The 57,671-nt window shown below is 43.4% G+C and carries 41 protein-coding genes and 1 pseudogene (1 of these 42 running past the window's edge); 22 read left to right on the top strand and 20 right to left on the bottom strand.

The genetic code is table 11. The features are described from left to right. A protein-coding gene (gene hppD, locus SJY28_RS09380) for a 4-hydroxyphenylpyruvate dioxygenase (RefSeq protein ID WP_057759888.1) crosses the window boundary here: on the bottom strand, window positions 1-802 show its 5' portion. Its footprint begins 299 nt before the window's first position; 802 of the gene's 1,101 nt are visible here — the first part of the coding sequence; it begins with the start codon at window positions 800-802; its stop codon lies beyond the left edge, outside the window. Window positions 803-980: 178 nt separating this feature from the next. Between hppD and SJY28_RS09375 the strand changes: the two genes are divergently transcribed. From SJY28_RS09375 to dctP, 5 genes are all read left to right on the top strand, one after another. Further along, a complete protein-coding gene (locus tag SJY28_RS09375) occupies window positions 981-1,928 on the top strand; it encodes a LysR family transcriptional regulator (protein WP_238052658.1) in 948 nt (315 codons plus the stop codon). Window positions 1,929-2,085: 157 nt separating this feature from the next. Beyond that, window positions 2,086-3,282 (top strand): aromatic amino acid transaminase, encoded by a 1,197-nt coding sequence (locus tag SJY28_RS09370; protein WP_379544233.1) that lies wholly within the window; start codon window positions 2,086-2,088, stop codon window positions 3,280-3,282. A 325-nt stretch (window positions 3,283-3,607) separates the two neighbouring features. Continuing rightward, window positions 3,608-4,909: a fumarylacetoacetase gene (gene fahA, locus SJY28_RS09365; protein ID WP_379544232.1), complete on the top strand. Its 1,302-nt coding sequence runs from the start codon at window positions 3,608-3,610 to the stop codon at window positions 4,907-4,909. A gap of 174 nt (window positions 4,910-5,083) precedes the next feature. After that, on the top strand, window positions 5,084-5,659 hold the full coding sequence (locus SJY28_RS09360) for a VOC family protein (RefSeq protein ID WP_379544231.1): 576 nt from the start codon (window positions 5,084-5,086) through the stop codon (window positions 5,657-5,659). A gap of 147 nt (window positions 5,660-5,806) precedes the next feature. Next, complete coding sequence (gene dctP / locus SJY28_RS09355) at window positions 5,807-6,859, top strand: TRAP transporter substrate-binding protein DctP (protein WP_379544230.1); 1,053 nt, start codon at window positions 5,807-5,809, stop codon at window positions 6,857-6,859. Between the two features lie 45 nt (window positions 6,860-6,904). Here the strand turns inward: dctP and SJY28_RS09350 are convergent, their stop codons facing one another. Next, window positions 6,905-7,762 (bottom strand): IclR family transcriptional regulator, encoded by an 858-nt coding sequence (locus tag SJY28_RS09350; protein ID WP_379544229.1) that lies wholly within the window; start codon window positions 7,760-7,762, stop codon window positions 6,905-6,907. A gap of 161 nt (window positions 7,763-7,923) precedes the next feature. On the opposite strand from SJY28_RS09350, the gene maiA reads away from it, so the two are divergent. Both maiA and SJY28_RS09340 read left to right on the top strand, forming a co-directional pair. After that, on the top strand, window positions 7,924-8,574 hold the full coding sequence (gene maiA / locus SJY28_RS09345; protein WP_379544968.1) for a maleylacetoacetate isomerase: 651 nt from the start codon (window positions 7,924-7,926) through the stop codon (window positions 8,572-8,574). 340 nt (window positions 8,575-8,914) lie between these two features. Further along, complete coding sequence (locus SJY28_RS09340; RefSeq protein WP_379544228.1) at window positions 8,915-10,093, top strand: acyl-CoA dehydrogenase family protein; 1,179 nt, start codon at window positions 8,915-8,917, stop codon at window positions 10,091-10,093. 171 nt (window positions 10,094-10,264) lie between these two features. On the opposite strand, the gene SJY28_RS09335 is transcribed toward SJY28_RS09340, so the two are convergent. The 3 genes from SJY28_RS09335 to SJY28_RS09325 form a co-directional block, all read right to left on the bottom strand. Further along, the gene (locus SJY28_RS09335; protein WP_379544227.1) at window positions 10,265-16,411 is read right to left on the bottom strand and encodes a YadA-like family protein; all 6,147 of its coding nucleotides are present in this window, start codon (window positions 16,409-16,411) and stop codon (window positions 10,265-10,267) included. A gap of 417 nt (window positions 16,412-16,828) precedes the next feature. Then, a complete protein-coding gene (locus SJY28_RS09330; RefSeq protein WP_379544226.1) occupies window positions 16,829-18,478 on the bottom strand; it encodes a sensor histidine kinase in 1,650 nt (549 codons plus the stop codon). A gap of 14 nt (window positions 18,479-18,492) precedes the next feature. Then, window positions 18,493-19,179: a response regulator transcription factor gene (locus SJY28_RS09325; protein WP_379544225.1), complete on the bottom strand. Its 687-nt coding sequence runs from the start codon at window positions 19,177-19,179 to the stop codon at window positions 18,493-18,495. Between the two features lie 300 nt (window positions 19,180-19,479). On the opposite strand from SJY28_RS09325, the gene SJY28_RS09320 reads away from it, so the two are divergent. Continuing rightward, window positions 19,480-20,004 (top strand): Spy/CpxP family protein refolding chaperone, encoded by a 525-nt coding sequence (locus SJY28_RS09320; RefSeq protein ID WP_379544224.1) that lies wholly within the window; start codon window positions 19,480-19,482, stop codon window positions 20,002-20,004. Between the two features lie 149 nt (window positions 20,005-20,153). Here the strand turns inward: SJY28_RS09320 and SJY28_RS09315 are convergent, their stop codons facing one another. Both SJY28_RS09315 and SJY28_RS09310 read right to left on the bottom strand, forming a co-directional pair. Then, window positions 20,154-21,782: a hypothetical protein gene (locus tag SJY28_RS09315; protein WP_379544223.1), complete on the bottom strand. Its 1,629-nt coding sequence runs from the start codon at window positions 21,780-21,782 to the stop codon at window positions 20,154-20,156. A 56-nt stretch (window positions 21,783-21,838) separates the two neighbouring features. Next, a complete protein-coding gene (locus SJY28_RS09310) occupies window positions 21,839-24,013 on the bottom strand; it encodes a hypothetical protein (protein ID WP_379544222.1) in 2,175 nt (724 codons plus the stop codon). 339 nt (window positions 24,014-24,352) lie between these two features. On the opposite strand from SJY28_RS09310, the gene ggt reads away from it, so the two are divergent. The 5 genes and pseudogenes from ggt (at window position 24,353) to cysE (ending at window position 32,771) form a co-directional block, all read left to right on the top strand. Then, the gene (ggt, locus tag SJY28_RS09305; protein ID WP_379544221.1) at window positions 24,353-26,320 is read left to right on the top strand and encodes a gamma-glutamyltransferase; all 1,968 of its coding nucleotides are present in this window, start codon (window positions 24,353-24,355) and stop codon (window positions 26,318-26,320) included. A gap of 295 nt (window positions 26,321-26,615) precedes the next feature. After that, window positions 26,616-30,336, top strand: a pseudogene (dnaE, locus tag SJY28_RS09300) (DNA polymerase III subunit alpha). A gap of 72 nt (window positions 30,337-30,408) precedes the next feature. Next, window positions 30,409-30,789: an Hpt domain-containing protein gene (locus tag SJY28_RS09295; protein WP_379544220.1), complete on the top strand. Its 381-nt coding sequence runs from the start codon at window positions 30,409-30,411 to the stop codon at window positions 30,787-30,789. Further along, entirely contained in the window at window positions 30,789-31,670 is an 882-nt protein-coding gene (locus SJY28_RS09290; RefSeq protein ID WP_379544219.1) for an RNA methyltransferase, read from the top strand. The genes SJY28_RS09295 and SJY28_RS09290 overlap by 1 nt, the downstream gene beginning before the upstream one ends. 189 nt (window positions 31,671-31,859) lie before the next feature. Beyond that, window positions 31,860-32,771: a serine O-acetyltransferase gene (cysE, locus tag SJY28_RS09285; RefSeq protein ID WP_379544218.1), complete on the top strand. Its 912-nt coding sequence runs from the start codon at window positions 31,860-31,862 to the stop codon at window positions 32,769-32,771. A 506-nt stretch (window positions 32,772-33,277) separates the two neighbouring features. On the opposite strand, the gene SJY28_RS09280 is transcribed toward cysE, so the two are convergent. From SJY28_RS09280 to pheA, 7 genes are all read right to left on the bottom strand, one after another. Then, the gene (locus tag SJY28_RS09280; protein ID WP_101211930.1) at window positions 33,278-33,721 is read right to left on the bottom strand and encodes a hypothetical protein; all 444 of its coding nucleotides are present in this window, start codon (window positions 33,719-33,721) and stop codon (window positions 33,278-33,280) included. 408 nt (window positions 33,722-34,129) lie between these two features. Then, window positions 34,130-34,678 (bottom strand): 2-amino-4-hydroxy-6-hydroxymethyldihydropteridine diphosphokinase, encoded by a 549-nt coding sequence (locus SJY28_RS09275; protein WP_379544217.1) that lies wholly within the window; start codon window positions 34,676-34,678, stop codon window positions 34,130-34,132. Continuing rightward, window positions 34,653-35,090, bottom strand: a complete 438-nt coding sequence (gene folB, locus SJY28_RS09270) for a dihydroneopterin aldolase (RefSeq protein WP_379544216.1) — start codon at window positions 35,088-35,090, stop codon at window positions 34,653-34,655. The genes SJY28_RS09275 and folB overlap by 26 nt, the downstream gene beginning before the upstream one ends. Before the next feature lie 42 nt (window positions 35,091-35,132). After that, the gene (gene rarD / locus SJY28_RS09265; protein WP_379544215.1) at window positions 35,133-36,095 is read right to left on the bottom strand and encodes an EamA family transporter RarD; all 963 of its coding nucleotides are present in this window, start codon (window positions 36,093-36,095) and stop codon (window positions 35,133-35,135) included. Window positions 36,096-36,290: 195 nt separating this feature from the next. Continuing rightward, window positions 36,291-38,624, bottom strand: coding sequence for a bifunctional prephenate dehydrogenase/3-phosphoshikimate 1-carboxyvinyltransferase (locus SJY28_RS09260; RefSeq protein ID WP_379544214.1), 2,334 nt, complete (start codon window positions 38,622-38,624; stop codon window positions 36,291-36,293). A gap of 110 nt (window positions 38,625-38,734) precedes the next feature. Further along, complete coding sequence (gene hisC / locus SJY28_RS09255; protein ID WP_379544213.1) at window positions 38,735-39,877, bottom strand: histidinol-phosphate transaminase; 1,143 nt, start codon at window positions 39,875-39,877, stop codon at window positions 38,735-38,737. A gap of 117 nt (window positions 39,878-39,994) precedes the next feature. Then, entirely contained in the window at window positions 39,995-41,167 is a 1,173-nt protein-coding gene (gene pheA, locus SJY28_RS09250; protein WP_102092477.1) for a prephenate dehydratase, read from the bottom strand. Between the two features lie 475 nt (window positions 41,168-41,642). Between pheA and SJY28_RS09245 the strand changes: the two genes are divergently transcribed. Then, window positions 41,643-42,587 carry a transaldolase gene (locus tag SJY28_RS09245; protein WP_379544212.1) on the top strand — a complete coding sequence of 315 codons (945 nt, stop codon included), beginning with the start codon at window positions 41,643-41,645 and terminating at the stop codon, window positions 42,585-42,587. 100 nt (window positions 42,588-42,687) lie between these two features. Then, window positions 42,688-43,155: a hypothetical protein gene (locus SJY28_RS09240; protein ID WP_201566557.1), complete on the top strand. Its 468-nt coding sequence runs from the start codon at window positions 42,688-42,690 to the stop codon at window positions 43,153-43,155. 151 nt (window positions 43,156-43,306) lie between these two features. Here SJY28_RS09240 and SJY28_RS09235 read toward each other — a convergent pair whose 3' ends face one another. Continuing rightward, entirely contained in the window at window positions 43,307-43,873 is a 567-nt protein-coding gene (locus SJY28_RS09235; RefSeq protein WP_057759806.1) for an adenine phosphoribosyltransferase, read from the bottom strand. A gap of 365 nt (window positions 43,874-44,238) precedes the next feature. On the opposite strand from SJY28_RS09235, the gene SJY28_RS09230 reads away from it, so the two are divergent. Then, complete coding sequence (locus SJY28_RS09230) at window positions 44,239-44,403, top strand: rubredoxin (protein WP_057759803.1); 165 nt, start codon at window positions 44,239-44,241, stop codon at window positions 44,401-44,403. A 27-nt stretch (window positions 44,404-44,430) separates the two neighbouring features. Next, complete coding sequence (locus SJY28_RS09225; protein WP_057759800.1) at window positions 44,431-45,480, top strand: alpha/beta fold hydrolase; 1,050 nt, start codon at window positions 44,431-44,433, stop codon at window positions 45,478-45,480. Between the two features lie 271 nt (window positions 45,481-45,751). Here SJY28_RS09225 and SJY28_RS09220 read toward each other — a convergent pair whose 3' ends face one another. Continuing rightward, the gene (locus SJY28_RS09220) at window positions 45,752-46,774 is read right to left on the bottom strand and encodes a WG repeat-containing protein (RefSeq protein WP_379544211.1); all 1,023 of its coding nucleotides are present in this window, start codon (window positions 46,772-46,774) and stop codon (window positions 45,752-45,754) included. Window positions 46,775-47,255: 481 nt separating this feature from the next. On the opposite strand from SJY28_RS09220, the gene SJY28_RS09215 reads away from it, so the two are divergent. Continuing rightward, window positions 47,256-48,188: a DMT family transporter gene (locus SJY28_RS09215; protein ID WP_379544210.1), complete on the top strand. Its 933-nt coding sequence runs from the start codon at window positions 47,256-47,258 to the stop codon at window positions 48,186-48,188. Between the two features lie 152 nt (window positions 48,189-48,340). Here the strand turns inward: SJY28_RS09215 and SJY28_RS09210 are convergent, their stop codons facing one another. Further along, on the bottom strand, window positions 48,341-49,765 hold the full coding sequence (locus SJY28_RS09210) for a solute carrier family 23 protein (protein ID WP_379544209.1): 1,425 nt from the start codon (window positions 49,763-49,765) through the stop codon (window positions 48,341-48,343). A gap of 522 nt (window positions 49,766-50,287) precedes the next feature. On the opposite strand from SJY28_RS09210, the gene SJY28_RS09205 reads away from it, so the two are divergent. Beyond that, on the top strand, window positions 50,288-51,721 hold the full coding sequence (locus SJY28_RS09205; protein ID WP_160021859.1) for an L-serine ammonia-lyase: 1,434 nt from the start codon (window positions 50,288-50,290) through the stop codon (window positions 51,719-51,721). 126 nt (window positions 51,722-51,847) lie between these two features. Here SJY28_RS09205 and SJY28_RS09200 read toward each other — a convergent pair whose 3' ends face one another. The 3 genes from SJY28_RS09200 to xthA form a co-directional block, all read right to left on the bottom strand. Next, complete coding sequence (locus SJY28_RS09200; RefSeq protein ID WP_379544208.1) at window positions 51,848-52,246, bottom strand: DUF4377 domain-containing protein; 399 nt, start codon at window positions 52,244-52,246, stop codon at window positions 51,848-51,850. 360 nt (window positions 52,247-52,606) lie between these two features. After that, window positions 52,607-53,830, bottom strand: a complete 1,224-nt coding sequence (gene argJ, locus SJY28_RS09195) for a bifunctional glutamate N-acetyltransferase/amino-acid acetyltransferase ArgJ (protein WP_379544207.1) — start codon at window positions 53,828-53,830, stop codon at window positions 52,607-52,609. A gap of 172 nt (window positions 53,831-54,002) precedes the next feature. Beyond that, window positions 54,003-54,827, bottom strand: a complete 825-nt coding sequence (gene xthA / locus SJY28_RS09190; protein ID WP_341609109.1) for an exodeoxyribonuclease III — start codon at window positions 54,825-54,827, stop codon at window positions 54,003-54,005. Window positions 54,828-55,032: 205 nt separating this feature from the next. Between xthA and SJY28_RS09185 the strand changes: the two genes are divergently transcribed. The 3 genes from SJY28_RS09185 (at window position 55,033) to SJY28_RS09175 (ending at window position 57,390) form a co-directional block, all read left to right on the top strand. Next, window positions 55,033-55,620, top strand: a complete 588-nt coding sequence (locus tag SJY28_RS09185) for a thioesterase family protein (protein ID WP_379544206.1) — start codon at window positions 55,033-55,035, stop codon at window positions 55,618-55,620. Between the two features lie 6 nt (window positions 55,621-55,626). Then, window positions 55,627-56,463: an ATP-binding cassette domain-containing protein gene (locus SJY28_RS09180; RefSeq protein WP_379544205.1), complete on the top strand. Its 837-nt coding sequence runs from the start codon at window positions 55,627-55,629 to the stop codon at window positions 56,461-56,463. A 150-nt stretch (window positions 56,464-56,613) separates the two neighbouring features. Beyond that, on the top strand, window positions 56,614-57,390 hold the full coding sequence (locus SJY28_RS09175) for an ABC transporter permease (protein WP_379544204.1): 777 nt from the start codon (window positions 56,614-56,616) through the stop codon (window positions 57,388-57,390). The last annotated feature ends 281 nt before the right edge of the window (window positions 57,391-57,671 follow it).

Raw genomic sequence — 57,671 nt, 5'->3', positions numbered from 1 at the left:
TTGGTGCGGTCATAAGCGGAATACCAGCCGCTTTTAGCTTATCAATACTGGCAAACAAGTCATCACTGGCTAGCGCAATGTGCTGAATACCTTCGCCATTGAAGTGCATTAAGTACTCTTCGATTTGACCACCGCCCTGTTTGGCTTCTTCATTCAGTGGAATACGGATTTTTCCATCAGGTGCGGTCATGGCTTTACTAGTTAGTCCCGTGTACTCACCTTTGATATCAAAGTAGCGAATCTCGCGGAAATTAAAGATACGCTCATAGAATTTTGCCCAGTACGCCATGCGTCCACGATAGACGTTATGCGTTAAATGGTCGATGACTTTAAAACCGTACCCGACAGGGTTTCTGTCGATATCTGCAAAGAACTCAAAGTCGACATCATAGATAGATTCGCCATCTTTATAACGGTCAATCAAATAGATTAATGAGCCGCCGATGCCTTTGATAGCTGGCAATCTAAGCTCCATTACTCCAGTTGGTACGTCTACTGGCTGTGCGCCCATTTCAACCGCACGCTCATACGCTTTTTTGGCATCTTTTACCCGAAAGCCCATACTACAAGCACCAGCGCCATGCTCTTCAACGAAGTAACTGGCTTGGCTTTTTGGCTCGCGGTTTAGGATAAGGTTGATATCGCCTTGGCGATATAGCGCAACGTCTTTTGAACGATGATTGGCGACATGGGCAAAACCAAGCTGCTTAAACAATGCGTCGACTGCATCAGGCTGCGGAGAAGCAAACTCGACAAAATCAAATCCATTTAGTCCCATTGGGTTGTCAAATAAATCTGCCATTGTAATTATCCTTAATTTCAATTGGTAATAGAAAATCGATGAGTAGTAAAAGTCGATTAATAGTAAAAGTCTATAAAACGATTAATAATCAATCTTTATTGTTGACGTTGTATTTATATTAGATTAGCTTTATTTATAAGACTAATTGTTTTTTATGATTTATTTATCAGGTTTACTTATGAATATCAGCATTCGCCAATTGACCGCATTTATCAAAGTCGCTGACAACGGCAGCTTTACTCGTGCCAGCGAACAGATGTATTTGACTCAATCTGCTGTTAGTGGATTGATTAAGGAATTAGAGACTGGCCTCGGTATCGTGCTGTTTGATCGAACCACTCGCCAGTTGTCTCTGTCAGCAGTCGGACGGCATCTACTACCACAAGCGCGGCGCATATTGAATGAGATGCAGCTGTTTGAAAATGAAGCGAGTAGCTTGACCAGCTTAGCTCAAGGTCAGGTGCGCTTGGCGGTATCACAGTTTGCAGCATCTTCCCTACCCGCAGTCATTGCTCAATTTGCCAAAGAGTATCCAAATATAGGCGTCTCACTATTGGACTGCTCAGCCGAGAATTTGCTTAAGCATATTCAGGATATCGAAGTCGATTTAGGCGTTGGTACTGAGCTTGGTTTTATAGAAACTGAAGATGATATCGGTGCTGACCTGCTGTATCAGCTACCTTTTTGCGTGGTTATGCCAGACAATCATGCGTTGGCACAAAGAGATGAAATTACTTGGCAAGATTTATTAGAAACGCCGCTGATTACTTTACAAGGTCCGTTCCTAGATCAAGTAACCGCAGAACTCGACGACTCTATCTCCGCTCATGTGCAACAAGCCCGCTACAAGGTGAATTTTATGTCCACCGCGCTTGAGATGACGCGCCAAGGCTTTGGTATTACGCTGTGTCTGCCCTATATGCCTGAAGTTATTGATTGGGTCAGCGCCAATGGTCTGCTGATGCGACCACTCACTCAACCAGTCAAAATGCGGCAATTTTTTATCTATCAGCGTGCCTCACGGGCGCTCTCTCCAGCGACCATTGCCTTTAAGCAGTTTTTGCAAACGTATTTTGCGACCCATTATAACGACCTACATCACTCTGACTCATCGTCTAGCGAATGACGTATAGCATGTCAAATGCGCTTGATAAGCATAGAAACAATCTATTTGGCTATTTATTTTATTAATTACTGCATATAACCCACTCTCGTGTTGAGTTCAGCCGCGATTTGCTCTATGATTTTCGGCTGCTCGATTTATATTTTTATAAGGAAATGGCATGTTTGAACGTATCGATTATTACGCTGGTGATCCAATCTTAGGTCTTATGGAAAAATACTCAGCAGATAGCAATCCTAACAAGGTCAATTTAGGTATTGGTATTTATTATGATGAGAGTGGCGTATTGCCTGTACTTGACTGTGTAAAAACAGCCGAAGAGCGTATTGCTGATCCTATCGCACCGCGTCCATACCTGCCAATGGCAGGCCTACCAGGCCACCGTAAAGGCTGTCAGGAATTACTATTTGGTAAAGACGCCCAGATTTTAAAAGACGGCTTGGTCGCTACTATCGCTACAATCGGTGGTTCTGGCGCATTGAAAGTTGGTGCTGAGTTTATCCATGACTGGTTCCCACAAGCTAAGTGCTATGTGAGCGATCCAACATGGGGCAACCATATTGCTATCTTTGAAGGCTCTGATGTAGAAGTTGGTAAATACCCGTACTACGACAAAGCCAACAGCAGCATCAAATTCGATGAAATGATTGCGTTTTTTGAAACATTAAACAAAAATGACGTCATTTTGCTACACCCATGCTGCCACAACCCAACTGGTATGGATTTGACCCAAGCGCAATGGGACACTGTACTCAACGTCGTGAAGGCGCGTGAGCTGATTCCATTCATGGACATCGCTTATCAAGGGTTTGGCGAAGACATGGACAGCGATGCTTACGCTATTCGTAAAGCGGTTGAGATGGGCTTGCCATTGTTTGTTAGCAACTCATTCTCTAAAAACTTATCGCTATATGGCGAGCGTGTCGGTGGCCTATCAGTTGTCTGCCCAACCGTAGACGAGACCGATCGCGTATTCGGTCAGCTAAACGCAACCGTACGCCGTATTTACTCAAGCCCGCCATCACATGGTGGACGCGTGGTCGATATCGTCATGAATGATGAAGCACTACATGAGCAATGGGTTGGCGAAGTTTATGCGATGCGCGACCGTATCAAAGCGATGCGCCTAAAACTAAAGTCAGTGTTAGAAGCTAAAATCCCTAACCGTAACTTTGATTACATCACCCGTCAAAACGGTATGTTTAGCTTTACTGGCTTGACGCCTGAGCAAGTCGAACGCCTACAGACCGAGTTTGGTATCTATATGGTTTCTAACTCACGTATGTGTGTGGCTGGCCTAAATACCAGCAACATCGACTATGTGGCCAATGCCATGGCAGACGTCTTAAAAGATTAATTAGTCCAAGTTACTTAACATATTACTCAATATGTAACTTTATAAAAAATAAACATAGATAAGAAAGGCTGAGCGACTGCTCGGCCTTTTTTTATGCCTAGCATTTAATCAAAGTTATTTCGTCAGAACTATTTTATTAAAATCATCTAGTCAGAACCGTTTAGCTAAAACCCTTTAGTCAAAACAACGACAACCACTTTTCAAAGCAGCCTTTTTACGAAAGACATTGCACAAAAAACTTGCAATCCATATATCAATAAATTACATTATACGTAAGTGATTAATTATAACGTAATTCATAATGTATATTAGCAAGGAGCAAATCATGTCAACGACTGACAGCACACTCACGTCTTTTATCGATATCGCTGCTGACTCTGACTTTTCTATTCACAATCTCCCTTATGGCATCTTTAGCGAAACTAAAGACGCTGCTGGTGATAAAAATCGCCGTGCAGGCGTTGCCATTGGTGAGCATGTACTGGATCTATCTGTACTTGAAGCCGAAGGATTATTAAGTTTAGACGGTGGTCCGTATTTTAACCAGTCCACTCTAAATGCTTTTATTGATTCTGGTCGAGACAATTGGACGCAGGCACGCTCGACTATTCAAACGCTACTATCTAATGACAATGACACCTTACGTGACAATACCGACTTGCAAAAAAAGGCGCTGTTCAAGCGAGCAGACGTCACCATGCACTTACCTGTGCAAGTACCGGGCTTTACCGATTTCTATTCATCGAAAGAGCACGCGACCAACGTCGGCACCATGTTCCGCGATCCAAACAACGCCCTGCTACCTAACTGGACCGAAATGCCTGTTGGTTATAATGGACGCGCCAGTACCGTCATCGTTAGCGGGACGGATATCGTACGTCCATCAGGTCAGCTAAAGCCTAGCCCTGATGAGCGTCCTATCTTCTCAGCCTGTAAGCGCTTGGATTTTGAGCTAGAGACCGCATTTGTCGTTGGTAAAGGCAATCATATCGGTCAACCAATTGCGGTGGATGAAGCCTCTGATCATATCTTTGGCATGGTGTTGCTCAATGATTGGTCAGCACGAGATATCCAAAAATGGGAATACGTGCCATTAGGTCCATTTAATGCCAAGACCTTTGCCTCCGAGGTTTCTCCTTGGATTGTCACTATGGATGCGTTGGCTCCGTTTAAAACAGCTTGCCCAACTCAAGAACCCAAGCCACTCGCTTATTTAAATGAAAAATCGAGCGACAACAGCTTTGATATCAACCTATCAGTTGAGTTACTACCTGAAAATTCGGAAACAGCGACGGTCATTTGTGAGACCAACTTCAAATACATGTACTGGTCCATGGCACAGCAGCTCACCCACCACACCATCACTGGCTGTAAAGTAGAAGTCGGTGACATGATGGGTTCAGGTACGATTTCAGGGCCAACGCCTGATTCTTATGGCTCGATGCTAGAGATTGCTTGGAATGCTACCAAACCAGTCACACTAAAAGGTGGCGAAACACGCAGCTTCATCGAAGATGGTGACACGGTCATCATGAGAGGCTATAGCGAAAAAGACGGCATCCGTGTTGGTTTTGGTGAAGTACGCGGCAAAGTACTACCAGCGCTGAGCTTTGATTTTGACAAGTAGCATTTGGAAAGTAATGACTGATAAATAGCATTTAAGAAATAACATAGATAGAGAAATAGCAAAATAGGCGTGAAAATTCTCATGCAGGCTGATAGGAAGACAAACGCATTCACCTACTCATCGTTATGTGAATACAGCCAAATGAGTGACACGCCTTATCAAAAGGACATTGATATGAGCTTTCAAATTGAGAAAATCCATCATGTGGCTTACCGCTGCAAAGATGCCAAAGAAACTGTCGAATGGTATAAAAAAAATCTAAACATGGATTTCATTTTAGCATTCGCAGAAGACCATGTGCCTTCGACAAAAGCCTTTGACCCATATATGCATGTTTTTTTGGACGCTGGTAATGGTAATGTTTTAGCATTTTTCGAAGTACCCAACCAACCTGAAATGGGCTTTGATCCAAATACCCCAAGCTGGGTGCAGCATTTAGCGCTAAAGGTTAAGGACCGCCATGAATTAATCGTTGCCAAAGAACATTTAGAAAATGCAGGCATTGATGTCATTGGCGTGACCAATCACGGTATATTCCACTCGATTTACTTCTTTGATCCCAACGGTCATCGTCTAGAGCTGACCTATGACGATCCAACTTCAGAAGACAAAGTATCGATGATTACAGATGCCATCAAGCAAGACATGCTAGATGAGTGGTCTCGTACTAAACGCGCCCCAGCACATACACAGTTTCTGCATAGTGATGAGCTGGCTGAGGCACGCGAAGTTGCTCCTGTCGGCGAGTAACTCCCCTATCATTCTGTTTGCTACTTTTTTACATGATCAGTTAATCATCGCTTTAATCATAAAAGTGCTAATTGACGACATACCCTAGGTGTCAATAGGTAGTAAACAATACCGAACCCTATCTAACCATCATGAAAGGATTCTATGATGAAAATAAGAACCCCGCTAGGAATACTCTTAGCCGCCTCGCTTGCGATGACTGGCTGCTCCAATAACGACCAAGTAGCAGGCGCGTCTACAGATGCAGGTAAAGTGACGACATTGCGGTTCTCGCATTTTATGACTGCCACTGACAATATAAACACCGAAGCGTTAGAGCCATGGGCAAAAAAAATTGAAGCAGATTCAAAAGGCCGATTAAAGGTTGAGATCTACCCTTCTGCAACGCTCAGCAAACCAGGTGCTACCTATGACGCTACGGCGAAAGGTAGCGTGGATATTGGTATGCAAGCGCAGGGATATACAGCAGGACGATTTCCTTTAACGCAAATTGTAGAGCTGCCGGGTATCACAAATACCGCACAGCAGCAGAGCTGTATACTTCATAAGCTATATGATGACGGTATCATTAAAGACGAGTATGAAGACACGCACTTGCTCGCGCTGATAGGCACTGGACAAGGTGCACTTCATACGGTTGATAAACCGATTCGCACGCCAGCTGATATGAAAGGTCTCCGTATTCGCCAACCTTCTGCGGTTGCTAGCCACATTATCGAGGCCACTGGTGCTGCACCTGTCGGCATGCCTGCCAGTGATACCTATCCCTCTCTGCAGCGCGGTGTCATTGATGGGCTCAGCTTTACTTGGCAACCCATTCAAGCGTTTCGCCTTGATGAGCTGATCAATACGCACACCAACATCCCTTTTTATAATTCCACCTTTGTGATTAGCATGAACAAAGAGAAATATAACAGCTTGCCTGATGACCTCAAAAAAGTGATTGATGATAATTCTGGCCCAGAGCTGGCAGCGCATATCTCTAAAGTATTTGACGTCAGCAATGCCAAAGCAATGGCCGCTGCCAAAGAAAAAGGCGATATTATGATTGATATCCCTGATCCACTTAATGATCCAGATTGGAGAGGCCCATTGATGGAAGGTTCTCAACATTACCTTGATGAAGTGAATGCGACTGGCCTAGATGCTGACAACGTATACGAAAAAGCAAAAGCGGCCAGTAGCGCCTGTATGGTTTAGAGGATGAATTGAAGGCTCGCCCTAGCTTATAGCACCATATACTAGCTAGGCAATTTGATAACGCTGCGCTATCGCCAGTATTTGCTTAACCACGTTATGTTGCTCACTCATAGGCAATTGCTCTGTCGTTCCAATGATAGTGATGGCATATTCTAGTGGTAGATCTTCACTAGCAACTTTATCACTACTTGTGGATGGTTTAGCAGCACTACTGGCAAGCTGTGGCAATATGACAGGTATCGTAATGGCATTGATCCCCATGAGCATATCGCCCGTCACTGTCGCATAGCCTTGCATACGTATTTTGGCTTGCAGCTGGGTAAAGTGCTGCCATTTCTCGGTCATATCTACGGTAGTATTACTCGTATGCCACTCAGCTGTGACCAATGGCTGAATGACGGCATCAGGTTGATAACTGGCAAATAACTGCCCTGTGGCCGATGTCGTCAGAGGCATACGTGAGCCGATGCGAGTAATGATACTAATCGGACTGTCTGGCTCAACGGACTGAATAATAATAGGGCCTTCGCTAAACCATTTGGCGATTTGCACACCGCAGTTTAAGGTGTCTTTGACTTCATTAGCCACTTGCGTGAGACGTGCCAAAAGATTGTTTTGGTTGAGTCCAGTATGTCCTAGTGATGCCAATGCATTGACTCTATCGCCAAGCCCATAGCGCCCATCATCAAGCTTACGCGCGTAGTTTTTGCGGATGAGGCTGACCAAGTAGCGATGGGATTTTGCTGGATGCATTTGCATGGCTTCAGCGATATCTTTTAACATCATAGGCTCATTGCGGTCGATCAGCACATCGAGTATCGACAGCCCAATCTCAAGCGACTGAACCCCACTTTGGTTTTTACTGCTGATAGAACTGTCTACAAGGGTTTTGTCTGCTGGCATGATTTGCTCGATTCTGGTGTGCTTGGTTATTTTTAATGATGGTTTGCTTGTTAGTGGTTTGTTCAATAAGGGTTTACCCGATCAAATATCACTGAGATACAGCCCCTACTTCATAATATTTATCTTTTTGGAAACACATCTACATAAGGACATGAATAATGATGACACTTTATGGCTACTTTCGTAGTAGCACTTCTTACCGCACTCGTATCGCGATGAACCTAAAAGGCTTGGATTACGATGATATCACGATCAATCTGGCTCAGGATGAACAGTTAGAGTCTGCCTTTAAAGCCATTAATCCGCAAGGATTAGTACCTGTCCTACAAGCTGACGATTTATTATTATATCAAAGTCCAGCTATCTTGGAGTGGTTAGAAGAGGTCTACCCTGAGCACGCACTATTACCTAAAGATGCTGCTGGGCGTATGCAGGTACGCGCGCTGAGTGCCATGATTGGTTGCGACATCCATCCAATTAATAATCGCCGCATTTTGCAGTACCTGCGTAATGAGCTGTCAGTAAACGAGGAAGATGTGATTGCATGGTGCAATCGCTGGATCAGTGAAGGTTTTGCCGCTTTAGAGACACGTTTGGCGGCGGATAACAATCGCGGACAGTTCTGCCATGGGGACAGTCCTACTCTCGCAGATTGTTATTTGATTCCGCAAGTCTCTTCTGCTCGCCGCTTCAAAGTAGATTTGAGCGCTTATCCCAATATCGTCGCCATTGATACTCATTGCCGTACACTAAAGGCATTTTCAGATGCCGACCCTATGATGCAGCCTGATGCGCCGAAACGTGATGCCTAATTTAAGACAGTTTTTATAGGATACCTATCTTTATAGAATATTTATCTTCTCAGCCAAATATTAAGTGACTTAGAATTAACACTTAATATTTGGTCTAGCTTTATTCTTCACACCTTCATATTTTCGCAGCTTAACCTCTAGCTTTATCGCTAAATTTTGCCTCATTGATTATTATTTATTCAATTTTTACAATATAATTTTTAATATATTCATATTAACGGTTGTATGGTGGGCAGCTGTTGGTTATTCTTTATATAAGCATTTGTCATCGCTCAAATTTGTACTTTATCAGCTGTAGAAAAAAAGTACTGTCTTATTCATCACAATAAGGTTGAACAATATGAATGATATATCCTCAGCAGAGATAACCACCCTACCATCGGATGCAGCAAACAAAATTTATGCGTCAGCAATCATGTTTAGAGATGAAACAGAAAGCGCTAGAAAAATTGCGCCCGTGGTAGTCAATAAACTTTCAGAATTTGCATTATTTAGAATGGGGCTGCCTAAATCGTTAGGAGGATGGGCAGGCAATCCAGTAGAAACGCTAAAAACTTATGAGACCTTGGCCAGTGCTGAGGCCTCCGTTGCTTGGATCGTTTGGAACAACCATTTGGCCTGTACATTCGGTCGATTTTTGGACGAGTCCAGCATGAAAGAAGTATATAGCGACCCCTCTCATATTTATGCCAATTCCGCACGTCCTGAAGGCGTGGCCCAAACAGTAGATAATGGCTATATGGTATCAGGACAATGGACACTCGTCTCTGGATGCCAATTGGCTGACTGGTTTGTGCTCCGTTGTCTCGTTATCTCCGAAAGCTCTCCTACGACCCTTGGTCCAGGTGCAAATTTAAAGCTATTTTTTATTCCTAAAAAAGATGTAAAAATCATTGATACGTGGGATGTGGGCGGTTTGAATGGCACAGGTAGCCACGATATAGTCGTCAAAGACGCTTTTGTCAAAGAGGCTTATGCAGTTGACTTTGATAGTCCTGTGTCTATCGATACTGCCTACAGTCGTCTGCCTATCGGTTGTATCAATGCTGCTGGCTGTGCGGCGATGGCGCTAGGCGTATTAAAAGCCGCCATGGATGACTTGGTTGATATGTGCCTTGAAAGAGTAACACCTGGTAAGAGTCCAGATCTACGCGACCGTGCAACGGTACAGGCTACCATTGCTAAGAGTAAAACAATACTGGCATCGAAACGCGCCCAACTGCATCATAGTGTCGAGGTACTATGGAAAGAGGCACAGCAGCAGAACACCTTTACTGATATACAGCTTGCCGATGTATGGGCAGCATCTTGTGAAGCCGCAAGAGAAGCTCGCGACATGGTATCTGAGGTTTATGCAGTAGCTGGCACAGCCTCCTTATACAAAAAGCATAAGATAGAAAGGGCGCATAGAGACATTCATGCGATTTTGCAGCATGGCATCATTCAACCTCACTGGATGAATCAAGCAGGTATGGCTTATATTGGACTGACTCCGAATGGCGCAATGTTCAGAATATAGAAGCCTTTAATTAGAAATAATAAGAGCTTGTGAGATACAATTTACAAGCGCTTATTCTTGTGTATCGATAGCTTTATTATCTTGATTGTTTATCTTTAAGCCGTAAAAAAGCAAGACATCCAATGTCTTGCTTTTTTATAATCTATCGATAACTATAATTGAAAGGCTTTGTTAGTCAAAATGGAAGCCTGCACCCACTGCACCGCCTACGTTGCCTTGAGTATCTGCCGTACCATTTACCTTGATGACCCAGCGACCGTCATTAGATAACTTAGAGAAACCAATTGCTACAGCGCTCTCTCCATTATAGGTACCGACACCGCCACCTATCAATGACTTACCTGCGATATAGGCCTGAGGCATTGCCGACATAGCCATTGCAGCTGAGATACCTGCATTTGCATCGTCTTCTACTTCATCGATTTTATAGCCAAGATCGCTCATATTGTTATTGAGTCGACTATCAAGCGCGCTAAGCTGACTATAATTGACGGCGTCTGTTGCTTCGACCCCATCGGCGACACCAGTCATACGTTGGTTACCAGCATATAGACCTTGAGACGTCATACTTGGCCCATCTTGCATACTAATGCCCTCACTATTGATAACCGTTGTCCCAACTGTGACACTATCAACGCTGATATTACCGTTTAGATCAAACTTAATACTACTGCCATCTGCTGTGGTGGTGATGTTATTGCCACCAGTGAAGCTTAGGACACTATCATCGCCAATTGGTTTGTTGATATTGGCGCCACTGTCTGCGCCAAAATTGAGTCCAGCATTTAGCTTGTCCGTATTGGTTTCGATATTCGTGGTATTGGTCGTGATATTGCTGGTATTCGTAGCAATATTTGTCGTATTGGTCGCGATATTGGTTGTATTAGTGGTAATGCTCTCTGTGTTAATTTGCACATTTTCACTAATTTCAATCGTGCCTTGTCTGATAGAAGCAATCGCACCATCGATATTGCTTTCACCCGTTCCACCAATGTCGCTGTTGGTAAAAGTACCATCTTTGGCATTGTAAACAGTGTCACCACCGATAATACTGCTGATACCAGTGCCTTGGGCATAAAGCTGACCACCATTTATGGCGTCCTGACTTGTCGCCGAAACTTCGCCATTTTGAACGTTGGTAATTTTGGTATTAGCGGCATCAATACCACTTCTCGTGATGCTTGGGCCACCTGCAATGGCCAGTCCATCGTCATTCATAACCGTACCACCAGTGGTTACGCTATTCAAAGTAATATCTGGGTTCAAATCAAAGCTAATGTCATTAGCATTGGTAGGGATGGCTGCAGCTTGCAATGATGGACTACTATCGAAAGCAGCCACATCACTCACTGATTTCCTAGATACCTTGATATTACCGTCTTTACTACTGAGGTCGACGGCATCTCCTTGTTTTACCATCGTAGCGATATCACCTTGAGCGGTGATGCCCCAACCTTGATCCAAGGCAATGGCGACATCTTTTAACTGCCCAACATTGACAGCATCCGTGTTTAGCACACCTTCCCCAACGTTGCGAATGGTGTTGCCTCCATTATCTAGACCACGGCTACTCAATGAGACCTGCGAGACCATTCTATTCAGGCCATTACCAACGAAGGTAAAGCCTGCATCACTCATGATGCTATTGCCTATCTGTATACTGCCATCATCTCCGAGGTCTAACTGATTATTCAGTTTCACTTGGACGCCAGTCGCAGAAGCGACAGTAGTCAGATTGTTATCTCCTGTGACATTGATGGTATCGCCTAGCGAAAATTGCTGATCATTGGCAGTATTGCCGTCACCAATTTTGATACCTTTGGCAATTTCGTTATTAGTCATAGTGAGCTGTGCAAAGTTTACGGCATCGGTTGGGGCAATTCCCTTATCAACTTTGATAATTCTATTATTACCATTATCAAGACCTTCGTTGCTTAACGTAATGGTCTGATTAGGACCATCAGTGATGGTGACGCCTGCATTGTTAAGCACCGTGCTTTCCATTCTCACGCTACCGTTTTTACCAAGCATGACATCTTCAGCCAATCTAACATTTAGATTGCCCTCTTCATCAGCGAGCACACCGATATTGTTCTCAGTTAACTCTGTCGCGCCTCCTTGAAGTGTCAACGTTTGACCCAGCTTGCGATTGACGACAACGGTTGTATCATCTCCTGTGAAGTTCAGTCCTAGGTCCACTGTATTGTTGGTTGCATTTAATTGTCTAACATTGACGGCATCTGTATCTCCCTGACCATCATCTACATTGATAATCCTATTACCACCATTATCAAGACCTTCACTACTCAAACGAACTGTACTATCAGCGAAGTTGACACTAGTGAAAGTGACATCCTCTGCTGTCGCAATTTTGATACCGCCATCCTCAGCACTAAGAACGATGTTGTCTCCTGTTAGGAAGTTAGCAGTATTGTCAGTTTGATTGAGCGTTTTAACGTCAGCGCCATCTATTTGAGCAACGATGGCCTGCATGGCACTGTCCGCTTTTACCAAGCTGGCCTTGCTAGTTTCACTTAAGTCAACGGCATAATCGGTTGTATGGGTCACCTCATCTTTATCACTTGCAGTAACTGTGACAGCTGTAGACCCTGCTGAAGCAGTCACACCATCTGCATTAACAGTATAGACATCTTGACCGTTACCACCTGTAGACTTCACAACACCCGCAATATTAGTACCTGCGGCGACCTCTGTTTTAGCGGCAGCGGAGGCACTGTTAAGCTGACTGACATTGACAGCGTCATTTGGGTCTTCACCGTCATCAACATTAACAATTCTTTTATTACCTGCATTGACTCCAGCTGTCGTCACGCTTGGACCACCAAAAATATTGAGGCCATTACCAGTTAATACGGTAGTAGAGAATGGGTTTGATACTGCAACACCCAAACTACTAACGGTTGTATTAACTACGCTATTACCTGTTCTAACACCCGAACCATCTACAGTTGTACTAAAGTATGAATTGCCTGTTGTCAGACCAGAACGATCAAGTGTCGTTGTATCACCAAGACCGAATGGAGAGCTCGAACCCATTTCTACACTACCGTTATTTCCTAAATCCAAGTTGTTGCTAAGTTCAAATGAGACGTCATTGCTGGTGGTGTCTTTGGAAACAGTGATGTTGCTATTTTTACTGTTGAAGTCAACTGAGTCACCAGGTCCTACAGTACTTGCGGTAGCACTATCACCTTGTGCACTAACATCCCAACCTCTATTAGCAGTTTCTGTCACGACGTTTAGCTGCCTGACGTTGACAGCGTCCATAGGCGCATCACCATCATCTACATTTACGATTCTGTTGCCGCCATTATCAAGACCTTCACTACTCAAACGAACTGTACTATTAGCAAAGCTGGCACTAGTAAAAGTGACATCCTCTTTTGTAGCAATTTTAATACCGCCATCCTCAGCACTAAGAACAATGTTATCTCCCGTTAGGAAGTTAGCCGTATTATCCGTTTTATTGAGCGTTTTGACATTAACGCCATCTATTTGGGCAATAATAGTCTGCATGGCACTGTCCGCTTTTACCAAACTGGCTTTACTATCGGCACTTAAGTCAACGGCATAATCGGTCGTGTTAGTCGCTAAGTCTTTTTCACCTGCAGTAACTGTGACAGCTGCAGATCCTGCTGAGGTTTTAGCACCATTAGCATTAACAGTATAAATATCTTGTCCTGTGTCACTGTCGATTGAGAAATCAACACTAGAAACATTGGTTCCCTTTAAGACTTTGGTTCTGGCAGCGGCAGACGAGCTACTTAGTTGACTGACATTGACAGCGTCATTTGGGTCTTCACCGTTATCAACATTGATAATCTTTTTGTTGGCAGCATTGATACCACCAGATTTTGTTACGCTTGGACCACCAATAATATTGAGACCATTACTAGATAGAAGAGTTTTAGAAAATGGCGTTGATACAGCGACGCCTAAACTACTAACATTTGTGTTAACAAACCTATTCCCCGTTTTAACACCTAAACCATCAACGGTAGTACTAAGGTATGAGTTACCTGTTTTAAGACCAGAACGATCGAGTGTCGTTGTATCACCTAAACCGAATGGAAAGCTCGAACCCATTCTCACACTACCGTTATTACCTAGGTCTAAGTTATTGTTGAGTTCGAACGAGACATCATTACTAGTAGTGTCTTTAGAAACAGTGATATTTCTGTTTTTACTATTGAAGTCAACTGAGTCGCTAGGTCCTACAGTGCTTGCGGTAGCACTATCACCTTGTGCGCTGATATCCCAGCCTCTATTGGCTGTTTCTGTAACCACTTTTAGCTGAGATACGTTCACTGCATCCGTATCTGCTGAACCACCTGCAACGTTAACGATACGACGTTCGCTTGCAACAGCGCCTACTGAGACGGTGCCGTTATTGGCATCAGCCGCAACATTGGTTAAGAAAGATGCACCGCTTTGTACAGCTGCAATAGAGTTTTGACCTAAAGCGACACTGTTTAGAGCATTTGCTCTAGAACCTTTACCTAGTGCAATACTACCTAACGCTTCAGCTCGTGCATCAAGACCAAGTGCAATAGTGTCTTGGGCAGTTGCTTTTGCTTCATAGCCTATCGCAACCGCACGACTTGCGGTTCCGTTTGTGGCTCTTTGACCTATCGCCACTGAATTAACACCCGCTTTGGCCTCCTGACCACCAGCAAAGCCATTGAACGAAGATCGCGCACCTTCACCGATAACGGTTGCATTTGCGTTTGCAAATGCGCTCTCTCCAACAGCGGTTGCATTATTACCTTTTGCATTGGCATTCGAGCCAACGGCAAGAGCGTCAGTACCTGTTACTGACGTGGTGTATGGCTGTGCACTGCCAGAGCGAATAGGGAAATCAATGCCAGCAACGATAGTATCTAACGCTTTTAATTGAGATACGTTTACTGCATCACTGTTTTGAGTACCTGCTGCGACATTTACAATTTGGCGAGTACCATTAGTAGAGCTACCAACAGAAACTGCACCAAGACCTGTACTATTAGTTGCTGTAATAGCTGCTTTATCTATGACACTAGCACTTGATGGAGCAAACCCAAGTGCACCACCTGCAACGTTAGCTACAGATTGTGATCCTAGCGCCACGCCATCTTGAGTATTAGACTGAGCGCCGGCACCTAGAGAGACAGAACCATCCTTACTTGCTGATGCCCCAATACCGAATGCGGAAGCAGCAATACCTGCCGTGCTGGACTGTACACCAATAGCGGTAGATAAATCTCCTGTAGATAGCGCCTTTGAGCCAATAGCTATGGAGGCTGCACCTGCAGCTTCAGTATTCCTATCATACTGTGTTGGTTCAACAAGATCTCGACCAGTGTAAGATCTAAACACCGTATTAACACTACCACTGTTTTGGCCAACATTAGCTGTGCCATCGGTGTTTGCTTCGGATGCAGCATTCAAATCGTCACCACCGATGGCAATAGAAGAGCTACCTTTTGAGACAACATTTGCACCAATAGCGATGGATTGTTCTCCTGATGCAGTCGTGTGCTGACCACTCTCGCCACTACCAATGGCTATCGTTTGGCTACCAGATGCACTGGCATTGCCACCCATAGCCATCGCATTGTAGCCTGTTGCACCATCATTGTTTTCGTTAGTTAACAACCCTGTGGCGCTGCTGTTTACACTGTAGTACTTGGTTTTGTTAGCCGCAACCGTACTGGCTAAGCTATGAAGCTGCGAGCCATTAACTGCATCTTTGCTCCCTACCATAACGTCGCCATCGGCTACATTAATGATTTTATTATTACCATTGTTTAGACCACTACTGCTCAAAGTGACACTATTGGCTGGATTTATGGCTGTAATCTTAATACCTGAATTGTCAACTAAAGTATCACCCGTTTTGAGACTGCCATCAGTCCCTAAGTCGATATTTTCATCAAGCTTTATCGTTAACGACTTATCATGTCTATTGGCAGTCACGCTGATATTTTTGGTATTTGGATCACCAATGACCGTTTCTCCACCCTGCACCGTTAGTGTTTGATGAAGGAATGAATTGGTATGTATTCTAGGTGTTGGGTCGTCTCCAGCAAAGTAAGTACCCAATGCATTTGCCTGCATGCCAAAGCCAGCAGCTAGTAGCCCAAGCGCTATGGTGCTCAGACGTATCGTACGGATAACGGACAGGTTAGACGTTGTATTGATGGTAGCGTTAGAGCTAACGCTAGATTTGGAAGATTTGCCACGTCCCTTCGCGTATTCACCAACGGCGGTAAAACAACTTAAGGCTTCGTTCCAGATGACTTTATAGATGCGGTTCATGATGCGTACTCCCTTACAGACTTGTCAGATTTAAAAAATCAGAGATAAGATCTATGTCAGAGAGACGATGTGACAAAATAAAACGAGTTATAAGCTTATAATAACGAGACCTTGTTCAAATAATAGTTGTAGTAGTCTTTAAGGAATAAGACGTTCTGTTTTGTATAATCTTTATCACTCTCTGTATATATTAGTATTACCGAATATATACAGAGAGACAATACCGTTCATCCATGTTTTAATACCGTTCGTCTATTATATTCATATAAACGAATATAATTACTTTTAATTTTTTTCTATTTATAATAAATTACGTCGATTTTAAAAAGAGTCAGCTTTTATCTATTACTAAATATGCGCTTATACACATTAAAAATACATGATAAGCGCATATTGGTTACATAAATTGTTTCTACATTATTTATCTTTTTGTCTGCTAGGTAGCACTATTTGAACCACCAACCCTTGGATACCATCTTGCCGATTATGAGCATTGATATATCCTTTATGCGCCATGACTACAGCATGGACAATAGCCAATCCAAGACCATAGCCGCCAGTATCACGATGCCGAGCAGTATCGAGCCGCACAAAGGGATGAAAAATACGTTCTAAGTCTTTGTCTGCCACACCGCCACCTTCGTCTGTTATATTAATTTGAACAGCTGGTGCCTTATTGTCCATTTGTATTGCTTTGATTTCCGCAATCACTGTCGAACCCGCTGCCGTGTGCATAAAAGCATTGCGAATGACATTTTCAAGCGCGCTATACAACTGCTCTGCATTACCTTGAACTGTCCAAAATCCTTCCAAACTATCTAACGCTGAGGCTACAGGCGGTTGCCATTGCCAATGTACGTCTTTATGTTGAAACTCAAAGCAGACATCCTCTCCGATATTGCTAATGATGTCGGATATGTCGACTGCCTCACTTTCCAAATTATCAACGGTGTATTGCTGCATTTGTAGAGACTGAATATGAATGATTTGCTCAATTAGCTCATTCATTCGTGTAGATTCTTTATCGATACGGTCTAGATAACGGTTAGCATTGGGCGCAAAGTCTCGAGTCAGTTCAGTCGCGACATCCAGACGAGCAAGTGGCGAACGCAGCTCATGTGAGATATCACTAAGCATTTGCTTACGTGCAAGCTCACTGTCAACCAGTCTGGTCGATAGATGAGCAACGTCTTTGGCTAATAACCCCAATTCATCATCGCCCATCTTGGACAGTTCTGGATTGGCTTGATAATTACCATCGATCATACGGTGTACGGTATTTTGTACACGGCCAATCCGCTGGGTTAGCGTACGACTGAGCCATATGCAGACCAATACGCTAAAGATAACAATCAATAGCAAACGTATTGGAAAATTACCGTGCTGTATCTCTACTACGTCTGAAAAACGCAAGTGCGGACGCAACTGTATGATGATTGACTGGCCATCAGGTAATTCAACAGACATATCGGCCAGTTCAGGACGAGTATCGATATCAGCTACTGCGGCACTACTTGCCGTTCTCGGCTTTAAGAATTTTTGCCAAAAAGACGGCTCATCTTTTGGTATCTCATTGTCGTGCTCACGCAGTCTATTGTCAGCATTGCGGCCTTCTACACCATAAACGTTATTCTCTACTCTAGGCGGTCTAGGCGACACTGGTCGCACCGGTTGTATCGCACGATCCATTAGCTGCCGACCACTTTGCAACTGTCCTTGCGCGCGATCGTCTTTGTCACGGTAACGCGGGAATATAATAGCGCCCTGCTCATCATAGACTCTGATTTGATTCATCAGCTGGCGGTCTTGACGATACATCTGCCTAACAGACTCTACATCACCAGCCCGTAGTGACGCGACCATCTCTTCACGCTTTATCAACAGGCTATCGATTTGTACGTCCATACGAGAGGTCAGCTCTTTTTCAGCTAGCCAGCGTTCTACTACGATAGACAGTACAGAGGTAATTAGAATCGTCAGTAATAGGCTCAGGAACAAACGCCAAAACAGAGTAATGCGCACCTTAAACTTAGGTGCTTTTTTGAAGGTCTGCTCAGAAGCTTTCATCGATATGTCCGTCATTACAGCACCAGTTGATAACCTTTTCCACGCACCGCTTTTATTGGCTCATCATGGAAAGGCTGAAGTTTTTTGCGTAAGCGAGATACGTGTACATCGAGGCTACGGTCAAATGGCTGTAACTCACGCTGCAAGACATTCTCTGACAGCCATGCTTTACTGACCACCTCGCCCTTTTGTTTGAGCAAGGCCACGAGCAGATCAAACTCTGTACCAGTGACTTGTAGCGTTACCCCATCTATCTGACAGGCGCGTTGGTTTTGATCGAGATGCAAACGACTCTCTGGCAACGGAGTATGCTCTGATGCGGTCGTATTGGTACGTTTAATCACTGCATTGATACGCGCTAGCAGCTCTCTAGGGTTACAAGGTTTGGTAATATAATCATCAGCACCAAGCTCTAGACCAATAATACGGTCAATCTCTTCCCCTTTTGCTGTCAGCATAATGACTGGGATATCGATAATATTTGGTAATTGGCGCAGCACACTTAACCCATCTAGTTTTGGCATCATAATATCGAGCACGAGTAAATCATAAACCGTATCTTCGTGTGCCACCACTTTGAGTCGTTGTATGACTGCTGCACCATCATGTACGCAGTCACAGCGAATGCCGTGATTGTCCAAGTACTCTTGCAATAACTGAGTCAACTCTTCGTCGTCATCGCCTATCAGGATGTTTGGCATGCTTCTCTCCTTTAATTTCTATTTATCAGCAAGATTGCCGCCGTGACATTTTTATTGTCGGTAGACTGTAGTTAACCATATTATCAGGCAAGCACTTGCCAATTCACCAGAAACGTTACCTTTCTTAATACTTCATAAATGTTCGTAACCTTTAACTGTCGTAATATACTCCTATCAACAGCAAGTATTGCATTTCTAAGATGGCTGACCATAACGAGCGATAACGTTCAACAGATGGTACTTGCAAGATAAAAATTTAGTACTTATGAAATCAAACTCAATGTAATCAAGGATATTATGATGAAAAAATTACTATTAGGCTCAGTATTAGCAGCATCTAGCATATTTACAGTGACCGCTTGCACCAGCGTTAACGCAACCACTGATACAACGCCAACTGCGCAAATGCAAAAGAACCACAAAGATGGCATGAAAAAAGGTGAGATGAGAGGCCCAATGTCAAAACTGGATCTAACAGCGACACAGCAAGCGCAAATCAAAGCCATCATGCAAAACAAACGTGGCGATCGCACTGCTGACCGTGCAGCACATCAAGCAGAACGCGCGCAAATGGATCAGCAAATACAAGCACTGACCAATGCTAGCACTTTGAATACTGCTGCTCTGAACCGTCTGGCTGATCAAAGAGCGGCAAAAGAAAAGCAACGCTTTATCGAACGTGTACAAACACAACATGCTATCGCTCAAGTGTTGACTGCTGAGCAACGTGCAAAGATGGAACAAATGAAATCAGAGAGACAAGAAAAAGGTCGCAAGCACTCAAAAGACCGTAAAGGCCATGACAAACAGCATCAAGGTATGTAATAAGCCACTCCGGAAAAGTGTTATTTTACCTAGCTGTATACGTATAAAATGAAAAAGCGCGCCGTTAATAGGTGCGCTTTTTTTAATGTAAAATTATCCTGTTCAAAAACTAATAATGCTTTCTATCTACTCATTAATACTCTAATCAGTTACTCAACCGAACCAATACGCTCTCTGACCATCGGCAACATGTTAAAGACCATCTTACCTACTGCCATGCCATTACCATCTTGGTAATATTGCAGCAGCTCTGGAGCATACTTTCGTAAATCAATGCTATTGCTAGTGTTCGGCGTTTGCACATTGCTTGGTAGGTTAGGAAACGCCAAGTCCTTAGTGCTAATAGCAGAATACTGTTGCAACACATCTATCCTCACGCCTTTGTTGTTATTCGTTTCGCTAGTATTGTCCAACTGACGACGTAAGTGCTCCCACTTGAGTTGACCACGTTTATCAAACCCGTATAGTTCCTGTACTTCTGTGTTGGCAACGACCTCACCTATCGTTGCTTCCTCATGCATTTGATCTTTTATCATAGCCAGTATTTTTTGTACAACAGACTTACTGGTGAATGCCTTTGGATTTTGAATCGACTCAAACGCTGTCATCGGTTCGGGTTCTTGTACCAGCTCTGGGTATTTTTCACTGATCCGATCGTAGAAAATTTGCATATATTTCTGTTGCGACGCTTGATAATCCTCAAAGCTTTGTACTCGGCGAATGATTTGATCACTTGGTAGCATAGCCGATAACTGGTGCGCGGGCAGCTTTGGAGACAGTGAAGCAAGTGAGTTAGGAGCAACATAATTAAACTGGCTGACAGGAGCCGCGTCATAAGTCGCATCTAACGCCGCAAAGTGGCTTTTGATTACTTCACCACCAAATTCTTTAGGCAATGTACCATCATCAATGGCTATTTTTAACCACTTATTTTGCCATTTTGTACCGAGTTTATCGTCCAACAATTCTGAGTTTAGAATTGCAAAATTATCTGCCCATAAATAAATATCACCGTTTTTAAAATCCATATAAATAGGCTGGTTGATACTGCTGTGATGATTACGTGCTTGATATTGCGCGCTGGCGAGCATCGTAGCCTTGCCTGCCATCGGTTGATAGATTCCTTGAGAGTCAATAGAAAGCGGCTTTAGTAGATACTCATCTAATAACTGTGCTTTTTTCACATCTAACGGTCTTTGTTTATCCTCATAATTATCAAATAGCGCTTGATAATCTGGTGCTACTTTTACATCGCTATCGTATTGATGGTCATCCCATGCATGATAGGCATCTACACACTCAAAATACGACTGCCTTATGCTGTCACGCTTAGTATCGTAATCCACTGCTAAAACATCTTTGTTTTGCTGTTCTGCTTGCAGGATTAGAGCGGCGTACGCTTGGTCATGTGCCTCTTCGCAATGTTCATCTACATAGTCTGATGCCGCCATTTTCTCCGTACTAGTATTAGTATTAGTATTAGTATTAGTATTAGTATTAGTATTAGTATCAGCATCTGTAAATTGTTGGTTATTGCCAATTTCAAGATTGCTATGATAGCTAAATGACTGACGACGCTGTTTTTGCAGGGCTGTTTCTAGTGTTTTTTTGGCAACGCTAGGTGCTTGTTTTACAGCCGCCACGTTGGACTGGCCCAAACTGGTAGACTGGCAACCTGTTAACAACAGCGCCCCTGTCAAAAATGCGCTGGTGACTAACAGATTGTTTTTAGTCTTAAATGGCAGACGTTGTGCAATGGTGTGAGGTACTGTTTTCATTTTTTATCCCTAATAGATATAAGCGTAAATGCAATGAGATGAGATCATTTGATCTTCTATTTTTCATTCATATCATCTTGAGCATCGTCAACTCGGCTTTCATCGACAGCGTCTGCGCCATTGTCATTATCGTTACCGTATTCATCAGTGCCATATTCATCACTGCTATAAGCACCTTCGACACCGCTATCTTGATAGTCGTAGCGTGCATAGCGAGCCGTTTGTAATCTGTCTTTTTTCTCGCGCTGCGTAGCTATCCATGCATTGCCATCGATAGGAGGCGTAGCGTCTGGACCAAAAGACTCTGTAAGCAATGGTGTCAAGGCATGACGGTTAAAGCTGGCTTTATCGTAACGTACTTGGTTTAGCATGGTTGTGGTCGACCCCATAAAATCACTACCGATATTGACACGTTGCTGCTTGGCTAGCAGTCGATCTGAGCTGTCTAAGTAATAGTAGTTGATTTGATTAAACGAGATAGGACCGATAGCTTCGATAAGCTGCAATAGCGAACCGACATCCGCGCTTTGATAGCCTTTATTATATAATTGCACTTTAGCAAGTGCTGTCTTTAGTGCGGCACCATCAGGATATTTATCTGGATTGGCATCTACGTATTCTTGCAGTGATTTCGTTACATATTTAAGGGTCTTACCAATCACCTCACCGCTTTGCTGACTACCGAAATAGACTTTTATTGCACGAGTCGCACCGACTTCTTTGGCAAACGCGTCACCACTGATATCGACTGCGCTAAAATGCTCAGGCGCCAGCTCAGCCATGCTGCTCTGTATCGCATTGAGCACCGCATCGTAGAGCACCGCTGGTGGCAACTGTGCCGTGACACTTTCAGGCAAACCAAAGCTCACCGTGTGCGAGGTCATCTGTGCTGGTAATGGCGTATTCTCAGGGTTAACAAGTGCAACAATCGGCATAATGGCCGATGGATCTACTACGACACTGCTGTTATTAAAATCAAATGCTAACGGTATCTGTATCGATGAGCTAATCGTTGGTGTGGCGTAGTCGTAACTATAGACGCTTTGTAGTTGGCGCTGCTTGGGACGGTATTGACTGACACTATTGAATGTTAAATGCTCATACTGATAAGCATTGGATGCAGCTATTTGCTCAGGAGTACGGTGGAACATATCAAGTATATTGCCAATCATACCTGTAGATGATATTGGTAGGCTGCCACGATTTACCGTCTTTGTCTTAGCTTGCTGTTTCGCCATTTGCATGGCTTCATACTTTGCAGCCATTGTCTTTGGACTTAAACCTGACATTCCTGAGAGCATACCTTCAGCACCGCTACTGTATTCATCATAATTATCATAGTCGTCACTACTGTGATCAGCGCTACTATAGTCATCTGCTGTATCGTAAGCATACTCGTTATCGCTGCTAGCATCACTGCTCGTAGGCTCATTCTCCCCTGCTTCAGCCAATATAGCAGCAATGGCTCTTCTCTCTGCTTCTGCTCTAGACTTATCATAGTCACTAGGATAGCCGGACTCTATCGAATTTTTTGCGTCATCATAATTGTAGTTAATATCCTCTACCATACAGACTTCATAAGCATCATCGTCTTCGTTTTCATTGCATTTATTCGACTCTACACCTACCGCTTCTGCTCTAGCCTCAGCTTGCGCTTCATCATCGCTACTATCATACATACCCTCAGGCTGATACACATAGGTTTCTATAATCGTTCTGAGCAAGCTACTAGATCCTGCGTCGATACTATCTGGGTCAATGAATGGTGCTGAGCGATAATTGGCTGTAGCGACTGCGACATGCTCGGTCGCCAAGTGTTGACGAATGGCTGCAAGCAAGTGTGATTTGGCTTGGTTTTCGGTATTTGGATACTTCTCTTGATCAAACAGCTGCTCATAACGCGCGGTCTGAGCATCTTGACTGGCAGTAAAGGCTTGACCCTGACGTTGGCTCTGCGCGACGTTTGCGACACTAAAGTCCATCATGGTACTAGAGGCGCTGCTATTCGACGACAGATTGGAAGATGAGCTGGCTGCAGTTGATTGGCAACCTGCGAGTACAAGTGAAGCACTACCAACTAGCAATGCGATAGAAGTCAATTTACCGGCTGGATATAGAGGACCGTTATTATTTTTACCATTATAGTTTTTATGATCAGTGCTAGATAAAAAAGTAGGCGCAGTCTCAGAGTAGCGCTGTCGATTGCGGTTATTAATATGGTGTGATGACATAGTAATCTCTTTGTATGAATAGACAGTCGATAATGAGTGTACAGTGGTACCGTTATTTATATCACAAGACGTTACAATTTAGTAATATTAGCGAATATTTTTAAAGAATTTCTTCATTGATAAATAATTTTCTCTGCATAACAGCTGTCTTATCAGTAGCTTCATCTACTTGAAAATTAGCTTCGTTTATTTGAAATACAGCTGATACAGCTAAACGCTATAAAAGCGTATACCACAAAAGATAATAAACAACTTTCTACTATTTCATATTTTCGTTACTATTTAGGCTTATCTATTTCCTAGCTCTATGCTTTCCACTCGCGTAAAAAGGACTTTGCGATGTCACAGTTATTATCTCGCCACCATCGAACCGCTCAGCAGCGTAAACCGAAAATTAATACCTTACTCAAATCTAGCGCCGTGCTCATTACCAGTACGTTACTGCTATCTATATCCGCACAGGCTGTAGAGTCAACGACCTCAATAAGTAATGCGACGGTCGACAATACATCAATCAATACCAGTGCCATAAACTTGGCCATCATGGCTGATAGTCCAACGGTACTCTCTGAAACCAAGCGCATCACGAGAGCGAAGACAAATACACTTAATACCACATCGAACAATGCTAATAATGCTAATAATGCTAATAGCGACCAAGCCATCTATTCTGAAGACGCCATTCACCATCCAGTTTGGGCAAAGAACGGCATGGTCGCTACCCAAGAAGCGCTTGCCTCTGACATCGGTTTACAGATTTTAAAGGACGGCGGTAATGCGGTAGATGCTGGCGTTGCGGTGGGTTTTGCCCTAGCAGTAACCTTGCCGCGTGCGGGTAATATCGGTGGTGGCGGTTTTATGATGATTTATGATGCCAAACAAGGCAAAACGGTGGCGCTTGATTACCGTGAAAAAGCACCGAGTAGCGCCTCACGTGATATGTACCTTGATAAAAAAGGCAATGCTGTTAGCGACTTATCTCGCTATCATGGCTTGGCAGTTGGCGTGCCAGGAACAGTAGCAGGACTACTAAAAGCGCTAGAAGAGCATGGTACGATGAGCCGTGAGCAAGTTATGGCACCAGCGATAGCACTGGCTGAAGGCGGTATAGAAGTCACCGCTGGCTTGTCAGAGTCACTCACGGCGTTGAGCGATCGCCTGCAAAAATGGCCAAGTACTAAAAAAGTGTTTTTTAAGCCTGATGGCAGCGCTTATCAGCCAGGTGAACGTCTAAAACAGCCTGAGCTTGCGCGTTCTTTAAAGCGGATTGCGGTACAGGGTACCGATGGGTTTTATAAGGGTGAAACTGCTCAAAAATTGGTCAAAGCAGTCAACGAAGCAGGCGGTAGCATGAGCCTGCAAGATTTGGCCAATTATCAAGCCATCGCTCGCGAACCTATCAAAGGCGACTACCGTGGCTATGAGATTGTTTCTATGCCGCCGCCTTCCTCTGGTGGTATTCACATCGTGCAGATTTTGAATATCTTAGAAGGCTATCCGCTCAAAGACTACGGACAAAACAGCGCACAGACTATTCACTTAATGGCGGAAGCGATGCAGTTAGCGTATGCAGATCGAGCTGAGTATCTGGGAGATGCTGACTTTATCGATGTACCTGCCAGCGGCTTAACGTCACAAGCCTATGCTGATAAACTGCGTACGTTGATTGATCCCAATAAAGCCACGCCAGCAGCCACTATCAAAGCAAACAATCCTCTGCCGTACGAGAGCGATCAAACCACGCATTTCTCTATCGTTGATAAAGATGGCAATGCGATAGCCAACACCTATACGTTGAACTTCTCTTATGGTACTGGTCTCGTTGCGGATGGTACAGGCATTCTGCTTAATAATGAAATGGATGATTTCTCTGCCAAACCGGGCGTACCAAACGGCTACGGCTTACTTGGTGGCGATGCCAATGCGGTGGAAGCCAATAAGCGTCCACTGTCTTCTATGAGTCCGACACTCGTATTCAAAGACAGCAAACCTTATATCGTTACTGGTAGCCCAGGTGGTAGTCGTATCATCACGACTGTCACTCAAATTATATCTAACGTCATCGACCATGATATGAATATCGCTGAGGCAACACATGCGCCGCGTATCCACGATCAATGGTTACCTGATGAGATTCGAGTCGAAAAAGCACTGAATATTGATACCGTGAAAAAGCTCGAATCAATGGGTCATACGGTCAGTCCAAAATCTGCGATGGGATCTACGCAATCGATCATGCTCACACCAAACGGTGTTTATGGATCGTCTGATCCACGTATTGTCGATGCGGCAGTGGTTGGTTATTAAACAAACTGACTTTAATTATCAATCACATAGCCCTCTATACCTCGTTGTATTGAGGGCTTTTTGCTGTTGTCTATAACTGAGTTTTTACATCTTAATGACTTAACTTACGCAGATTAAACCCTTTGAACCTGTGGCTGTCTGCGGCAAATAATGCTATTATTGACGACCCCATTTAAAACGTATCAATATGGCTATCGAGGTCTTATCGGCCTCTAGATATCAGTATAATTGATTGATAATCATCAGTTATTTTATCGGTAGCTTATTTCTTTGATCGTACCAGTAAGAGTCTTCTATGGCATTTGTACATCTTGGCATTCACAGCGAATATTCCATCACCGATTCTATCGTGCGTATTAAACCGCTGGTAAAAGCTGCTGCGGCTGATAATCAGCGCGCGTTGGCATTGACCGATTTGTCCAATTTATATGCCACGGTAAAGTTTTATCGTGCCTGCTTAGGTGCGGGTATCAAGCCTATCATTGGCAGTGAAGTCATCATGGATAATGAAGACACACGCCTCACCTTACTTGCGATGAATAACGAAGGGTATCAAAACATTACCCGTATTGTATCGCTTGGATTTACCGAAGGTCGCGCTGATCCTGTCAATCATGGCACGCCAGTTATCAAGCGCAGTCATATCTTAGAGTATGCAGCAGGTGTGATTGTACTGCTCACCGAAAAGTCAGACGTGGGTCAAGCATTGGTCGGCTCGATGCCAGAAAAAGCCGATGAACTACTTACTGAATGGCAGGCAAAATTTGATGATCGTTTATACTTTGCGATCAAGCGTACCAATCGTTCAGGCGAAGATGCTTTTATTAGAGCAGCCATCCATTCAGGTGCCAAACACAACATCCCTATCATTGCGCATAATGACGTGCGTTTCTTAGAGCAGGATGATTTTGATGCTCATGAAGCCCGCGTTTGTATTGCAGGCTCTTATGTTCTTGCTGACCCAAACCGTCCGCAGACTTACTCGGATGAGCAGTATCTAAAAACACAAGCTCAGATGGAGCAATTATTTGCTGATATTCCGCAAGTAATTGATAATACCTTGCGTCTCGCTACACGCTGCAATGTCACCTTGACACTTGGGATTAACGTCCTACCTGATTTTCCTGTTCCTGAAGGCGAGACGATTGAATCGTTTTTCCGTGCCGAGTCACAACGCGGTCTTGAGCAGCGCTTAGACAAGCTGTTTCCTGTCGAAGCGCGTACTGATAATTGGAGCGATTTCCGTCAGAGATACGATGAACGCCTTGCATATGAATTAGATATTATTCTATCCATGGGCTTCCCTGGTTACTTCCTAATCGTCATGGACTTTATCCGTTGGGCAAAAGCCAATGGTGTACCAGTAGGCCCTGGACGTGGTTCTGGTGCAGGTTCATTGGTCGCATACGCATTAAACATTACCGACCTTGACCCGATTCATTACGATCTACTATTCGAGCGCTTCTTGAACCCTGAGCGGGTATCGATGCCCGATTTCGATATCGACTTTTGTATCGAAGGTCGTGACCGCGTCATTGATTATGTCGCGCAAACCTATGGCCGTGATGCCGTCTCCCAGATTATTACCTTTGGTACTATGGCCGCAAAAGCGGTTGTGCGTGATGTGGCACGCGTACAAAGCAAATCATACTTTTTAGCCAACAAGATATCCAAGCTGATTCCAAAAACACCTGGTATCACACTGAGCCAAGCGCTTGAGCAAGAGCCACAGCTCAAAGACTTGATCTCTAATCCTGATAATATGGATTATGAAGATGCCATTGAGATTTGGGAGATGGCGATTAAGCTGGAAGGCGTCTGCCGAAATGTCGGTAAACATGCTGGTGGCGTATTGATTGCTCCGCACAAAATCACTGACTTTAGTGCCATTTACTGTGACGATGAAGGTCACCGCGTCAGCCAGTTTGATAAAGACGATGTAGAAGCTGTTGGTTTGGTGAAGTTTGACTTTTTGGGTTTACGTAACCTAACCGTCATCAACGCTGCGGTTGAAAATATTAATTTACGCCGTGCAAAAGAAAACGTACCTGCCTTAGTTTTAGAAGATTTGCCGTTAGATGACAGCAAAGCCTATAAGCTGCTGCAAGATGCCAAAACCACGGCGGTCTTTCAGCTAGAAAGTATGGGCATGAAAAAATATCTGGCTAAACTGCAACCGACCAATATCGAGGATGTCATCGCTATGTGTGCGCTGTATCGTCCTGGCCCACTCGATGCAGGCATGGTAGAGATGTATATCGACCGTAAGCATGGTCGCGAAGAAGTCATTTATGACCATCCTAATCTTGAGCCGATTTTAGAGAACACCAATGGCGTTATTGTCTATCAAGAACAGGTGATGCAAATTTCACAGGTGATGGCAGGCTATAGTTTGGGCGGTGCTGATATGCTACGCCGTGCGATGGGTAAAAAGAAACCTGAAGAGATGGCCAAGCAGCGCGATATTTTTGTCACGGGTGCCACCTCACAAGGCATCGATGAAGTCACATCAGGCGGTGTGTTTGACTTGATGGAAAAGTTCGCAGGTTACGGTTTTAACCGCTCGCATTCTGCGGCTTACGGGGTATTGGCTTATCAAACGGCCTACCTAAAGCAATACTACCCTGCTGAATTTATGGCAGCGGTCTTAACTTCAGATATGAACAACACCGACAACGTCGTGTTCTTTATCAATGACTGCCGTGAAAACTTCGGGTTGACCGTAGTCAATCCTTCGGTCAATCGTAGTGAGTGGCATTTCGTTGCCGATACTCCAACCAATATCATCTATGGTCTTGGCGCAATCAAAGGCGTGGGTGAAGGCGCGGTAGAGTCTATCGTAGATGCCCGCCGCACGGATGGTCCTTTTAAAGATTTATATGACTTCTGCCGCCGTGTGGACATTAAAAAAGTCAATAAGCGCACCCTTGAAGCGTTGGTCAGCGCTGGTTGTTTTGATGACTTTGCCGCCACGCTACGACCTGACTTGCCAGCCGACGAAGCTTACGAGATTCGCGGTGCCTTAATGAGTCAATTGCCAAGCGCCGTACAGGCTGCTGAGCAAGATCGTCAAAACCGCGAAATCGGTATGATGGATTTGTTTGGTGAAATGGATGGTGTGGTTGCAGCGCCGCCGTTAGTGATGACGCCAGAGCTCATTTGGGGTGACAAACACCGCCTAAAAGCTGAAAAGAACACTTTGGGACTGTACTTAACGGGACATCCAATCAATGAGTATTTGGATGAGTTAAAACGCTACACCTCTGGTGCACGTCTCGAACAAGTTGACCGATACAGGCTATAACGGCAGCTGCTATTTCTCGGGGCTTATTATAGATATTGCCAACTTTGGTAATCGTAACGTGATTACTTTAGATGATGGTACATCGAGACTCGAGGTCAGCTGCTACGCTGAGCGTTTTAATCGTGTCAAAGAGCAGTTGAAAATCGATGAAGTCGTCATCATCAAAGGCAGCATCCGTGAGCGTGATGGACGCTTATTTGCACGTCTTGATAGTGCTATGAGCATGGTAGATGCCAGACTACGTTGGCTCAAAAAAATCAGTATCAAAGTTCACGGTAGTGATATTAATTTGCTCACACGTCTACAGCCGTTACTTAAATCAGCCCAAGCTGACATTATTCCCGAGCCGCGTCTGGCTTATAACCAAGAGCAAGACGAGCAAGGTGGCAGCGGTAGTAACGTCTACGACCCTGCAATGGGTGGCAGCTTGTATGATGAAAATGGCAATGATTTATTAGCATTAGAAAGCGACATGAACCATGACGCGGCCAATCAAAACGGTATGCCAGCCAGTTATGCCAATAACGCCCTGAGTAATACTGACGCTTCTATCAATGATAATTGTCTGCCACTTGGACTAAGCATTTATGAAGTCTATGGCATCGCAAATGTTGGACTGTCTGAACACTGGCGCGTTTACCCAAATGACGATAACTTGCAGACATTAAAGACTTTGGTCAGTGAAGAGAACTTACATTTCCATTACAGCTAAGACGTACATTACGTTTTAAAAATTCATTATAGTAATCTTATTGCTTTAACTTTTATAAATTGGACAACCACCATGGATGACACTACAAATAATAATATGCTAGGACAAACTGATGAAGAAATCATCAATCATCAACAGTTCGAGGACATGCGTGACCTGCTCGAAGAAGACTTTGTTGATTTGATACAAGTATATTTTGCTGATAGTAAGCAAAGAGTTGCAGCGCTACGAATTGCTCATCAAAAAGACGATAACGCCAATGGCTTTGAAACTGCTCATGCTCTCAAAGGTGCCAGCGCCAACTTAGGTACGACTCAATTAGTCCGTCTTAGCAGCCAGTTACAAGAATACTGCCGTGAGCGCCGTATCAATGAGCAAGCCGTCCTTATTGAAGAGATTGCCATTGCGTTACACCGTGCTGAACAAGAAATCAATCAGAGACTGGGACAATAATGAGTAACGAAGCTTCATTAGCAGTATCATCACATACAGTAAGCGACTACCTTGCTTGCCTACAAGTAGTCATGGTCAATACAACTTTGCCTGCCAATATTGGTTCGGCTGCCCGTGCAATGCATACCATGGGCTTGTCTCGCTTAACGGTGGTCGATCCTAAATTACCGATTGACGAAACCAGTGTGTCTCATGCAGCGGGTAGCAGTGAATTATTATCCTCAGCTTTGATTGCACCCACTTTAGAATCTGCTATTTCAGACTGTCAGTTGGTATTTGCCGCTAGCAGTCGTAGTCGTCATATGCCGCGCCCCGTCGTGACACCTACGCAAGCTGCTAAGATTATATTTGACTTTATCGATGCACAAGCAGCTTTAAGTGCAGACGATAGTAATGCTGATACCTCATCTGCTGCGACTTCTAACAAACCAAATATTGCTATATTATTTGGACGTGAAGACCGTGGATTGACCAATGAAGAATTGGCTTATGCCGATTATCATATTCAAATCGACGCCAATCCTGCTTACCCTGTATTAAATGTTGCATCAGCGGTGCAAGTCATCGCCAGTTTTATTTTTGCTTATGCTCAAACGCACACTCAGACAGCTGATAGTCTAGATTCGGATACAAGCACAGACGCCCAATCGACAATCAATGTGAATTTGCGTCAGCAATGGGATGAGCCTGCTATTAATCAGCAGCAGTTGCAACAGCTCACTCAGCGCACCACTGACCTTATGGTGCAGCGAGGACTAGCAAATAGCGAACATCTAAAATCATTGCCATCACGCTTGTCTAGGCTTGGGTCACGTCTACAGCTTGATCAAAAGGAATATCAGTTATTAAGCGCTTTGATTGCAAAACTATCAAAAGACTAAAACAAGCCATTGCTTATCAGCTCGCTTTCATTTGACAGCTTTTTACTATATTTTGCGGTATAAAGCTGTTATAACTTGCAGAAGCTTAGCGAAAATATATATTCCTGATTATCCGAACTTTATGACCACAGATTAGAGCCATCGCTGTTTTCGCAACGACACTCTACCGACGAATAGATAGGACGCTTTATGTCATTGCCATCCAAATTATTCAAATCGCTTATTACTATTAAGAACGATTTGAAAGAAGATATTGATGCAGTATTCACCCGAGATCCTGCAGCGCGTAATAGTCTGGAAGTGATCCTAACTTATCCGGGCATACATGCGCTTGTTTTGCATCGCGGTGCACACTGCCTTTGGAACAATGAACAGAAACTAGCCGCTCGCGTGATCTCTTACGGCTCGCGCATCATGACAGGTATCGAGATTCACCCTGCTGCTAAGATTGGTAGACGGTTTTTTATCGATCATGGTGTCGGCGTCGTCATCGGTGAGACGGCTGAGATTGGTAACGATGTGACGCTATACCATGGTGTTACTTTGGGCGGTGTGTCTTGGAATAATGGCAAGCGTCACCCAACGTTAGAAGACGGTGTAACGGTCGGTGCTGGTGCAAAAGTTTTGGGGCCGTTTACTGTCGGTAAAAACGCTAAAATCGGCTCAAATGCAGTGGTAGTCAAACCAGTACCAGCAGGTGCTACGATGGTCGGCAGTGCCGCGCGTATGATCTCAGATCATCACGATGAAAAAGGCAACCCAATCGCGACAAAAGTACAAGACGCTAAGAAACAAGAAAAAGTGGCGCAGGCTGGTGAGAGCAACGATCAAACTAAAGATACTGCCCCTACTGCCAAACGCACCAATACCTTCCGTGCTTATGGTATCGACCCTTACTCACAAGACCCTGTCGCAGAAGCATTTGCTAAAATGCTTGAGCACATTCAACAATCAGAAAATCGTCTCGATCAACTGCAGTCAGCGATGTGTGATATTGATCCCAATTTTTGCAAAAAAGAGTATGACAAACTGTGTCTAGAGGATTTAGATGTGATTGGTCGTGCTGATGTAGAAGATATCAATGATGAAAAAAATCGCTAAGACAATCGTTAGAAGTAGGCAGTACTGTTACCGTATAAACTGATAACAAATGCTTATACGAATTGTAGAAAAGACACAATAAATTCAAGGCGGTCTTAGATAAAATCTACCATATCCGCATACATGGTAGATTGACTTGCTTGACTTCCTAGCAAATTCCAATCTTTCGAATCGCTGACTTTCATCTCAGAGTAAGCTGCACAAGCTAAGAAGTTCTCTGATGAGTTGATAACTTAGAAGACCTTTGTTCGTCCTGTATATCCAATATTACTCAATGTATACAACAACGATATAATCAAAATTAGATTGTGCTATATCTCTGTGCCTGCGCTATACCAGATATTTAACAATTTTTACTAAATAAATATATCCTGACCTCACCGCTTCTTGTGAGCTTTGATTTATCATATTGTTAAAATTAGAAAAAATTATTTAGCAGCCTTTCCGCACTGTTTACTTCACTAAAGCTATCAATTATTTCATTTTTAACCGTCTGCGACATGTATTTAGTACTTTTTAGTATTAGTAGTAGGTTTGAAATCGCCCAAGTAATCGTAAATAAAAATCTTTCTAGTAATTAATAAATTTATATCGACATACTGAATGGGGTGGCACTTCTCTTTATTGTATTCAAGATATTGATAAAACTCGTCCCTCTGTTGACCATTCCACTTATATCCATAAGGCATATTTCCTGAAAACGTTCTATGACTCTCAACTTTATGACCATCTATGGTCAATCTTAATATCTTCATTTTACTTGTGTCGGTATAACTACTTCGTAGATACAAACACCCTTCCTTTATATTATTTGGTTTTTCTGCTTTTCTTTCAGCGATATAGCGCACACCCCAGACCTCAAAAATAAAGTATCCGCATAATAAAGTTATGATGATAAGTTTTTGATGTCCGAGATAGATACCGCGGATTTTTTTACTATAACTTTTCATCCTTCTCTTCTTATAATTTTTAGGTTTCATCAATAACTGGGGTTAGTTTAAAACTAGCTATATTTAAATGTAATAGACCAACGTTCTTTACCACAGGTTATTTATCTTCGGTAAGGGTTTTAAGATGCTCGGAAGGCGTGTTATCGCAGGCAGATAAAGTAGAGATTATTATTACTAATAAACTCGTGACTATCTTTTTCTTCGAAAAGTTCATTGGTTTTTGCATAGGTAGTAGTGTCTTGAAGATTACATCGTCACTTATACTAACAATTGCCTATATAATCGCATAGTTTTTATTAGATTTTTGTCTAGGAAACTGATGCGCTGAGGCAGAGTGAATGCTGAATAGCGATAGTTTTAGGTGAAAAGATATAATAGCAGTTAAGATATGGCTACTCATTAGAAAAATTAGAGCTTGGTTAAAATCAATTCTTCAACCCCTGCTTCCTCATGAGCTTTAAATGGATAACGATCTGCCATTATTATCCAATCAGACATTGGTTTAGATACTAATTTCTTGCTTAGGCTATTATTTTCTTTTGATAATTTGATGAGCAAGATATCAATGTCTATCGTCACACGCCTTATTTGGTTAGGCTCAGTCTGTCGGCATCTATTACAATCGCCTTCAAGCGTTTTAAAAGTTTGCTGTAGTTGTTGCAGACTCATCGGTGTGGTCAATGTTAGATGGACACACTGATTGGTATAATCAGGTTTTGGTAATTGGGTAGTCGCAGTAAAATCAGGATTTTGAAAAGCCGTAGACAATCGCACCTCACCTAGCGCTGCCAAGCGCTGCCGAGCAAGCGGGAGATACTTGTCAGCTTGATAGTTACTACCTAGCGCTAACACTAGCTCTACCACGGGTTGCGCTTGCACAGTCTCAGGTGCGCATTGTGTGAACGTTGTCAAATTCAAATCCACGGGCTTTTTATGCATCATCGACTTGGCTGTCATTAACTTCTTTGGCAGCTTCTTTAGTAGCTAGCTCGTTGGTTGATGCTGGCGCATAGCGCGTTATTTGTACCCCGACTGCATCAGCTTGGGCAATAGCGGTAGGCTTAGCAATGCTCAACGTTATTTTTTGACAGTCATATTTTGCAAATATCTTATCAGAGATCTGACCAGCCAAATGCTCAAGCAGCTTTGCTTGAATCTCTTTGCACCACTCGCTCACATCATCGCAGACTTCTTTATAGCTCAGCGCATCGCTGACATCATCTGACACAGCAGCACGGCTAATATCCGTTTCAAGCGCGATATCAATTAGTAATGGCTGAGTGATAGCACGCTCCCAATCAAACACACCAATTACTGCATCGACTTTTAGACCTTTTATAAATACAACATCAGACTGAGTATGAAACATGCTTTCATCCTTGTTTGCTAATTTTTTTCGTATTATTAATATTTACTTAACCGATTTTAGCGCTTCTTCACGTAGGCGCGCCGCTTTTAACACTTTACTTGGACGATGGCGCCACAGGTCAATACTGAATAATAGCAGACCTAACCAAATCAAACCAAATACTGCCAAACGTTGTAAATCGAACGGTTCTTTATAATAGAACACCGCCAAAAAGAAAATAAAGGTCGGCGTCAGATAGTTCATAAAGCTCAGAATACTGTATGCAACGAGCTTGGTAGATTTATTGAATAATAAAAGCGGTATTAGCGTAATCGGACCTGCGATCATAAGCAGCCAAATATTTGAGCTAAACCAAAAGCTCAGTTGATGACTTGCCACATCAGATTGCCAAAACCACCACAGACATAACGGCACCAACATCGCAGTCTCAACAAACATGGCATCGACAGCAGTCAATGGCGTTTGTCGTTGAATCGTCCCGTAAGTACTAAAACTGAACGCCAAAATCAACGATATCCACGGCAGACTGCCAAGCATCACCACTTGAATGACCACAGACAATAATGCAAAGCCAATGGCTACCCATTGCAAAGGACGCAAACGCTCTTTGAATAGAATCATGGATAGTGCAACGCCAACCAATGGCCCAATAAAGTAACCCAAACTGGCCTCAAGAATACGGTCTTGATTGACCGCCCATACATAGGTCAGCCAGTTGGTTGCGATAATTAACCCAGAGACGAGTGATAGCGCAATCCATCTTGGGTTTTGCTTGAGCGTTTCTATCCACCCCCAACGTTTGGTAGCCACTAACACAATCAGTAGGCAACAAAACGTCCAAACGATACGGTGACCTATGATCTCCGTCGCATCATAATCAGATAGCTGTTTGAAGTATAACGGAAATCCACCCCAAATAAAGAACGCGATAAGCGCAGTGATAATGCCGCGTCTGGTTGTAGTGATTGGGGCAACGGGTTTTTTGATGACATTTTGGGTAGTCATAATATAGGACAACTTTTTAGAGCAAAGCGCGCTCTCACCTAATTCTAATTATTATTGTCAATTGAATAGTGAAAGCGCAGGGTTACTACAGTGAGATTATAAGGTAAAAAGCAATGTACTCATGCCAATAGTGACATGAGTACATTGCTAACGATGTTAGATTAAATTTTCAAGAGTTAATAGTAGCTTAGCGACTTACTCAGCCCCAGTATCCACTTGGATAGACATACCGATTTGGTTGGCAAGTTCAGCAAATCCGGGGAAGCTGGTATTAACCGTTTCAACCCCTTCAATGGTTATTTGCTGGGATGCACGCAGACTGGCTACAGAGAAGCTCATCGCAATACGGTGATCATGATGCGAGACAATATGACCGCCACCAAAGACAGGTTGGCTATTGTTTACTTCACCGTTTTCAGTAGCAGCGCCTTTGCCTTCGATAATCAGACCATCATCAGTTACAGTACAATCAATACCAAGTGTATGTAACCCTTCTGCCATCACAGCGATACGGTCTGATTCTTTAACACGCAGCTCTTTGGCACCAGTCAATACCGTCTGACCTTGTGCACAGCTGGCCGCGATAAATAATACAGGAAATTCATCAATCGCTAGCGGTACAAGATGCTCTGGTATCTCAATACCGACTAGGTTTGAGCTGCGAATTGTAATATCAGCAACTGGCTCGCCGCCCACATGTGTCTCATTGCTTAGGCTAATATCTGCATTCATTAATTTAAGAATATCAATGACGCCAGTACGCGTAGGATTGATACCTACTTGGGTCAAGGTCAGCTCACTGTTTTGACTGATGGCCGCTGCCACCATAAAAAACGCTGCAGATGAGATATCAGCAGGAACCGCGATATCGCCGCCTGTTAGTGTGCCGCCACCAGTAACACTGATGCGATTGCCTTCTACGGTTACCGGATAACCAAAGGCCGATAGCATACGCTCAGTGTGGTCACGGCTGATCTCAGGCTGTGTGACCGTTGTCGTACCTTCTGCCCATAGACCTGCTAGTAGCAAGCAAGACTTTACCTGAGCTGAAGCAACTGGCATATCATATTCAGTGCCTTGTAATGGCTTACCCACCGTGTCACGACCAGTGATACTGAGCGGCGCAGTACCACTATGACCAGTGCTCTGAATCACAGCTCCCATCGTGCGTAGCGGTGCCGCCACGCGCTCCATTGGGCGTTTATTCAAGCTAGTATCACCTGTCAACACGCTATCAAACGATTGCGCTGCCAAGATACCAGATAGCAGACGCATACTGGTACCAGAGTTACCCATATACAGTGGGGTTTTGCTAGGTTTTAGACCATTCATACCGACGCCATGGATGGTCAAGTTGCCATTATCAGGGCCTTCGATAGTCACACCCATATCACGGAATGCTTGTAGCGTCGCTAGCGCATCTTCTCCTTCCAAAAACCCAGTCACATTTGTCACGCCTGTGGCAAGACTGCCGAGCATAATGCTGCGATGCGAGATAGATTTGTCACCAGGAATGGCGATGGCGCCAGAAACAGTATTGCTAGGGGTAATATTATAAGAAGCTGACATAGCAGAAGTATCCGTATAAGGGGTGCTGGCTAACATATGGCCGAAATGTCGCCGTGCGGCTTGCGCGCGGCCCAAAAGTCCCATCAGGGCGGTTGAATCTTGATCAATGATAAGCTGGCGCATCGTCTGTAAATAGACACCATACTCATCAAGGGCGCTAACAATCGCGCTTTGGTTGGCAAAAAATATATCATGCCACATTTTAGGGTCACTGGCAGCGATACGCGTAAAATCGCGAAACCCACCAGCGGCATAACGAAACATATCTAAATTATCATCATGGCTTGCCAATTGCTCAACCAAATTAAAGGCAAGTAAATGTGGCAAATGGCTAGTGTGCGCTAATATGCGGTCATGATGCTCAGCATCCATTGACATGACATTTGCGCCTACTGATTCCCACAATAGTCGCAACTTTGCAATAGCAGTTGCACTGGTTGTCGGTAGCTCGCAAATAATGACACTATGATTGACAAATAAACTGGCGCGGCGCGCATGATACCCTGAATTTTCAGCCCCAGCAATTGGATGCGCTGGCACTAGACCTATCGGCAGCGAACCAAACACTGCTTTAGCGGCATCAATGATATTGACTTTAGTACTACAGACATCCGTTATGATGCAGTCACTGGCAAGCTGTCCGTTATCTATCGCTTGTTTGATATCAACGAACACTGCTTGAACTGCCTGTACTGGCACTGCAATGATGATTAAATCACTGCCAGCGATGACGTCTTTTAGGTTTGCACTACCAGCATCAAGTAGACCATGCTCGATGGCTTCTGTGATACTTGGTGCATGCCTATCGACTGCTACCAAACGCTCGCTCAAGCCATTATCTTTAATAGCTTGCGCAAAACTGGCACCAATCAGCCCAAGTCCAATCACACAAACTTGTTTAAATATAGGTAGCGTAGTATTTAGAGACGATTGAAGTTTATTATTTTTCTGACTACTCACGGCTTTTCTCGTTGGACACACTAAGACATAGATAGAGCCAGTCTTAGTGTTATAAATTTTAATGGCTAATTAAGAACAATTTTTAAATTAAAAAGCACTTATGGACGCGCTTAGTCTTCAGTCAAAATAGAACGCAAAGTATCAATCAAACGCAGATTGTCTTCAGCCACACCTACTGTGATACGCAGCCAGTTAGGTAATCCATAAGTATCCAACGGACGGACGATAACGCCTTGTTCAAGTAGCGCCTGATGGATAGAAGCAGCGGTTATATCTTCCATCTCAACCTGCACTTCGACCATAATAAAATTGGCATGCGACTTCACAAAACCCAATCCTAGCGCGTCAAACTGCTTTTCTAACCAACGCATTTGCTCATCGTTTATCAGACGAGTTTTTTCGATAAAGTCTTGATCGGCAAGTGCAGCAGCAGCGGCAGCTAAACCAACACGGCTGACGTTAAATGGCTGACGAATTCGGTTTAGTAAATCCGCCACTGCCACCGAGCTTAAAGCATAACCGACGCGTAAACCTGCCAGCCCATAAGCTTTAGAAAAAGTACGCACAATAATGACATTATCGAACTCATCTAATAGTGCGCGGTTGTTGCTCTCAGGACTATACTCGATATAAGCTTCATCTAGTACCACCAAGACGGAGCTTGGTACACTAGCAACAAATTGGCGCAGCTCTTTTTGCTCTAGCTGCGTACCCGTTGGATTGTTCGGATTGGCAATAAAAACGATTTTGGTATTCGGATTATCTTGTACTGCTTGGCTCATGGCTTTTAGATTATGGCCGAAGCGTTGAGCAGGCACTTCCAATCCCGTGGCACCTTGCATCTTCGCTAGCATAGGATATACCACAAAAGCATACTGGCTATAGACGATGGCATCATCAGCACCCACAAAGCTACGTGCTAAAATATCGAGCAAATCATCAGAGCCATTACCCAAGGTAATTTGATTGGCATTGACATCGTTAAAATCAGCCAGCGCTTGCTTTAGATAGTAACCGTTGCCATCAGGATAGCGCGACAACTGCCCTAGCTGCTCAGTCACTGCTAGCGTCACTCGTGGTGAGCATCCCATTGGATTCTCATTGCTAGCCAGCTTTACCACGTCTGAAACACCATACTCACGTGTCAGCTCCTCAATTGGCTTACCAGTTTGATAAGGTGCCAATGCCAAAATACTGTCGTAAGCTGGCGTTAACGGCGATAGATCTGACGCGGTCAATTGAGTAGTCTGCATGGTTTATCCTTAGATGGTATCTGTAAATGCTTTTTTAATGCTATCTGCAAAAACTAAGACCCATCTATTATGTATGAATACCAGTGAATAAGCCTATAGTTATCTATAGGTAGTCGCCTATAGGACAGCTTTTGGATATGAGCCTAATATGCGCAAATCTTTGACCAATGGACGAATATCATTGATGGCAGCGCTAACGTTTGGATCATTAACGTGTCCATTCATATCGATAAAGAATACGTATGCCCACTTGTTAGGACGCTCAGGACGCGTCTCAATACTGGTCATCGATACGCCATGATATGACAACGGTTTCAAGATTTCGATCAGTGCGCCTGCTTTATCGTGAGCTGAGACGACGATAGAGGTTTTGTCTTGGCCAGATGGTGCAATCGCTTCATGACCGATAATAAGGAAGCGTGTGGTGTTACTTGGATTGTCTTCGATATTTGAGTAGAGCTTATGCAAGCCATACTCTGCAACAGCGACGTCACCTGCAATCGCAGCTGAATGCCATTCGTTTTTAAGGCGGCGAGCAGCTTCACCATTACTTGATACAGCAACGCGCTCAACATTAGGGAAGTTTACATCTAGCCAATGACGGCACTGAGCAAGCGACTGCTGATGCGAATAAATACGGCTCAAACCATCAATCTTAGTATGCTCAGCAACCAAGAAGTTTTGATGAATTGGCAATTCAACTTCGCCAATGATTTTTAAGGTAGAAGACAAGAAACCATCTAGAGTATGGTTGACTACGCCTTCTGAAGAGTTCTCGACAGGAACCACGCCATACATCGCTGTACCCGCTTCGACTTCGCGGAACACATCAGTAATGGTTGTCATCGGTACGGTATCAGCGGCTTTACCAAAGTGCTTGAGCGCAGCGGCATGCGTGAATGTACCGACAGGGCCCAAGAAGGCAATACGCTGCGGCGCTTCTAAATCCAAGCATACTGACATGATTTCACGGAACAAGCGCGCCATTTTTTCATCAGCGATTGGACCTGCATTACGCTCCATGACAGCTTTTAATACCTGTGCTTCACGCTCAGGGCGGTAAAAGATAGGATTGCTATTGTCATCAGCAGCGGTATGATTTTTCTTTACCATGGCTACTTGCTGAGCCAGCTTTGCACGGTTATTGATTAACGTTTGGATCTCACAGTCTACTGCGTCAATATTTTGGCGAATATTGTCTAAAAACTCTTTTTCAGTTGCGGTATCGCTAGCGCCTGTAGTGGTTTGATTTAGATTATCCATTGTTTGCTCTGGTGACTGCTCGCTCATTACCGCCCATCCTTTTTAGATTTTATCGCTGTTAGATATTACTATTATTTAAATATGGCTATTACATTGCTATTACTTAGCTAGCTCTATTGCCAAATCTGACTGTTTGCTGTTTCTAGTTAAAGGCTAAGCCTGATAATAGAAACTATATTCAAAATCAACCTCAAAACAGTCTATCAAAAACACCTTATATTGCTAGTGCCATTTGGCGTTAATGCTATATTTACTGCCAAATACAGCAGCTTGATACATAGCCGGCTCTACTATAGCAAAAACTAAGGTCAGTGCCCATGCGTAAATGCGTATAAATATATCAACTGTTATTAATATTAGCACAGCTGAGCCAGATAACAGCGACGCATAGCATAACTATGAGGCAACACCTGCCCAAAACTGTGTTACAGTTCCAGTTCAGCTCCCTACCCTGTTATATATAAGAGGAGCATCATGTGATTAATAAGAAAAAGGATACCTGATGAGCGCATTACAACAGCTACGCACTATGACCACGATTGTTGCTGATACTGGTGACCTTGCCGCTATTGCCCGTTTAAAACCTATCGATGCAACCACCAACCCAAGCCTTATTACCAAGGCTCTGATTCATCCTGATAACCAAGGTATGCTGTCAGAGACCATGAGTCGTCACAATGGTGACGTGGATGCCGTAATCGATGCGCTGACCATTCAGGTTGGCTGCGATATTTTAGAGCTGATCGAAGGCCGAGTCTCTACCGAAGTGGACGCTCGCTTATCTTACGACACTCAAGCGACGATAGATAAGGCACTGGCCTTTATGGACGCTTACCAAAAAGCGGGCGTCGATTCAGAGCGAGTATTGATCAAAATGGCGGCAACTTGGCAAGGCATCGAGGCGGCACGCTATCTGGAGACTCAGAATATCCACTGTAACCTGACCCTACTGTTTGGACAACACCAAGCGATTGCTTGTGCAGATGCTGGTGTGACCCTGATATCGCCTTTCGTTGGCCGTATTCTAGATTGGCAAAAACGTCAACAAAGCCGTCAAAACGTACCGGCTTCTGATGACATGGGCGTACAGTCAGTCAAGCTCATTTATCAGTATTACAAACAGCACGGTTACCAGACGCAAGTAATGGGCGCTAGTTTCCGCTCTACCGAGCAAATTTTGGCATTGGCAGGTTGTGACTTGTTGACGATAGCTCCCAACCTCATTGATGAATTAGCAATCATGGATACCGAGGTAACTCGCCAACTGTCTCCGAGTATGTCGATGGATATGAAGGCGATGACTCAAGTAAGCTTAACGCATGAAGAGTTTAGTGCTGCGTATCAGCAAGACAAGGTTACACAGGACTTGTTACCTAAGGGTATTGACGGTTTTATCGGGGCGCGTGACGAGCTGGCCAAGACATTAGCAGCCATTCGCGGACAATAATAGCCACACGACGGATACTGGGCTGGCACAAAAGATATTTGCCTACTAATAGTAAGTTGGCTATCATTACCTACTTCAAATGACAAGAAGCAAGGCTTATATGAAACGGCTATCAATATTATTGGCAGGCAGTGCTTTAGCGATCAGCGCCCAGGCAGTTAACTGGGTAGAGGTGTCCGAGAGCAGCTCTGGATCAATTTTTAGTATAGATTTGGATTCTATTGAAAGCTCTGACATCAGTATCATAGATGAAAAAGACGTCGAAAATATCACGGTATCTATCCTTAGAACCTATCCTAAAGACAAAGATGCCGATAAAGATGACTCGAAGGAAGAAAAAAACAGTATTGACCATAGTGAGCAGCAACTACTCATTTCATGCAAAGATGCCAGTTACTATAGACGAGCCTTTGTTAACTACGATGCTGAAGGCAAAGTAACCAAGTCATGGCAGTCAGAAAAACCAATATTGACCACAAAAGACTTTAAAGTCACTACACCAAAGACAGTCGGTCGTACGGTGATAGAGCAGTCTTGTAAGGACTACGAACAAGACGAAGAGCAATAAACACAGCCTACTTAACACAATACTAAAAAACATTAATACAGCATCAAAAAAAGCGCCCTGACATAGTATCAGGGCGCTTTTTTATTTGGAGAATCGTTTAGCTATATCGACAATACGATGTGTCTAGTAGTCAAAAACATAGCAATTCATTTTAAGCTTTTAGTACCGTATAAACAGGTACTGGGAACTCGCCATGCAAGTCGACCAAGTCCAGTAACACTAACGCACCGACCACAGTATGGTCAGCTGATTGACACAGCTCGTAAGCAGTGGTCAACGTACCACCAGTCGCCAAGATGTCATCAACCAATAGTACGCGCTCAGGCGGTAGATTGTTTTGCATCTCAAGCGTGTCTTTACCATACTCCAGTGCATAGGCTTTGTTGGCTACAGGGGGTGGTAGTTTACCTGGTTTACGTAGCAAGATCATGCCTTTGCCCAGACGGCCTGCAAGCATACTGGCAAATACAAAGCCGCGCGCTTCTACTGCACCCAGACAATCTACCTCGTCCATAAGCCCTTCTGGCAAAGCGGCAAGTAGCGCATCGATAACAGCGTCAATATGACTGCGCAGTAACGGGGTAATGTCATAAAAATCAATGCCAGCTTTTGGAAAGTCTGGTACTGTGCGAATAATCTGCCAAAACGGATGGTCAGTATTGAGCACATGAGACGTCTCATTGTTGGTGGCGGATGTGGCGGCGGCATTGGTACTCATGATGACCCTTAGCTTATGTATTTAGATGGTTTAGTTAGTTTAGATAAGACAACAACTAGATGATATATCAGCGATAAATGCTAAGCATTACTGTGAATTTAGCGGCGATTATTATAGCATAATTGGTTTTTGTATGGCGGGCTGGCGTCCAGTCTTGTTATTAAGCGCTAATAAGGTAACGTATGTAATTGACTTGATAAAAGAAAAGTCATCTCAATATACAAGTGTAAACTTAACTATGAAAATTGCGGTTATATGCTAAACTACGTGCGTTTTTGCAGTCTAATATAATAGCTGTAATATTAAAAATGAGCGTTTATAGCACGCTGTAACTGTAATACTGGTAATGATCGATAGGACTATTTATGAAACGTTATGAATGTATTGTCTGCGGCTGGATATATGATGAGGCGCTTGGCTGCCCAGAAGAAGGTATCGCACCTGGTACTAAGTGGGAAGACATCCCTGATGACTGGACTTGCCCTGAGTGCGGTGTCGGCAAGCTTGATTTTGAGATGCTTGAGCTGTAGTAGATGACCCTCTAATTAGGACACTTCATGACAAAATCAAATGACATTAATAGTGCCAAATTGCCTGAAACGCTAGATAACAATCTAGAAGATCATCTGAATAACTACCCTACTCCTGAGTGGCGCAAATTTGGGGAGCATCAATGGCGCGACTCTGACTTGAGTAAGCACCTTCGTCAAGCAATGATTGACATCGGTGATGGTATTGAGTTGTGTGTCGAAGCTGGCGGTAACCCCAATAATCCGCCGTTGCTGATGATCATGGGGCTAGGCTCACAAATGATATTTTGGCCAGACAATTTTATTAAGCGCTTTATCGATGCTGGTTTTTTTGTGATTCGTTTTGATAATCGTGATATCGGCTTGTCTTCTAAAGTGCAGATAGAAGGCTTGCCGCGTATTAGCCAGCTCAAAATGATGGTTCGTCTACAGACAGGGTTGTCTAACAAAAGCACGCAGGTTGCTTATAACTTGACGGACATGGCTGAAGACACCGCGCGTTTGATTAAAGCACTCAAGCTTGGTAAGACACATCTGCTTGGGGCTTCGATGGGCGGTATGATTGCACAAATCGTGGCGGCACGTTATCCGAGCTTAGTACAACGAATGGCACTTATGTTTACTACGACCAATCGTGCGTTTTTGAAGCCGCCCAAGCCCAAGCAGCTATATACCCTTATCAATCGTCCAGAGAGCCACTCTGAGCGTGATATCGTGCGTCATAGCGTTTGGTTTATGAAGACCGTTGGTACACCAGGTCATGTGAATGTGCGTATGGTGCGTGAAATTGCTAAGATTCGCTATCAGCGCAATTTTCACCCGCTTGGTACAGTACAGCAGCTCAATGCTATCTTAGCATCAGGCTCTATCAGCCGATTTAGTAAGCAAGTCAAAGCACCAACGATTGTATTACATGGTAGCGCTGATGGACTCCTGCCGGCTTCGCAGGGCCGAGTCGTTGCCAAGACCATCCCTAATGCTACGTTCCATCTCATCGAAGGCATGGCACACGATATTCCAGAGTATTATCAGCCTTATATGGTTGACTTAATCAGTAATCACTTATCGAGCAACTAGCTTTAAAAACTTCAATGTCAAAAAAAAGAGTGTAAAACCTAGCGAAAAATCACGGGTTTTACACTCTTTTTTATTGCCTATTTAATCCTAGGGCGTGTCCTCAATTCAATCGATAGTTATCTAAATGGATTAAAAATGGCTAAATCTTGACAAACGGCGTCAAATAGCTGACTAATATCTCGACATTATCTGCGCTATTTTCCTTGTTTGACTGCGATTTATTTCATTTTTATCACCATTCTTAAAATGAGGACACGCCCTAGTAATTGCATCAATCACAAGCAACGCCAGCCCCTTCTTTATCAATACACATTTTATTCCCATTCTTTAGGTTACCAATCCACGCCTTACCACCTATAAATACAAAGGATGGTTTACCCTGATAGCTATCGTTAGCGTTCACACCACTATTAGCAAAGCGAAAAGGAATCACCAGCTCACCGCCTAAATTGACAAAGCCCCACTCTTCACCGATACGCACGCCAGCATACTCCTCAGAAAACGGACGCACTTCATCAAATGAGTACGTAATCATAGTGACACTATTGTCATCGACGAACCCCCATTTACCATCTTGCTGACGCGATTGAAGCGTCGTAAAACGCGCCGGTACAGACTGTGATGCTGTGCTAGATTTTTCGTTAGAAGAAGTAGATTTATTCACTGCCTGAGTGTCGTTCTGGTCATTTGGATCATTCGCTGCATTACCGTTTTTATCCACCCAACTGGTTGCACGGCCTTTGCGTACACGCGCCACCCCATTACGATAATTGTCGATATCATCAATCGCTGCAGAAAACGACACAACGGTACTATTGGCTGTATTAATCACACCATAGTTACCCTCTTTTTTTACCACGATACGCCCATCTGATACAGGTCGCGCCCATCCTTGACTCTCTGTCAATATATCGTACATGGCAGGCACGACCTCACGACCCTGCATATTGAGATAACCGACGCGACTGTTGCGCAGTACAGGCAACAGACCGCCTGACAGTTTATCGGCATCGACTTTTTGATAACGTGATAAATCCACGACTCGTTTGCCTTTTTTATCAATTAAAGCCACTGGCGCACCAAAATCTTTGATCGCCAAAAAGTAACTACTACTAGCCGTGCAGGAAACGTTTTTATAATAACTTTTTGGGATTTTACAACTAGCGGCATATGCGCTAGGCATCAAAAACAATGCGCTAGATAGTATCGTCACGACGAAACTGTATTGCGATACTTTTGGTAGCAAGCCAGACAATGTATGTGGCTGTTTTTTTGATAGCAATCGTTGAAGCATAAATAAACCTAGACAAATAATATAGATTGTTTGGTATAACCAATCAGGCGTTAAGTACATTATATCGTCAATCTACTATACATGTGTTGCAGCGTTAATGTCGCTTAAAGTGCTACACACATATCCTCCGTGCAGAAATATCACTTGCATACATTATGCGCTTTCATACTCCTACGAATCGTCGCCCTGATACAAATATTTTGATATAAATACTATTACCCAATTATCATAAGTCTATTGTGAAAAACGTAACCATATCAAACACTTTAATTATTTGTTTGCGTCCAACATGCCCAATAATTTTCCTTACAGCAATAGTATCTGCATTCACCGTAATAAATTATGGTTTTGCCATTTCATTTTGCACTTAAAACTACGACAATATGGCTTTATGTCAACATAAGTTCTGACATGATGCAATGATAATAAGAATGCTGTTATTCAAAATGCTGTTATTCAAATACTGTTATAAGGACAAATTATGGCTATTGCTTCAACGCGATCTGCACCTATTGGCTTAGTCATTGGTTGTATCATTTTTGGATTGGGCAGCTTAATTGTTGCTCATGTCGATATTGGTGGTTGGGCCATGTCGTTTTGGCGATTGGCTGTTTCGGGTATTGCATTTGCAGTATTGGCTAAGATAATGGGCCAACGTATGCCCAAATCAAGACGCGCCATTTTTTATGCGCTACTATCAGGGGCGTTTTTAGGATTAGATTTGGCACTGTGGCATGAGAGTATTTATGCGGTTGGGCCTGGTATTTCGACGCTGCTGAATAGTTTGCAAATATTTTTCTTGGCTGCGATTGGGTTTTTGTATTTTAATGAGCGTCAGTCTATCGTACAGCTTATTAGTTTGTTCTTAGCCATGATAGGCGTGGCGATGATAGGTAGCCCTGAATTCGCACACAACACCGCTGCGACTTGGGGCTTTGTCACTGGTATTGTATCGGGAGCGATGCTAGCAGCGTCAATGACCTTTATCCGCAAAACGCACGATACTGAACCGACACCTATATTTATGCTCATGCAGCTAATCAGTATTGGCGGCGTCTTAGCCATGATTATACCGATGTTTGTATTTGATACAGGTAATATCCTGCCCAATACATGGTCTGAGATTGGCTGGGTGCTTATCTATGGTACGGTGATGCAGTGCTTGGCATGGGGATTGATTGCCTACTCTATTCCTAAGCTATCTCTGGCACTGACTGGGCTGCTATTGTTGACTGAACCTATTGCAGCCCTTGTCATTGATTATAGCTGGCTGAACAAGCCGATTAATACTTTGCAGTGGAGTGGCGCGCTATTAACGATGTTTGCTATTTACTTAGGCTCATTGAAGCCAAAGCCACGTGCCCTTCGCCGCTATCGATTTTTTTCAAGGTTTTATAAGCGAGATTATAAATAGTTCCGATACTGTTGTTCGCTACTACTGTTGCTCAATATTGCCATACAAAAAAGCGCCCATGCTATCGATAGCATGAGCGCTTTTTTGTTAGATGAGATGTGCTTTGACCATCTTTATTTGACAGGCTCAAACTTCACTCTCATCATAATTACTTATTTCGCTTCAGAACTTTGGTTAAACAAAGCATTTAACACGATAGCGGCTAAAGTAGCAGTACCGATACCGCCTAAATCAAAGCCACCTAAATGCAAACTAAAGTTACCAGTACCCATAATGACCGTCACTGCCGCGATGATTAGGTTGCTGTTTTTACTAAAATCAATATGGCTATCGATCCATATTTTTATCCCAGCAACAGTAATAAGACCAAAGACAACAATAGAAGCACCGCCCAATAGAGCTGCTGGTATAGTCTGAATGATGGCACCAAACTTTGGTGACAGTCCCAATATGATAGCAACCAAGCCTGCTACGACAAATATCGTCGTGCTATATACTTTGGTAACCGCCATGACACCGATATTTTCAGCATAAGTAGTAACACCTGTACCACCAAATCCTGCTGAAAAAGTCGTGGCTAAACCGTCCGCCAAAAATGCTCGGCCCATATAAGGAGTCACACGAGCCTTGGTCATGCCCTCTACGGCCTTAAAATGCCCTAGGTTTTCAGCCACCAAGATAAAGGCCACAGGTGCAATTAGGATAATAGCGCTCATCTCAAAGCGCGGCGTATGAATGCTTGGTAGTCCAAACCATGAAGCGGCAGCTACTGTACTAAAATCAATCGCTGTACCAAAGCCTAGAATATTGGTCATGACAAAATAAGCAACGTACGACAGAACCAGACCGACGAGTAGCAACAGACGACGCAACATACCGCGAGTAAATACTGCCACACCACTAATGAGCAGCACTGTCAAAGTAGCCATCCAAGCATCAAACTGATTGGCAGACACCCCTTGAATGGTCACTGGCGCCAAGTTAAGACCGATAATCATGACAATCGCACCCGTCACGATAGGCGGCATCAAACGCTCAATCCAACCTGTACCCGTCTTCATCACTAGCAGACCAATTAATGCATAAATAATACCGCAGGCCATAATACCGCCTAGCGCAACATTTAGATTGTCATTGAACCCTGCGCCTGCATAAGCGGTCACCGCGATGACTGGACCAATAAAAGCAAAGCTTGATCCCAAGTAGCTCGGCATGCGCCCACCGGTAATCATAAAGAACATTACCGTACAGATACCAGACATCAAGATAGCTAAGTTAGGATCAAACCCCATCAATAAAGGCGCAAGCACGGTTGCACCAAACATCGCAAAGGTATGCTGTATACCGAGCAATACGCTTTTTGACGGAGGTAGATAGTCGTTGATACCTACTGGATCACGATCCAAGTCGCCCTTATAAGGACGCCATGTCGGGAACCAACGGCCATTTTCAAAATCTGGATTGTGCGGATAATTGATAGCGGCTGAATCAATGCCTGCAGACTCCAAGGCATTTTGAGTTGATAGATCTTGAGCGCTATTGTCTGACGCTGGTGAAGGGTCTTTTTGAGATGGCATGCGCGCTTGTCCTATGTGAGCTAAGCTAAAGTAATAGGCTAGAATAACTGATAAAATAAGTATATTAATAAATGGACATATTTCTAAGGGCTTGTATAAATAGCAGAACGTTAAGTCTTTCTATCTATAATATGTCATCCCAATTCATTCATTTATGTTGTAATATGACAAACCAAAAGTATTATTTGGTATGATAACCATATCTTGCTAGATGTATGAATACGGATATGTCTGACTGAAAAATTTAGTCTTTTTTAATCCGTCTTATTTTACGATGATAACCAACTTACAGGATGTTACATAGTTGTTGACTGCGAGCATGATAACGGAGTTTCAAAATAAATAAAAGTTATTATTCAACTGCTCTCAGTGCTCATTTACCTTATAACCTTCATAAATAGTGTCTCGCGCCCACCTATCAATGGTGACTAGGAGCGATGGCTGTCTATTATATTTTTCACGAAAGCGCCCAATGCCATAGATAGAATAGGCTAAAGCGCTTAAAATTTTTGGTGACTTATTATGATCAGTGTTTTTGATTTATTTAAAATCGGCATTGGCCCATCCAGTTCGCATACAGTCGGACCGATGGTCGCTGCAAACTTATTTTTGACCTCGCTAACTGAGCAGATGGAACTGACTGCGGTTAAGACCATTGAAATTGAACTATATGGTTCTTTGGCGGCGACCGGAAAAGGCCATGCAACAGATACCGCTATCTTGTTAGGACTGCTTGGACATACGCCTAGCACGATAGACACACGCATGACCAGTAGCTACCTATCTCCTATTTTCTCTGACAAGATTCTCAATGTATCAGGCACGCATACGATTGCTTTTGATACAGAGCAAGAAATCTACTGGTATGACGATACTGTGCTGCCTTATCACCCTAATGCATTGACGCTACGCGCCATCTCAACTGAAGGTGTTCGCTATCAGCAGACTTATTATTCAGTCGGTGGCGGTTTTGTCATTAATGAAGAAGATGCAACTAACCCAGACGAAGATCATGCCAGCCCGACCATCGATAGAGTTCCCTACCCGTTCAATAACGCAGCAGAGCTACTAGAGCAATGTCGTGAGCATGACTTGAGCATCAGCGAATTGGTACTAGCAAACGAATGTCACTTCCATGCCAAAGAAGAAGTATTTGCTTATCTAGATAGCATTTGGGAAGTCATGCAAGACTGCGTCAAACAAGGCTGTGAAAATGGCGGTATCCTACCGGGCGGATTAGATGTAAAACGCCGTGCCCAAGATTTGCATACGCAGCTGTGTGCGGAAAAAGACCAACCTATCACCAAAACTGATAAGTTAGCCGCTATGGACTGGGTCGATTTGTACGCGCTGGCCGTTAACGAAGAAAACGCAAATGGCGGCAAAGTAGTCACAGCGCCAACCAATGGCGCAGCAGGTATCATTCCTGCCGTACTACATTACTATCGTGACTTTTTGCCCAACTACAGCCAAGATGGTGTTCGTAAATTTTTGCTAAACGCCACTGCTATCGGTAGCCTTATCAAGCAAAATGCTTCAATCTCTGGTGCTGAAGTCGGTTGCCAAGGTGAAGTTGGTTCTGCGTGTGCAATGGCAGGCTCTGCACTGGCAGAAATCATGAATGGCACACCAGCCAAATGTTTAAATGCGGCAGAGATTGGTATTGAGCATAATCTAGGCCTTACTTGTGATCCTATTGGCGGTTTGGTACAAGTGCCTTGTATCGAGCGTAATGCGATGGGTGCAGTTAAAGCAATCAATGCAGCACGTCTAGCCTGTAGAGGTAATGGTCAGCACTTCGTCTCTTTAGACAAAGCGATAGAGACGATGAAGCAAACAGGTGCCGATATGTCTGATAAATATAAAGAGACGGCACGAGGCGGCCTGGCGGTTTATGCTGATAATAGGATCCCTACAGCAACGCGCGGCGTCAGTGTCAACTACAGTCAATGCTAATCCGACTTCTCGAAAAATAATTTACTAACAATAAACACGTAAAAAGGCCTCTAATTCGTTAGAGGCCTTTTTGTCATGTATAACTGATTTTGTAACTGATTTATCGTCTATATATTGCTATCAATATTATTCAGCAGTTTTTGATACCACTTCGTTTAGAATCCAAACTGGCTGTACGACATTTGAACCTTCTGCTGTTACTGCTTCTTGGCGTACATCTAGGACATAACGATAGTTCGGCTCATAGGTAAAGCCTTGAATATTACCGTTTAGCGTAGTGTAGTTTTTCTGATAGGTCTGACGATACTGCAAGCACTGTGATTCAACCATGCTGCCATCAGTAGCAGTCAAGTCGCATACTGCTTTACGCGGTGCGATTTCTACTTCAAAACTTGGGATGTTTACTACTTTTACATTCATAGGTTGTCCTTCAACAACCATTGTGCGCTCATTGTCCATACCCATTGTAGAACAACCAGAAAGGGCAAAAGTTGTTATCAATGCTGCAAGTGCTAATTTCTTCATTATTCAATCCTCAGATAATTGTTATTAATTCTTTATTAATAGCTTAGTTACTTGCTTATTTATTGATTTAGCTAGTAATTCATTGTTACTTAAATAAACTTATTATTTTGAACACCTTATCTTGCTTTGTTACAAGCCAATAAGGTTGTTTGCTTCTTACTGAAACCAGTATAGGTCGCTAGTCGTCTTACCCTCTATGACTGCTTTGTAAAGTAACGTCAGCTTTTGCAACTGATGTTAATGAAGCGTATTAAATAACAGAGTTATTTGCTACTGAGGAGATGATTGACATTAAAAAGCCAGAACAATATTTGTTCTGGCTCTTATACAACTATGCAAATTCAGTTTTGTTAAGAATGACTAGCTACGATAATCAGCGTTTATTTTGACGTAATCGTATGACAAGTCGCAGGTATATACAGTATCGCTAGCATCACCACGTGCAAGATCGATATGGATAGTAATCTCAGGTCGACTCATGACTGTTTTGCCCGCCTCTTCTGTATAGTCAGGTGCAACACCGCCATTTTGACAAATCATTACCTCATCTAGGTATACATCAACTTGCTCTGTGTCTAGGTCTTCGATACCAGCATAGCCCACTGCTGCTAATATGCGTCCCCAGTTAGCATCACTGGCAAAGAATGCCGTTTTTACTAAAGGTGAATGTGCGACTGCATAAGCCACATCGCAGCATTCTTGCGTAGTTTGACCGCCAGTCACCTTGACCGTCATAAATTTAGTAGCGCCTTCGCCATCACGTACAATCAGTTGTGCCAGACGAACAAACACATCAGCCAATGCATCAAATACAGGCTGATAATGTGGATGCTCTGGACTATCAATCACCTCTGAGCTAGCAGCACCTGTTGCAATCAACACACAACAATCATTGGTTGAGGTATCACCATCAACAGTAATGCGGTTGAAAGACTGCTCATTGATAGCGCTTAGCATTTCTTGTAATAAGTCAGCTGCGATGTTGGCATCTGTCGCCACATAGCCCAGCATAGTCGCCATATTTGGGCGTATCATTCCTGAGCCCTTAGACATACCAGTGATATGATAGCTAGTACCTGCTACATCAATTTTTTGACTGGCTAATTTAGGAATAGTATCTGTCGTACGGATGCCATTAGCAGCAGCTAGCCAGCTATCTGGCGCTAGATTAGCCAATGCATTATCCAAACCTGCGATGACCGCATCACTATTTAACGGCTCACCAATCACGCCGGTAGAGAATGGCAATATTGTGTTGGTATCTACACCGGCCTTTTCAGCCAATGCTGTACAGATTTCAACGGCACGGCGCTTACCATCAGCGCCCGTACCTGCATTTGCGTTACCCGTATTGGTGACTAAATAGCGCGGACTAACCTTAGCAAAGTGCTCACGCAATACTCGCACTGGCGCAGCGCAAAAGGTATTTTTAGTGGTCACAACCGCAGTGGTAGCTTTGTCAGATATTTCGATGACTACTAAATCATCGCGGTCTTTGTAGCGAACGCCTGCCGCTGTGGCACTGAGTTTGATACCATCGATAGGATAGATAACGTCAGGTACTGATACATTTCCAACAGCCATAATAAAATCCTTATTCTTCAATTTTTATAGTTATTTATGAAATACGAAGTGATAAATACTATAGTTCAAGACAGTTTAAATACAAGGAGAGCTAGCTACAGTGCTACGACCAGCAGACTGAACAAGCTAATCATCGTATCTAATTGACATCAGAATTGACTATATATAAGTATCACGGTTTCTTTAGGTCAAATGCTGACCAAATCGGTGCATGGTCAGATGGTTTTTCCATAGCACGTAGCTCATAACTGATGCCAGCATCGATACATTTATCGATTAGATCTGAGGTACATAGAATATGATCAATACGTAACCCGCGCTTAGGTTCATCATTGAAGCCGCGACTGCGATAATCAAACCAGCTGTATAACTCGGTACTCTCTGGATAATGCAGACGGTAAGTATCTGTCAGCTCACGTGACATCAATGCTGAATACCATTCACGCTCTTCTGGCAGAAATGAGGTTTTTCTGTTTTTCAACCAACGCTTGGCATTAACTTCACCAATACCAATATCGATATCTTCTGGTGCAATATTCATATCACCCATGACAATAATCGAACGACCTTCAGATTTTAGCGTATCAATATAAGCCATCAAATTGGCATAATAAGCACGCTTCATTGGAAATTTGGTTGGGTGATCTTGGCTCTCTCCTTGCGGAAAATACCCGTTAAGCACATCTACTTCACGACCTTCAAACTCATAACGTGCATGGATAAAGCGCTTTTGGGCTTCTTCATCTTCGCCAGGAAAGCCTTTTTGTACAAATACAGGTGCAGCTTTGGATAATAGTGCAACGCCGTAATGCCCTTTTTGCCCAAAATACTCGACATGGTAGCCCAGCCCTTCGATATCGCTAAGCGGAAATTGATCATCATGCACCTTGGTTTCTTGTAGGCCCATGACATCAGGATCGATTACCTCGCGCACTGCCTCGAGCTGATGCTGACGTGCACGGATACCATTGATGTTAAAACTGACAAAACGGGTCATAAACTGTCCTATACTGATTGGTTAAAATATAGCGCTCTATAAATGGGTGAAATATAAACGACTATGATAACAAATGTAAGCGGTTCTAGCGGTTGCATGGCCTGATATCTTGAGCTAGAGTAACTCTATTATAAGCACTATCTATTATTGGTCTATCTGAAACACTTTTATTCAACAATACTTATTAAGAATATCGAGCATCACTATGACAACAATTAAGCAAAAAAATACGACATTAGCCATGAATGATGACACCAAACCATTATTTGCTAAAGATTATAACGTCTATATTAACCATACTGATGCTGGCGGTATAGTCTATCACGCCAATCATTTGGTGTTTTTTGAAAACTGCCGACGTGATTGGTTTACTGAACTGGGCTTAAATGGGTATTTTTTACAGACTGATAGTGGTGAAGTACAGCATTTTGTCGTGAGTCAGGCGGACTTGCAATACAAAAGAGCCATTCTATTAGACGAGGTAATTAGCGTACGTATCGATAAAGTGGAGTTAAAACCTGCCAGCATCATATTTTACCAAAGCATATATCGCAATCTACCAAATCAAGGTACTACCGAAACAGATGATAGCCAGCTACTAAGCAGCACCAAAATCGTCATTGCCTGCGTACAAAACCTTGTCAAACCAGAGCCAATGAGTAATGATGAAATAGGCAGCGATAAACCAGATACTTCAGCGACAACCCCACCAATGCGTCCTATTCGTGTACCAAAAAAACTGCGCGTTACGATCGAACAAGCTATCGCTGAGCAAGTAAATGGTCAGCAGTAGAACGCTATGAGCATAGATACGGATAGAGTGTTGCTTGAATTTGATAATCTATGGGTACATAGCCAACGAACGATACGTACTTATAGCATTAAAAATAGCAAAGAAGCACTGAAAAAACCTTCTATGCCGTCTAGCATTTATCAAAAATGGACAAGCAAGCTAACCGCAAACGCTTCACTGGATAAAGATCCATCAATTCATGATCGAACGCTAATAAACGGTGCGAGCGGTACGCTATTGTCAGGGCAGGTCACTGTTTTGACAGGAGCGTCTGGTAGCGGTAAATCAGTACTATTGCGAATATTGGCAGGATTGTTGCCCATGAGCAGCGGTACTGTTCGTTTGCACGATGACACGTCGAGTAATGTTTATCACGATATTCATGAGACTGCACCTATGCGGTGGCGCCAGCAGGTCGCCCTACTCGCTCAGCACCCACAGTTATTAGACGGCAGTGTCCTTGAAAACTTACAAATGCCTTATCAATTATATGCTCATCAATCGCAGACTTTTGACATAGACTGGCATGTTGCTCAGCTTGAACACTTAGATAGAAGTGCAGGTTTTTTGCAACAAGACGCCAAGCACTTATCTGGTGGCGAGCGTCAACTGGTCAATACATTGCGTCTATTACAGTTCAATCCACAAGTTCTATTGCTAGACGAGCCAACTGCTGCTTTGGACATGGACACTTCAGCACAGCTCGTCAACTTGCTCATCAACTGGTTGCACACAGATGCACAGCGTACACTCTTATGGGTGACTCACGACACAAAAGATATCATGCCTTTGTCAAATAGACACTGGCATATGCAAGCCGGTGTGCTCACCGTAGACTCTTGAAGAACTTTTATACAAAAATATTTAGTTAAACAATTAATTGAGTCGTCGCTTAGTTGCTCAGAAGTTTGGCACGTTAATAACCTTAACCCTTATCTTGTATTATTACTATAATTACTTCCTAAATAAGCTCATATGAGTGGTACGAATGATATGCAAATTTTTCTCACTTATGGTGATATCGCTCTTGCTAGCAGCCTAATTATCATTGTATTACTCATCTCTTGGCAGTTACGTTTAAAACTAAGTAAGACCCTTTTGATAGCGGCACTTCGTACGATCATACAGCTTAGCTTTATTGGGCTGATACTGGCGTGGATTTTTGCACGTGAACAATGGTATGAAGTACTACTTATCCTAACGGTCATGACTTTAATTGCAGGAAGTGCCGCCAAAAATCGCGTTAAACGCAGCTATAAAGGGCTATTGACAGATACGTTATTAGCAGTCGGTATCTCAGCAATACTAGTAACGGCGATTGCGATTATAGCGATTTTAAATGTGCAGCCTTGGTATACACCGCAATTCATTATTCCTATATTGGGTCTGATATTAGGGAACTCTCTGACTGCTATTTCGTTGACGAGCAATCAATTGATTGAATCCTTTCATGAGCAATCTGGACGTATCGAGATGATGCTCAGTCTATCTGCTAAGCCATTCGAAGCCGTCCATGAGCAGATAAAAGCAGCTATTACTAATGGCATGACTCCAACTTTAAATTCTATGCTAGTCGTCGGTATTGTTAGCTTACCAGGCATGATGACTGGTCAAATCCTAGCGGGTGCCGATCCCACTCAAGCCGTACGCTATCAAATAGTCACTATGTTCCTGATATGTGTCAGCAGCACGCTTGGCTGCACCATCAGTGCCTTACTTATTTATCGAAGATTCTTTAATAAAAAAGATCAATTCATTTTACCGCAATGATTTTGGCATCTATATTCCTTTGTATTTTGTCAGCTTACCAATATTAGTTATTTAATACTTCATTTATGAGATAACAAAGTCAATATATTCTTATAAGTTAATATATGTACTGATCAGTATCGCTTACTGTTATTGTTTTAGACTAAATTCATGCTAATGTATTGCTCAAATGTATCGTTTTTTTGATAATTTATTTGTAAGTTGCAGATAAATATTTTTAGAACAAGCATTATTTTTATTACTGAACTTTTTATTTATTTGTTTTATTTGATGCTTTATAT

The sequence above is a fragment of the Psychrobacter sp. R86515 genome, assembly GCF_042466315.1.
Lineage (GTDB): Bacteria > Pseudomonadota > Gammaproteobacteria > Pseudomonadales > Moraxellaceae > Psychrobacter.
The sequence above is the reverse complement of the archived record's forward strand: the minus strand, read 5'-3'. Positions and strand labels throughout refer to the sequence as shown.

Bases quoted from the DNA above. Each gene is read 5' to 3' on its own strand.
- SJY28_RS09375 (WP_238052658.1), top strand. From the start codon at position 981: ATGAATATCAGCATTCGCCAATTGACCGCATTTATCAAAGTCGCTGAC.
- SJY28_RS09370 (WP_379544233.1), top strand. From the start codon at position 2,086: ATGTTTGAACGTATCGATTATTACGCTGGTGATCCAATCTTAGGTCTT.
- fahA (WP_379544232.1), top strand. From the start codon at position 3,608: ATGTCAACGACTGACAGCACACTCACGTCTTTTATCGATATCGCTGCT.
- SJY28_RS09360 (WP_379544231.1), top strand. From the start codon at position 5,084: ATGAGCTTTCAAATTGAGAAAATCCATCATGTGGCTTACCGCTGCAAA.
- dctP (WP_379544230.1), top strand. From the start codon at position 5,807: ATGAAAATAAGAACCCCGCTAGGAATACTCTTAGCCGCCTCGCTTGCG.
- SJY28_RS09350 (WP_379544229.1), bottom strand. From the start codon at position 7,762: ATGCCAGCAGACAAAACCCTTGTAGACAGTTCTATCAGCAGTAAAAAC.
- maiA (WP_379544968.1), top strand. From the start codon at position 7,924: ATGACACTTTATGGCTACTTTCGTAGTAGCACTTCTTACCGCACTCGT.
- SJY28_RS09340 (WP_379544228.1), top strand. From the start codon at position 8,915: ATGAATGATATATCCTCAGCAGAGATAACCACCCTACCATCGGATGCA.
- SJY28_RS09335 (WP_379544227.1), bottom strand. From the start codon at position 16,411: ATGAACCGCATCTATAAAGTCATCTGGAACGAAGCCTTAAGTTGTTTT.
- SJY28_RS09330 (WP_379544226.1), bottom strand. From the start codon at position 18,478: ATGAAAGCTTCTGAGCAGACCTTCAAAAAAGCACCTAAGTTTAAGGTG.
- SJY28_RS09325 (WP_379544225.1), bottom strand. From the start codon at position 19,179: ATGCCAAACATCCTGATAGGCGATGACGACGAAGAGTTGACTCAGTTA.
- SJY28_RS09320 (WP_379544224.1), top strand. From the start codon at position 19,480: ATGAAAAAATTACTATTAGGCTCAGTATTAGCAGCATCTAGCATATTT.
- SJY28_RS09315 (WP_379544223.1), bottom strand. From the start codon at position 21,782: ATGAAAACAGTACCTCACACCATTGCACAACGTCTGCCATTTAAGACT.
- SJY28_RS09310 (WP_379544222.1), bottom strand. From the start codon at position 24,013: ATGTCATCACACCATATTAATAACCGCAATCGACAGCGCTACTCTGAG.
- ggt (WP_379544221.1), top strand. From the start codon at position 24,353: ATGTCACAGTTATTATCTCGCCACCATCGAACCGCTCAGCAGCGTAAA.
- SJY28_RS09295 (WP_379544220.1), top strand. From the start codon at position 30,409: ATGGATGACACTACAAATAATAATATGCTAGGACAAACTGATGAAGAA.
- SJY28_RS09290 (WP_379544219.1), top strand. From the start codon at position 30,789: ATGAGTAACGAAGCTTCATTAGCAGTATCATCACATACAGTAAGCGAC.
- cysE (WP_379544218.1), top strand. From the start codon at position 31,860: ATGTCATTGCCATCCAAATTATTCAAATCGCTTATTACTATTAAGAAC.
- SJY28_RS09280 (WP_101211930.1), bottom strand. From the start codon at position 33,721: ATGAAAAGTTATAGTAAAAAAATCCGCGGTATCTATCTCGGACATCAA.
- SJY28_RS09275 (WP_379544217.1), bottom strand. From the start codon at position 34,678: ATGACAGCCAAGTCGATGATGCATAAAAAGCCCGTGGATTTGAATTTG.
- folB (WP_379544216.1), bottom strand. From the start codon at position 35,090: ATGTTTCATACTCAGTCTGATGTTGTATTTATAAAAGGTCTAAAAGTC.
- rarD (WP_379544215.1), bottom strand. From the start codon at position 36,095: ATGACTACCCAAAATGTCATCAAAAAACCCGTTGCCCCAATCACTACA.
- hisC (WP_379544213.1), bottom strand. From the start codon at position 39,877: ATGCAGACTACTCAATTGACCGCGTCAGATCTATCGCCGTTAACGCCA.
- pheA (WP_102092477.1), bottom strand. From the start codon at position 41,167: ATGAGCGAGCAGTCACCAGAGCAAACAATGGATAATCTAAATCAAACC.
- SJY28_RS09245 (WP_379544212.1), top strand. From the start codon at position 41,643: ATGAGCGCATTACAACAGCTACGCACTATGACCACGATTGTTGCTGAT.
- SJY28_RS09240 (WP_201566557.1), top strand. From the start codon at position 42,688: ATGAAACGGCTATCAATATTATTGGCAGGCAGTGCTTTAGCGATCAGC.
- SJY28_RS09235 (WP_057759806.1), bottom strand. From the start codon at position 43,873: ATGAGTACCAATGCCGCCGCCACATCCGCCACCAACAATGAGACGTCT.
- SJY28_RS09230 (WP_057759803.1), top strand. From the start codon at position 44,239: ATGAAACGTTATGAATGTATTGTCTGCGGCTGGATATATGATGAGGCG.
- SJY28_RS09225 (WP_057759800.1), top strand. From the start codon at position 44,431: ATGACAAAATCAAATGACATTAATAGTGCCAAATTGCCTGAAACGCTA.
- SJY28_RS09220 (WP_379544211.1), bottom strand. From the start codon at position 46,774: ATGCTTCAACGATTGCTATCAAAAAAACAGCCACATACATTGTCTGGC.
- SJY28_RS09215 (WP_379544210.1), top strand. From the start codon at position 47,256: ATGGCTATTGCTTCAACGCGATCTGCACCTATTGGCTTAGTCATTGGT.
- SJY28_RS09210 (WP_379544209.1), bottom strand. From the start codon at position 49,765: ATGCCATCTCAAAAAGACCCTTCACCAGCGTCAGACAATAGCGCTCAA.
- SJY28_RS09205 (WP_160021859.1), top strand. From the start codon at position 50,288: ATGATCAGTGTTTTTGATTTATTTAAAATCGGCATTGGCCCATCCAGT.
- SJY28_RS09200 (WP_379544208.1), bottom strand. From the start codon at position 52,246: ATGAAGAAATTAGCACTTGCAGCATTGATAACAACTTTTGCCCTTTCT.
- argJ (WP_379544207.1), bottom strand. From the start codon at position 53,830: ATGGCTGTTGGAAATGTATCAGTACCTGACGTTATCTATCCTATCGAT.
- xthA (WP_341609109.1), bottom strand. From the start codon at position 54,827: ATGACCCGTTTTGTCAGTTTTAACATCAATGGTATCCGTGCACGTCAG.
- SJY28_RS09185 (WP_379544206.1), top strand. From the start codon at position 55,033: ATGACAACAATTAAGCAAAAAAATACGACATTAGCCATGAATGATGAC.
- SJY28_RS09180 (WP_379544205.1), top strand. From the start codon at position 55,627: ATGAGCATAGATACGGATAGAGTGTTGCTTGAATTTGATAATCTATGG.
- SJY28_RS09175 (WP_379544204.1), top strand. From the start codon at position 56,614: ATGCAAATTTTTCTCACTTATGGTGATATCGCTCTTGCTAGCAGCCTA.